General features: G+C 62.0%; 55 protein-coding genes (1 of these 55 cut by a window edge). 31 read left to right on the forward strand and 24 right to left on the reverse strand.

Translation table 11 applies throughout. From position 1 onward, the window contains the following. Positions 1–286: 286 nt before the first annotated feature. Positions 287–880, reverse strand: a complete 594-nt coding sequence (locus AC1DLT_RS09025) for a TetR/AcrR family transcriptional regulator (protein WP_038545814.1) — start codon at positions 878–880, stop codon at positions 287–289. Between the two features lie 237 nt (positions 881–1,117). Between AC1DLT_RS09025 and AC1DLT_RS09030 the strand changes: the two genes are divergently transcribed. The 3 genes from AC1DLT_RS09030 to AC1DLT_RS09040 are packed head-to-tail and all read left to right on the forward strand — an operon-like array spanning position 1,118 to position 4,859. After that, entirely contained in the window at positions 1,118–1,591 is a 474-nt protein-coding gene (locus AC1DLT_RS09030) for a (2Fe-2S)-binding protein (RefSeq protein WP_046608269.1), read from the forward strand. Then, positions 1,591–2,574, forward strand: a complete 984-nt coding sequence (locus tag AC1DLT_RS09035) for an FAD binding domain-containing protein (RefSeq protein WP_477486528.1) — start codon at positions 1,591–1,593, stop codon at positions 2,572–2,574. Before AC1DLT_RS09030 ends, AC1DLT_RS09035 begins: the two co-directional genes overlap by 1 nt. Next, on the forward strand, positions 2,571–4,859 hold the full coding sequence (locus AC1DLT_RS09040) for a xanthine dehydrogenase family protein molybdopterin-binding subunit (RefSeq protein WP_477486529.1): 2,289 nt from the start codon (positions 2,571–2,573) through the stop codon (positions 4,857–4,859). Before AC1DLT_RS09035 ends, AC1DLT_RS09040 begins: the two co-directional genes overlap by 4 nt. Positions 4,860–4,892: 33 nt before the next feature. Here AC1DLT_RS09040 and AC1DLT_RS09045 read toward each other — a convergent pair whose 3' ends face one another. Beyond that, positions 4,893–5,846 carry a LysR family transcriptional regulator gene (locus AC1DLT_RS09045; RefSeq protein ID WP_477486530.1) on the reverse strand — a complete coding sequence of 318 codons (954 nt, stop codon included), beginning with the start codon at positions 5,844–5,846 and terminating at the stop codon, positions 4,893–4,895. Positions 5,847–5,909: 63 nt separating this feature from the next. Between AC1DLT_RS09045 and AC1DLT_RS09050 the strand changes: the two genes are divergently transcribed. Beyond that, positions 5,910–6,557 (forward strand): NADPH-dependent F420 reductase, encoded by a 648-nt coding sequence (locus AC1DLT_RS09050; RefSeq protein ID WP_477486909.1) that lies wholly within the window; start codon positions 5,910–5,912, stop codon positions 6,555–6,557. Here the strand turns inward: AC1DLT_RS09050 and AC1DLT_RS09055 are convergent. Continuing rightward, complete coding sequence (locus AC1DLT_RS09055) at positions 6,554–7,216, reverse strand: sulfite oxidase-like oxidoreductase (RefSeq protein WP_477486531.1); 663 nt, start codon at positions 7,214–7,216, stop codon at positions 6,554–6,556. The two genes, AC1DLT_RS09050 and AC1DLT_RS09055, sit on opposite strands and share 4 nt — an antisense overlap. Positions 7,217–7,303: 87 nt before the next feature. On the opposite strand from AC1DLT_RS09055, the gene AC1DLT_RS09060 reads away from it, so the two are divergent. Together AC1DLT_RS09060 and AC1DLT_RS09065 are read left to right on the forward strand one after the other, a co-directional pair. After that, positions 7,304–8,476 (forward strand): aminotransferase, encoded by a 1,173-nt coding sequence (locus AC1DLT_RS09060; RefSeq protein WP_477486532.1) that lies wholly within the window; start codon positions 7,304–7,306, stop codon positions 8,474–8,476. 27 nt (positions 8,477–8,503) lie between these two features. Continuing rightward, a complete protein-coding gene (locus AC1DLT_RS09065; RefSeq protein WP_477486533.1) occupies positions 8,504–9,784 on the forward strand; it encodes a DUF763 domain-containing protein in 1,281 nt (426 codons plus the stop codon). Here AC1DLT_RS09065 and AC1DLT_RS09070 read toward each other — a convergent pair. The 3 genes from AC1DLT_RS09070 to AC1DLT_RS09080 form a co-directional block, all read right to left on the reverse strand. Beyond that, a complete protein-coding gene (locus AC1DLT_RS09070; protein WP_038545789.1) occupies positions 9,766–9,999 on the reverse strand; it encodes a tautomerase family protein in 234 nt (77 codons plus the stop codon). The two genes, AC1DLT_RS09065 and AC1DLT_RS09070, sit on opposite strands and share 19 nt — an antisense overlap. Positions 10,000–10,085: 86 nt before the next feature. Further along, entirely contained in the window at positions 10,086–11,294 is a 1,209-nt protein-coding gene (locus tag AC1DLT_RS09075; RefSeq protein ID WP_477486534.1) for a pyridoxal phosphate-dependent aminotransferase, read from the reverse strand. Between the two features lie 15 nt (positions 11,295–11,309). After that, positions 11,310–11,951, reverse strand: coding sequence for a TetR family transcriptional regulator C-terminal domain-containing protein (locus AC1DLT_RS09080; RefSeq protein ID WP_038545783.1), 642 nt, complete (start codon positions 11,949–11,951; stop codon positions 11,310–11,312). 258 nt (positions 11,952–12,209) lie between these two features. On the opposite strand from AC1DLT_RS09080, the gene AC1DLT_RS09085 reads away from it, so the two are divergent. After that, positions 12,210–13,733 carry a methyl-accepting chemotaxis protein gene (locus AC1DLT_RS09085; RefSeq protein ID WP_477486535.1) on the forward strand — a complete coding sequence of 508 codons (1,524 nt, stop codon included), beginning with the start codon at positions 12,210–12,212 and terminating at the stop codon, positions 13,731–13,733. 2 nt (positions 13,734–13,735) lie between these two features. Here AC1DLT_RS09085 and AC1DLT_RS09090 read toward each other — a convergent pair whose 3' ends face one another. After that, a complete protein-coding gene (locus AC1DLT_RS09090) occupies positions 13,736–14,971 on the reverse strand; it encodes an MFS transporter (RefSeq protein WP_477486536.1) in 1,236 nt (411 codons plus the stop codon). A gap of 4 nt (positions 14,972–14,975) precedes the next feature. After that, the gene (locus tag AC1DLT_RS09095) at positions 14,976–16,337 is read right to left on the reverse strand and encodes an LLM class flavin-dependent oxidoreductase (protein WP_477486537.1); all 1,362 of its coding nucleotides are present in this window, start codon (positions 16,335–16,337) and stop codon (positions 14,976–14,978) included. A gap of 94 nt (positions 16,338–16,431) precedes the next feature. On the opposite strand from AC1DLT_RS09095, the gene AC1DLT_RS09100 reads away from it, so the two are divergent. Continuing rightward, complete coding sequence (locus tag AC1DLT_RS09100) at positions 16,432–16,995, forward strand: helix-turn-helix domain-containing protein (protein WP_477486538.1); 564 nt, start codon at positions 16,432–16,434, stop codon at positions 16,993–16,995. A 109-nt stretch (positions 16,996–17,104) separates the two neighbouring features. Here the strand turns inward: AC1DLT_RS09100 and cydB are convergent, their stop codons facing one another. Continuing rightward, positions 17,105–18,109 (reverse strand): cytochrome d ubiquinol oxidase subunit II, encoded by a 1,005-nt coding sequence (gene cydB, locus AC1DLT_RS09105; protein ID WP_477486539.1) that lies wholly within the window; start codon positions 18,107–18,109, stop codon positions 17,105–17,107. After that, complete coding sequence (locus tag AC1DLT_RS09110) at positions 18,099–19,517, reverse strand: cytochrome ubiquinol oxidase subunit I (protein WP_477486540.1); 1,419 nt, start codon at positions 19,515–19,517, stop codon at positions 18,099–18,101. The genes cydB and AC1DLT_RS09110 overlap by 11 nt, the downstream gene beginning before the upstream one ends. A 336-nt stretch (positions 19,518–19,853) precedes the next feature. Here AC1DLT_RS09110 and AC1DLT_RS09115 point away from each other — a divergent pair, with 336 nt between their 5' ends. The 4 genes from AC1DLT_RS09115 (at position 19,854) to AC1DLT_RS09130 (ending at position 21,453) form a co-directional block, all read left to right on the forward strand. Next, on the forward strand, positions 19,854–20,123 hold the full coding sequence (locus AC1DLT_RS09115; protein ID WP_105403041.1) for a hypothetical protein: 270 nt from the start codon (positions 19,854–19,856) through the stop codon (positions 20,121–20,123). Positions 20,124–20,165: 42 nt separating this feature from the next. Continuing rightward, positions 20,166–20,372, forward strand: a complete 207-nt coding sequence (locus tag AC1DLT_RS09120) for a hypothetical protein (protein ID WP_105403040.1) — start codon at positions 20,166–20,168, stop codon at positions 20,370–20,372. A 20-nt stretch (positions 20,373–20,392) separates the two neighbouring features. Further along, on the forward strand, positions 20,393–20,635 hold the full coding sequence (locus tag AC1DLT_RS09125) for a hypothetical protein (RefSeq protein ID WP_477486541.1): 243 nt from the start codon (positions 20,393–20,395) through the stop codon (positions 20,633–20,635). Between the two features lie 134 nt (positions 20,636–20,769). Then, a complete protein-coding gene (locus AC1DLT_RS09130) occupies positions 20,770–21,453 on the forward strand; it encodes a phosphoribosyltransferase (protein WP_477486542.1) in 684 nt (227 codons plus the stop codon). Positions 21,454–21,456: 3 nt separating this feature from the next. Here AC1DLT_RS09130 and AC1DLT_RS09135 read toward each other — a convergent pair whose 3' ends face one another. After that, complete coding sequence (locus AC1DLT_RS09135) at positions 21,457–22,236, reverse strand: endonuclease/exonuclease/phosphatase family protein (protein WP_477486543.1); 780 nt, start codon at positions 22,234–22,236, stop codon at positions 21,457–21,459. Positions 22,237–22,301: 65 nt separating this feature from the next. Here AC1DLT_RS09135 and AC1DLT_RS09140 point away from each other — a divergent pair, with 65 nt between their 5' ends. Next, positions 22,302–23,243 carry a putative bifunctional lysylphosphatidylglycerol flippase/synthetase gene (locus tag AC1DLT_RS09140; protein WP_477486544.1) on the forward strand — a complete coding sequence of 314 codons (942 nt, stop codon included), beginning with the start codon at positions 22,302–22,304 and terminating at the stop codon, positions 23,241–23,243. Here the strand turns inward: AC1DLT_RS09140 and AC1DLT_RS09145 are convergent. The 3 genes from AC1DLT_RS09145 to AC1DLT_RS09155 form a co-directional block, all read right to left on the reverse strand. Beyond that, positions 23,223–24,728, reverse strand: a complete 1,506-nt coding sequence (locus AC1DLT_RS09145) for a phospholipase D-like domain-containing protein (protein WP_477486545.1) — start codon at positions 24,726–24,728, stop codon at positions 23,223–23,225. The genes AC1DLT_RS09140 and AC1DLT_RS09145 overlap by 21 nt on opposite strands. 101 nt (positions 24,729–24,829) lie before the next feature. Continuing rightward, complete coding sequence (locus AC1DLT_RS09150) at positions 24,830–25,033, reverse strand: hypothetical protein (RefSeq protein WP_157885172.1); 204 nt, start codon at positions 25,031–25,033, stop codon at positions 24,830–24,832. A 36-nt stretch (positions 25,034–25,069) separates the two neighbouring features. Continuing rightward, positions 25,070–25,249, reverse strand: coding sequence for a hypothetical protein (locus AC1DLT_RS09155; protein WP_247031131.1), 180 nt, complete (start codon positions 25,247–25,249; stop codon positions 25,070–25,072). Position 25,250: 1 nt separating this feature from the next. On the opposite strand from AC1DLT_RS09155, the gene AC1DLT_RS09160 reads away from it, so the two are divergent. Together AC1DLT_RS09160 and AC1DLT_RS09165 are read left to right on the forward strand one after the other, a co-directional pair. Beyond that, a complete protein-coding gene (locus tag AC1DLT_RS09160) occupies positions 25,251–25,448 on the forward strand; it encodes a hypothetical protein (protein WP_247031083.1) in 198 nt (65 codons plus the stop codon). A gap of 241 nt (positions 25,449–25,689) precedes the next feature. Then, positions 25,690–26,202 (forward strand): ferritin-like domain-containing protein, encoded by a 513-nt coding sequence (locus AC1DLT_RS09165; RefSeq protein WP_477486546.1) that lies wholly within the window; start codon positions 25,690–25,692, stop codon positions 26,200–26,202. A 58-nt stretch (positions 26,203–26,260) separates the two neighbouring features. On the opposite strand, the gene AC1DLT_RS09170 is transcribed toward AC1DLT_RS09165, so the two are convergent. Together AC1DLT_RS09170 and AC1DLT_RS09175 are read right to left on the reverse strand one after the other, a co-directional pair. Further along, positions 26,261–26,476, reverse strand: a complete 216-nt coding sequence (locus tag AC1DLT_RS09170) for a hypothetical protein (RefSeq protein WP_038545737.1) — start codon at positions 26,474–26,476, stop codon at positions 26,261–26,263. A gap of 188 nt (positions 26,477–26,664) precedes the next feature. Continuing rightward, positions 26,665–26,880: a hypothetical protein gene (locus AC1DLT_RS09175; RefSeq protein WP_247031081.1), complete on the reverse strand. Its 216-nt coding sequence runs from the start codon at positions 26,878–26,880 to the stop codon at positions 26,665–26,667. A 137-nt stretch (positions 26,881–27,017) separates the two neighbouring features. On the opposite strand from AC1DLT_RS09175, the gene AC1DLT_RS09180 reads away from it, so the two are divergent. After that, on the forward strand, positions 27,018–28,133 hold the full coding sequence (locus tag AC1DLT_RS09180; RefSeq protein WP_477486547.1) for a glycosyltransferase family 4 protein: 1,116 nt from the start codon (positions 27,018–27,020) through the stop codon (positions 28,131–28,133). On the opposite strand, the gene AC1DLT_RS09185 is transcribed toward AC1DLT_RS09180, so the two are convergent. Then, positions 28,130–29,554 carry a lipopolysaccharide biosynthesis protein gene (locus AC1DLT_RS09185; protein WP_477486548.1) on the reverse strand — a complete coding sequence of 475 codons (1,425 nt, stop codon included), beginning with the start codon at positions 29,552–29,554 and terminating at the stop codon, positions 28,130–28,132. The two genes, AC1DLT_RS09180 and AC1DLT_RS09185, sit on opposite strands and share 4 nt — an antisense overlap. Before the next feature lie 134 nt (positions 29,555–29,688). Here AC1DLT_RS09185 and AC1DLT_RS09190 point away from each other — a divergent pair, with 134 nt between their 5' ends. Both AC1DLT_RS09190 and AC1DLT_RS09195 read left to right on the forward strand, forming a co-directional pair. Beyond that, positions 29,689–30,876 carry a glycosyltransferase gene (locus AC1DLT_RS09190; RefSeq protein WP_477486549.1) on the forward strand — a complete coding sequence of 396 codons (1,188 nt, stop codon included), beginning with the start codon at positions 29,689–29,691 and terminating at the stop codon, positions 30,874–30,876. A 49-nt stretch (positions 30,877–30,925) separates the two neighbouring features. Further along, positions 30,926–31,699: a polysaccharide deacetylase family protein gene (locus AC1DLT_RS09195; protein WP_477486550.1), complete on the forward strand. Its 774-nt coding sequence runs from the start codon at positions 30,926–30,928 to the stop codon at positions 31,697–31,699. Here the strand turns inward: AC1DLT_RS09195 and AC1DLT_RS09200 are convergent. Continuing rightward, positions 31,696–32,511 carry a WecB/TagA/CpsF family glycosyltransferase gene (locus AC1DLT_RS09200; RefSeq protein ID WP_477486551.1) on the reverse strand — a complete coding sequence of 272 codons (816 nt, stop codon included), beginning with the start codon at positions 32,509–32,511 and terminating at the stop codon, positions 31,696–31,698. The two genes, AC1DLT_RS09195 and AC1DLT_RS09200, sit on opposite strands and share 4 nt — an antisense overlap. Then, entirely contained in the window at positions 32,492–33,799 is a 1,308-nt protein-coding gene (locus AC1DLT_RS09205; protein WP_477486552.1) for an O-antigen ligase family protein, read from the reverse strand. Before AC1DLT_RS09205 ends, AC1DLT_RS09200 begins: the two co-directional genes overlap by 20 nt. A 283-nt stretch (positions 33,800–34,082) precedes the next feature. Here AC1DLT_RS09205 and AC1DLT_RS09210 point away from each other — a divergent pair, with 283 nt between their 5' ends. Further along, the gene (locus tag AC1DLT_RS09210) at positions 34,083–35,180 is read left to right on the forward strand and encodes a glycoside hydrolase family 5 protein (protein ID WP_477486553.1); all 1,098 of its coding nucleotides are present in this window, start codon (positions 34,083–34,085) and stop codon (positions 35,178–35,180) included. Positions 35,181–35,185: 5 nt separating this feature from the next. Here AC1DLT_RS09210 and AC1DLT_RS09215 read toward each other — a convergent pair whose 3' ends face one another. The 4 genes from AC1DLT_RS09215 to AC1DLT_RS09230 form a co-directional block, all read right to left on the reverse strand. Continuing rightward, complete coding sequence (locus tag AC1DLT_RS09215; RefSeq protein WP_477486554.1) at positions 35,186–36,598, reverse strand: GumC family protein; 1,413 nt, start codon at positions 36,596–36,598, stop codon at positions 35,186–35,188. Between the two features lie 338 nt (positions 36,599–36,936). Then, positions 36,937–38,895 carry an asparagine synthase (glutamine-hydrolyzing) gene (gene asnB, locus AC1DLT_RS09220; RefSeq protein ID WP_477486555.1) on the reverse strand — a complete coding sequence of 653 codons (1,959 nt, stop codon included), beginning with the start codon at positions 38,893–38,895 and terminating at the stop codon, positions 36,937–36,939. 105 nt (positions 38,896–39,000) lie between these two features. Beyond that, entirely contained in the window at positions 39,001–40,374 is a 1,374-nt protein-coding gene (locus AC1DLT_RS09225; protein WP_247031072.1) for an FAD-containing oxidoreductase, read from the reverse strand. Next, positions 40,371–40,847, reverse strand: coding sequence for a DUF4126 family protein (locus AC1DLT_RS09230; RefSeq protein ID WP_477486556.1), 477 nt, complete (start codon positions 40,845–40,847; stop codon positions 40,371–40,373). Before AC1DLT_RS09230 ends, AC1DLT_RS09225 begins: the two co-directional genes overlap by 4 nt. A 281-nt stretch (positions 40,848–41,128) precedes the next feature. Between AC1DLT_RS09230 and AC1DLT_RS09235 the strand changes: the two genes are divergently transcribed. From AC1DLT_RS09235 to AC1DLT_RS09255, 5 genes are all read left to right on the forward strand, one after another. Next, positions 41,129–42,955, forward strand: coding sequence for a sensor histidine kinase (locus AC1DLT_RS09235; RefSeq protein WP_258719067.1), 1,827 nt, complete (start codon positions 41,129–41,131; stop codon positions 42,953–42,955). Further along, the gene (locus tag AC1DLT_RS09240; RefSeq protein ID WP_247031070.1) at positions 42,952–44,322 is read left to right on the forward strand and encodes a sigma-54-dependent transcriptional regulator; all 1,371 of its coding nucleotides are present in this window, start codon (positions 42,952–42,954) and stop codon (positions 44,320–44,322) included. Before AC1DLT_RS09235 ends, AC1DLT_RS09240 begins: the two co-directional genes overlap by 4 nt. A 211-nt stretch (positions 44,323–44,533) precedes the next feature. Beyond that, entirely contained in the window at positions 44,534–45,517 is a 984-nt protein-coding gene (locus tag AC1DLT_RS09245) for a tripartite tricarboxylate transporter substrate binding protein BugD (protein WP_247136346.1), read from the forward strand. Between the two features lie 198 nt (positions 45,518–45,715). Continuing rightward, on the forward strand, positions 45,716–46,177 hold the full coding sequence (locus AC1DLT_RS09250) for a tripartite tricarboxylate transporter TctB family protein (protein ID WP_038545707.1): 462 nt from the start codon (positions 45,716–45,718) through the stop codon (positions 46,175–46,177). A 9-nt stretch (positions 46,178–46,186) separates the two neighbouring features. Then, the gene (locus tag AC1DLT_RS09255; protein ID WP_477486557.1) at positions 46,187–47,692 is read left to right on the forward strand and encodes a tripartite tricarboxylate transporter permease; all 1,506 of its coding nucleotides are present in this window, start codon (positions 46,187–46,189) and stop codon (positions 47,690–47,692) included. Between the two features lie 75 nt (positions 47,693–47,767). Here the strand turns inward: AC1DLT_RS09255 and AC1DLT_RS09260 are convergent, their stop codons facing one another. Beyond that, positions 47,768–48,820 carry a LacI family transcriptional regulator gene (locus AC1DLT_RS09260; RefSeq protein ID WP_477486558.1) on the reverse strand — a complete coding sequence of 351 codons (1,053 nt, stop codon included), beginning with the start codon at positions 48,818–48,820 and terminating at the stop codon, positions 47,768–47,770. Positions 48,821–49,086: 266 nt separating this feature from the next. Between AC1DLT_RS09260 and AC1DLT_RS09265 the strand changes: the two genes are divergently transcribed. The 7 genes from AC1DLT_RS09265 to AC1DLT_RS09295 all read left to right on the forward strand — a co-directional run. Beyond that, complete coding sequence (locus AC1DLT_RS09265; RefSeq protein ID WP_477486910.1) at positions 49,087–50,337, forward strand: ABC transporter substrate-binding protein; 1,251 nt, start codon at positions 49,087–49,089, stop codon at positions 50,335–50,337. 112 nt (positions 50,338–50,449) lie between these two features. Beyond that, complete coding sequence (locus AC1DLT_RS09270) at positions 50,450–51,376, forward strand: carbohydrate ABC transporter permease (protein ID WP_247031067.1); 927 nt, start codon at positions 50,450–50,452, stop codon at positions 51,374–51,376. Next, positions 51,373–52,254: a carbohydrate ABC transporter permease gene (locus AC1DLT_RS09275; RefSeq protein ID WP_247031066.1), complete on the forward strand. Its 882-nt coding sequence runs from the start codon at positions 51,373–51,375 to the stop codon at positions 52,252–52,254. Before AC1DLT_RS09270 ends, AC1DLT_RS09275 begins: the two co-directional genes overlap by 4 nt. 6 nt (positions 52,255–52,260) lie before the next feature. Next, positions 52,261–53,367, forward strand: a complete 1,107-nt coding sequence (locus tag AC1DLT_RS09280) for an ABC transporter ATP-binding protein (RefSeq protein WP_477486559.1) — start codon at positions 52,261–52,263, stop codon at positions 53,365–53,367. 338 nt (positions 53,368–53,705) lie between these two features. Then, positions 53,706–54,506: a BON domain-containing protein gene (locus AC1DLT_RS09285; protein ID WP_477486560.1), complete on the forward strand. Its 801-nt coding sequence runs from the start codon at positions 53,706–53,708 to the stop codon at positions 54,504–54,506. Positions 54,507–54,584: 78 nt separating this feature from the next. Next, positions 54,585–54,800, forward strand: a complete 216-nt coding sequence (locus AC1DLT_RS09290; RefSeq protein WP_247031064.1) for a hypothetical protein — start codon at positions 54,585–54,587, stop codon at positions 54,798–54,800. A gap of 176 nt (positions 54,801–54,976) precedes the next feature. Further along, positions 54,977–55,730, forward strand: the 5' portion of a protein-coding gene (locus AC1DLT_RS09295; RefSeq protein ID WP_477486561.1) for an HWE histidine kinase domain-containing protein. It continues 947 nt past the right edge of the window; only the first 754 of its 1,701 coding nucleotides appear in the window; it begins with the start codon at positions 54,977–54,979; the stop codon falls past the right edge of the window.

Here is a 55,730-nt window from a genome sequence, read left to right on the forward strand (position 1 = left end):
TACACCGGATGGCGGTCACGCGGTTGCCGGAAGATTAAGGTCAAACTCTTTAACGACAGATTGAATTTTGATATTGTACAACGATTTTTGATGATTTTCGGCGCTAAAAGTTCGAAAATATACCTGTGCTATCCGTTTATTTTATAACGATAATATTGGAATCGGGCCGGCGTAGTAACAGGATACCTGTCAATCGAGGATTGCTTGATTTTCCGTTCAAACGGGATGCGAAATCTAGCCTATCCGACGGGCCGTTTCCGAGCAGATCCGAGGCATTGAGCGGGTGTTATCGGCGGGTCCGAAGGCCGTCCATCAACAGGCCGATCAGGCGATGCGACCGTTCACGCCACTCGGGCGATTCCGGAATCGAATAGATACTCGACAGCGCGTGCAGGAGATCGCTTGTCTCGATGTCACTGCGGATACATCCCTTGTCGCCGGCGGTCTTCAACAGGCTTTCCAAAGCGCCGCGGATCAGGCCCGAGCCCTCGGAAAAAAGGGAGGAGTTCGATGTCATGAGAATGCGCAGGCTGTTGGCCATGCCGCGCTTGGTGGCGATGTAGCCCACGAAACGACGCATCCATTCCTCGAGCGCCACATCCGGCGGATGTTTTTGGGCAAGTTCGGTGGCAGCCGTGGCGAGGCTTTCGAGTTCGCGTCGATAGACCACTTCCACGAGATGCTCGCGGCTCGGGAAATGCCGGTAAAGGGTGCCGATGCCGACACAAGCCTGGCGTGCTATATCTTCCAGCGAGGTCTCGACGCCATTTTCCGCAAAGGCTGCGGCCGCCACCTCGATCAGCCTGTCGCGGTTACGGCGGGCATCGGCGCGAAGCTTGGTCGATGCGGGCGATGTCGTCTTCGGCTCGGCCGAGGCCAAAATATTGCTCCAGGCAAATGAGGGCTTGACGAAAATCCGTAAGCCACTAGTTTAAACGGAGGCGCCTCCGTTTATCTGGAGTGCCTTCCACTTCTTAGTCCAGAGGGGGACGGATGTCATGCCGAAATGTGCCGGTGCTTCTCTCGCCGAACATCATCTAGGGCATCGCAGCCAGTTGGCCAGTCCGTCCCAGGCTTTAAAGTTCTCATTCTCGTGACAATGGCAGGAGCTTGATCCATGACACGAACCATCCATCTTTCGCTCGATATCAACGGGGGGCGGTACGACCTCGATGTCGAACCGCGTGTCACGCTGCTCGATGCGCTGCGCGAACATCTCGCGCTGACCGGCACCAAGAAGGGCTGCGACCAGGGGCAATGCGGCGCCTGCACCTGTCATGTCGACGGTAGCCGTGTGCTTTCCTGTCTGACGCTCGCAGCCCAGGTCGAAGGCCGGCAGATCACCACGATCGAGGGGATCGCCGCTGAAAACGGCGAACTGCACCCCGTTCAGGCGGCTTTCGTGGAGCATGACGCGTTCCAATGCGGCTATTGCACGCCCGGCCAGATCATGTCGGCAGTCGCCTGCATCCGCGAAGGCCATGCGGGATCCGACGAGGAAATCCGCGAATACATGTCCGGCAATCTCTGTCGGTGCGGAGCCTATAACAGCATCGTCGCGGCGGTGCGCGAAGCGGCGGAGATGGCGTGATGAGAGACTTTTCCTATCTCCGCGCCTCGTCCGCCGATGAAGCCCGGCAGGCGGCGCTCCAGGCCGGTTCAGCGCTGCTTGCCGGTGGCACGACGCTTCTCGATCTCGCCAAATGCGGCGTGATGGAGCCGGAAACCGTCATCGACATCACCCACCTTTCCGGGCTCGGCGGGATCACCCTCGATGCCGGCGGCGCCACGATCGGTGCGCTTGCCAAGATGGGCGCGGTTGCAGATCACGCAGGCATCCGCGCCGCTTTCCCGGCGGTTTCGGAATCGCTGTCGCTGGCGGCCTCCGCCCAACTCCGCAACATGGCGACGATCGGCGGCAACCTGTTGCAGCGGACACGCTGTTCGTATTTCCGCGAGCCGGACGTGTTTCCGGCCTGCCACAAACGCAATCCCGGCTCCGGCTGTTCGGCGCTTGGCGGCGTCACCCGCAACCACGCTGTCCTCGGCACCAGCGATGCCTGCATCGCCACCTATCCGGGTGACCTCGCAGTCGCGCTCGCCGCCTTCGACGCCGTGGTCGATCTCGGGGGCCGGACGGTGTCGGTCGACGACTTTTTCCTGACGCCGGGCAATACGCCGGAGCGGGAAACCGCGTTGCAGCGCGGCGAGATGATCACCGCGATCACCATTCCGGCCTCGGCGGCGGCGAAGAACTCTACCTATCTCAAGGTTCGCGACCGCCAGTCCTACGAGTTTGCGGCGGCGAGTGCCGCAGTCGGGCTGGAATTCGAAGCGGACGGCAAGACGGTTCGCGATATCCGCGTCGCTCTGGGCGGCGTCGCCACCAAGCCGTGGCGGGCTCGCAACGTCGAACAGGCGCTGGTCGGCAAGGTGCTCAGCGCGGAAACCGTCGAGGCGGCGAGCCGGCTCGCCATGGAAGGTGCCGTTTCGCATGGCGCCAATCACTACAAGATCGAACTTGCGCCGCGCGTTGTCGCCCGCGCCATCCTGAAAGTTGGAGGTCTCGTATGACCATCATGGAACCCCGCAAACACGGCGATGCCTCAGACGGGACTGTCGGCGGTCGTCAAACACGCTTCGAAGGCAATCTGAAGGTCACCGGTGGTGCGACCTATGCGCTGGAATATCCGGCCGAAGGCCTTGTCTATGCTATTCTCGTGCAGAGCACGATCCCGGCCGGTCGCGTCATATCGGTCGATGCGGAAAAGGCGCTTGCGGCCCCGGGCGTGCTGATGGTGCTGACGCCGGATGACGACATGGGTCTTCTGGTTGCCTCCGACTGGGGTGGCAATCGCCCCGATAACCAGCCGTATTATCCGCTGCCGCGGCAGGTGCAGTACAATGGCCAGTCGATCGCCGCAGTCGTCGCGGAAAGCCGCGAACAGGCGGTCGAGGCGGCAAGGCTGATCTGCATCACCTATGAGAAGGCGCCGCATGTCGCGAGCTTCAACGATACGGCGGCCGGCGAAGGCAAGGTGATGGACAATCTTACCGCCGGATGGGGTGATGCCGAGGCCGCACTTGCGGCCGCGCCAGTTCAGATCGAAGGCGAATATTCGACGCCGCGTGAATATCACGTCGCCATGGAGCCGCATGGGCTGACCGTGAAGTGGGATGGCGACCGGATCACTGTCTGGGAGCCGAGCCAGTGGTCTCACGGTATGGCGCGCAGCTATTCCGAATGGTTCGGCATTCCTTACGAAAACGTCCGCCTGATCTCGCCGTTCATCGGCGGCGGGTTTGGCTCCAAGGGGGCGGCGCTCGCCCATGGCGCGGTGGCGGCTTTCGCGTCCAGGAAGCTCGGCCGGCCGGTCAAGCTTGCGCTCACGCGACAGCAGAATTTCACCAACTATGGCGGTCGCGCCGCGACACGCCAGCGGATCAAGATCGGCGCGACAGAAGACGGCATCTTGCAGGCTATCGTCCATCGCGGCGCCAGCGAGACCTCCACCTATGCGGATTGGCCTGAGCAGACCGGTGCCGCAACGCCGATCCTCTACAAGGTCGAGAACTTTTCGTCGCAGCACCGGGTCGTGCCGGTCAACACCGTCACTCCGGGTGCGTTGCGCGGCCCGGGAAAGAACCCTAGCGCCTTCGGCATCGAAAGCGCGATGGAGGAACTCGCCTACAAGCTCGGCATGGACCCGCTCGAACTGCGGCTGAAAAACTATGCCGACCACGACTACCAGTCGGGCAAACCCTGGTCGACACGCCGGCTGCGCGAAGCGCTGACCGAAGGCGCGGAAGCCTTTGGCTGGTCGAGGCGCAGCCATGAACCACGCTCGATGCGCGACGGCAACCAGCTCATCGGTTGGGGCATCGGCTGCGGCACGTTCCCGGTCATCCAGGCGCCGAGCGAGGCGATGATCCGCATCCTGCGCAACGGTCGTGTCGAGGTCGTCAGCGGTGCGATCGACATGGGGCAGGGCACCTATACGATCCTTGCCCAGACGGTGGCCGAAGTGTTCGGCATTCCCGTCGACCAGGTCGAGGTGCATCTTGGCGATTCCCGGCTGCCGGGCTCGGCGATTGCCGGCGGCTCGATGCTGGCGGGCTCGATCCTCGGTGCCGTACACAAGGCGGCGACGGCGGCCCGCGACGAACTGATCGGACTGGCGCTCAACGACGAAAAATCGCCGCTGCGCGATACCGGGGCCAATACGCTGACCTTCAGCGGCGGCCGCATTGCCGTTCCCCGCGACCAAGGTCCGTCGCTCACGCTTTCGGAACTGATGGCGACGCTCGGTCGCGACGAGATCGAGATACTGAGGAATACGCTGCCGGAAGGTGCCACGGCCCAGGAGCAGCATCAGGCCTGGACGAGCATGGTAAAGGTCCAGGGGCCGACCATGGGCGAATATTCCATGCATAGCTGGTGCGCCCATTTCGCCGAAGTACGGGTGGACGAGGATTTTGGGACGGTGCGGGTGTCCCGCATCGTCTCGGCCTTCGATTGCGGCCGGCTTTATAATCCCCGGCTGGTGGAAAGCCAGTGGCGGGGCGGCATCATCATGGGCATCGGCCAGGCTCTCCTCGAGGAAGGCCTCGTCGACCAGCGCAACGGCCGCACCGTCAACAACAACATGGGCGACTATCTGGTGCCGACCAATGCGGACGTGCCGCATATCGAGGTGATCTCGGTTGGCATTCCCGACTACGGCGCCTCGGCGCTGGGCGGCAAGGGCGTCGGTGAAGTCGGCATCGTCGGCGTCGCGCCGGCGATCGCCAACGCGGTGTTCCACGCAACCGGCAAACGCGTCCGCGACCTGCCGATCACGCTCGAAAAGCTGATCTGATCGATCCGCGCATCCGGCGTCAGTCGGGTGCGCCTATTTTCGCTTCGGCATGTTGGATGCCCCGAGGCTGCCGGCAAAACGTTCGGCCAGACGTTCCTTCCGGAAATGCTCGACCACGAAGTCGATAAAGACGCGGGTTTTTGCCGGCAGCAGCGTCTTGCTGGCGTAATAGATCGAGATCGGCCCGATATCCGCATACCAGTCGGGCAGCAGGCGGACGAGCGTACCGCTCTCCATATACGATAAGGCATCCGGCATCGCGATCATCGCAACGCCAAGGCCGAGGCTTGCTGCGTGGGCAATGGCGGCTGGGTCGTTGAGCACCATCTTTTCCCGCAGTGCCGCCGGCACTTCGTCGCCGCCGGCATTTCGCATCACCCATTGTCGGATACGGCCGGTATTGGAAGAACGCATATGAATGCCGTCGAGGTTCGCAAGGTCCGCCGGATGGGCCGGCATCGGCCTATCCTTCATGTAGGCAGGTGAAGCGACCAGCACGATATGGGCCGGCGCCAGCACCCGGGCGATCGCGCCGGGCGTCAGCTCAAACCCACCGCCGATCGCTGCGTCATATCCCTCGGCGATCAGATCGACCTGCCGGTTTTCGAAGGACCAGTCCGGACGGATCAGCGGGTAACGCGCCATGAACTCCGGCAGCAGCGGCAGGATATACCCTGTTCCGAAATGCGGGCTCATGCTGACTTTCAGCACACCGGCCGGTTCTGCGCTTTCCGACGAGGCGCCGGCGATCGCGGTCTGCAGCGCCTCGACGTGGTCGCGGATCTCCGACAGAAAACGTTCGCCCGCTTCCGTCAGCGTCAGCCTTCGCGTGCTGCGATGGAGGAGGCGGGTGCCGAGGTTCCTTTCGAGCATCGCCACGTTGCGGCTCACGGCCGCGGGTGTCAGTGCCAACCGTCTGGCCGCAGCCGAGAAACCGCCAAGTTCGGCGCTGCGCATGAAAGATTCGAGATTGGCGAGACTTTCCACCGCGGGTCATTCTCAACGGTTGCTTGAAGATGATTGGCATTATTACCGGCTAATCAAGCGCCAATCCAGAGGCGATATTCCCGCCATCGAAACCACTGGAGTATCGCAATCATGACCATCGGTATTATCGGCGCCGGCAATATCGGCGCAGCCTTCGCCCGCACTCTTGCAAGAAACGGCGTGCGCGCCACCATCGCCAACAGCCGCGGCCCGGCCTCGCTCGAAACACTGACGGCCGAGCTGTCGCCCTGGATTTCCGCCGGCACGATCGAAGAGGCAGCAAGTGCGGATATGGTGCTGATCGCGGTTCCATGGTCGAAGCTGCCGGCGGCCCTTGCCGGCCTGCCGGCCTGGAACGGCCGGATCGTCATCGATGCAAACAACCCGATCGAAGCGCCGCTGTTCAAGCCGGCTGAACTCAATGGCCGCCTTTCCAGCGAGATCGTTTCAAATCTGGTGCCGGGCGCCCGAGTTGTTAAGGCCTTCAACCATCTGCTGGCCAAACTGCTCGAGGCCGATCCTTCTTCTGAAGGCGGCAAGCGTGTGCTGTTCTATTCCGGTGACGATGCGGCCTCGAAGTCGGAAGTTGCGGGGCTGATCGACAAGCTCGGTTTCTTCGGCATCGATCTCGGGCCGCTTGCGGTAGGCGCCAAGCTGGCGCAGTTCCCCGGTGGCCCGCTGCCGGCGCTCAACCTCGTCCAGTTCGGTTAGTCGTCCGAATAACGCTCCTCGGACCAGGGATCGCCGCGCATATGGTAGCCGTTCTTCTCCCAGAAGCCGGCCTGATCCTTGTCGAGGAACTCGATGCGGTTGAGCCATTTGGCGCTCTTCCAGAAATAGAGGTGCGGCACCACCAGCCGCACCGGCCCACCATGTTCCTCGGTGAGCGGCTTGCCTTCCCACTCGGTGACGATGATCGCGTCCGGCGAGGCGAAATCCGAAAGCAGCAGGTTGGTCGTATAGCCGTCATAGCTGGTCAGCATGACGGCAACCGCCTCGTCCTGCGGGTCGACGAGATCGAGGAAGTCGTGTGTCGAAACACCTTTCCAGTTGTTGTCATAGCGCGACCAGGTGGTCACGCAATGGATGTCGGAGCGCATCTCGGTCTGCGGCAGAGCCTGGAAGGCCGCCCAGTCCAAGGTCCTGCGGTTGTTGACGAGGCCACGCACGTCGAGTTTCCAGCGCTCGGCCGAGACCTGCGGCTGCTGGCCGAGATCGAGCACCGGCCAGTTCTTGACCAGGTGCTGGCCCGGCGGCAGGCGGTCGGTTTCCGGCCTGGTGATCCGGCCGGTCAGGAACTTGCCTTGTTCCGCCCATTTCCGCTTGGTGATGGTGAGCTTCGAATCCTCGGGCTCAATCTCGTCGGCCATATCCGGTTCTCCTTGCGTCGCCCGATAATCTGATAAACAAGAAAGGCAATCAATCGCCTGTTCGGAAAATCCTGTTCTCGGAAGATCATGCCTGCCTTCAATCCGCTTATCGAAAAGCTCAGCCCTCCACCCGTTCCCTCCGTCGCCGCCTGGGGGCGTGCCTATGACGGGTCCCGGGGTCCGCTGATCGACCTCTCTCAGGCCGTACCCGGCTATCCGGCCCATCCGGACATGCTGAACCTGCTCGGCGAGACCGGCTCCTCAAAAGCCTTCACCGGCTATGGGCCGATCGAGGGCGAGGCGGAACTTCGGACAGCCTATGCGGCGCATGTCTCGGAGGTTTATGGCGCGGGCATCGGGCTCAGGAACATCCACATCACGTCGGGCTGCAACCAAGCCTTCGTCTGCGCGGCAATGACCGTCGCTGGTCCCGGCAATACGGTGCTGATGACCGAGCCCTTCTATTTCAACCACGAAACGACGTTGGCGATGATGGGCATCAAGACAGCTTTCGTCGCATGCGATGCAGCGAACGGTTTCCTGCCGGATCTCGTCGGGCTCGAAGCGGCGATCACCGGCGACGTCAAGGCACTGGCGCTTGTATCGCCCAACAACCCCACCGGCGCGATCTATCCGCCATCGTTGCTCGAAGCGATCTTCAGGTTCTGCCGGAACAAGGGCATCTGGCTGATCCTCGACGAGACCTATCGCGACTTTTTAGCCGTCGCGGACCAGGCACCGCACACGCTGTTCAGCCTCGACGGCTGGGAAGATACGCTGATCAGCCTCTACAGCTTTTCGAAATCCTTCTGCATCCCCGGCCACCGGCTCGGGGCGATCACTGCCGGCCCGGTCGCGGTCGAACAGATCGCCAAGATCATGGACAATCTGCAGATCTGCGCGCCGCGCGCCGCTCAGGCCGCCGTTGCCAAGGCGCTGCCGCTTCTCGCCGATTGGCGCGAGGAGAACCGCCAGGAGATCGGCCGCCGTGCCGATGCGCTGAAGGCGGTGATGCGCTTCGTCAACGACTGGAAGCTCGATGCCATAGGCGCCTATTTCGCCTTCGTGCGGCATCCCTTCCCGGGCAGAAGTTCGGCGGAAGTGGCGGAAAAGCTTGCAAAGCAGGCCGGCATCATCTGCATTCCCGGCGCTTATTTCGGCGAGAGCCGGCAGGATTACCTGCGCTTCGCCTTTGCCAATGCCGACGTGCCGACGATCGGGCTGTTGCGAGAACGTTTGCAGAACTTTTCCCTATCGTGAGCATCAGCGCCCGTATATAAGCGGAGCATGGTTCAAAGAGCAGGCAGCGCCGATCTCCCGCTTCACGGTGGCCGGGTTCCCCGGTGGCTCGGCGAGCGCATGACCAAGCTCGGCGCGGTCATCACCCAGGCGATCGTTATCGAATACGGCCGCGACGAACTGCTCCGGCGGCTGGCGCATCCCTTCTGGTTCCAGTCGTTCGGCTGCGTCATGGGCATGGACTGGCACTCTTCCGGCATCACCACCAGCGTTCTCGGCGCGCTCAAGCGCGGGCTGACGCCGATGGCCGGCGAACTCGGCATCCATGTCTGCGGCGGCCGTGGGCAGAACTCCCGCAAGACGCCGGAGGAACTGATCGCGATCGGCAACCGCGTCGGCATCGACGGCAGCGGCCTTGCGACGACCAGCCGTCTGGTCGCCAAGGTGGACAGCGCCGCGGTGCAGGACGGGTTCGATCTTTACCTGCACGGGTTCATCGTCACAGACGATGGCAAATGGGTGGTGGTGCAACAGGGCATGAACGGCGACAAGCGCCAGGCGCGGCGTTACCACTGGATCTCGGAGGGCTTGAAAAGCTTCGTCGATTCTCCGCATGCGGCGATCGAAGGCCGCGGGCAGGGCGAGATCGTCAATCTCGCCGACCACCGTGCCGAAGCCTCCCGAAAGGGCCAGCTCGATCTGCTTGCGACGCTCGGGCCGGACCGCATCATCCGCGAGGTGATTGCCATCGAGCCGGCGCGCAAGTTGAAGGAGCTAGCGCAGCCGATGCTGCCGCATCTGATCATGCCGGCGCATCACGATGTCCGCGAGGAGGACGTCAACATGAGGCGGCTGCATGGCACGCTGGCGGCGGCGGCAGATCGCGGCCCGGAGGATTTCGAGAACCTGCTGCTGATGCCGGGTGTCGGCGCGCGGACGGTCAAGGCTTTGGCCATGGTCGCCGAGGTGGTGCATGGCACGCCCTGCCGGTTTTCCGATCCGGCGCGCTTCTCGCTCGCCCATGGCGGCAAGGACCGGCATCCGTTTCCGGTGCCGCTGAAGGTTTATGACGAGACGATCAAGGTGATGAAGTCTGCCGTCGGCAAGGCCCGGCTCGGCCGCGAGGAGGAGCTGCAGGCGCTGAAGCGGCTCGACGACCAGGCCCGGCAGATGGAACGATATGTGACCGGCCCGGACCTCAAGGAGATCGTCGCCGGCGAATTCCGCCAGTCGCACGAATGGGGCGGCCGCAGCGTCTTTGGCTGGGAGCCGCCAGCGGAGGAGGCGGCCAATTTTCCAGGATCAGCCGACTACTTGAAGGGATCGTAGCCGGGCTTTTTGTAGACAAGCTCCGGCTGCCCCTGGATATCCGGCACGTAGACCTTGTCCGTCCAGGCGTCCCTCGGAAAGTCCTGGATTGCGACCGACACGGAACTCTCGGCAGAGCCAAGAGCGGTCATGACCGCCTTGGTCACCTCAGCCGTCAGTGCCTGCTTCTGCTCTTCGGAGCGGCCCTCGACCATTTTGACAATAACATGGGGCATGTTGCGCTCCTCCGATGGGCAGTTTTTCAAATCAACCGAAGCGAGCATAGCCCGTCTCGTTCATGGATTTCAATCGGGAACTTCGCTCACGCCATCGGGGTTGTCGCGCGGTCTCTGCCAGTGGACGCGATGCGGCCAGCGAGGTCGGCGATACGGTGCATGGCGGTTGCAACTGCATCGTCCGGGACCGTCAGCGAGATGCGCAGGAAGCCTGCGGCCTGGGCGCCGAAGGAGGTGCCGGGCATGACGGCGACCTTCTCCTCGCGCAGCAGTTCCCAGGCGAATTCCTCGCCGTTGAGGCCGGTGGCGGTCACGTCGAGCAGGACAAACATGCCTCCTTCCGGCGGCATCGGCTTGACGAGATTGCTGCCGGCAAAGGCCTTTTCGACGATGGTGGCACGGCGGCGATAATTTTCCCGCATCACGTCGGCGGTGTCGAAATGCTGCGACAGCGCCATGGCGGTCATGTCGGAGATGAAGGGCTGCACGCCGAACAGCATGGTTTCGGACACCGGCAGCAGTCTTTCACAGAACTCTTCGGGGCCGGCGGCCCAGCCGCTGCGGAAGCCGGGGGCAGCATGGGATTTCGAGATCGACGAGACCGCGATGGTACGTTCGGCCAGTGCCGGAATGTCGAAGGGCGAGGCGAAGGGCGTGCCTTCGAAGATCAACTGCTCATAGACCTCGTCCGAAACGATCCAGAGGTCATGCTTGCGGCAGACGTCGCCGATGGCGGCGATTTCCGCGGCAGTCAGCACCGCGCCGGTCGGGTTGTGCGGCGTGTTGAGAAGGAGCACGCGGGCCTCCGGCGTGATCGCCCGTTCGAGGTCCTCGGCCTGCAGGTGGAATTTCTTTTCCGGACGCAGCGGCACGGGGATCATGTGCGCGCCGGTGGACTGGATGACGCCTTCATAGGTGGCATAGAGCGGATCGCCGACGAGCACGCCGTCGCCGGCTTCGACGAGACCGGTCATGACGGCATAGAGAGCGGTCTGGGTGCCGGGGAAACAGAGGAAATTGCGCTCCGTGACACCTGGCCGGCGTTTCGAATACTTTTCCACCAGCGCCTTCAGCACCGGCGGCTCGCCGCGGCCATTGGAATAACGGGTGCGGCCGGCATACATGGCGCGCGCTGCCTCATCGAGCAGGGCCTTGTCCGGCTTGACGTCCGGCTCGCCGATGGTGAGTTCGATGATGTCCTCGCCCGATGCCTGCATGCGGCGGGCGGTCAGGTGGAGTGCCCAGCGGCCGGAGCCGAGATGGGCGAGGCGGTCGGTGATCGAGGCATAACGCATCGGTGGTTCCTTTTCTTATCGTTGTTCGGCTGAAAGCTCGCCGGGCTGCAGGCGCAGCAGCGCTTCCACGGAGATCAGGGCATTTTCTGCGAGTTCGTGTTCCGCAAACGTATCGGCCGCAAGCGTTCCCTCCAGCCAGAGACCGTCGACGAGCGCGTTGACCCCGATCGCATAGGTGCGGCATTGGGCGGGGCTCAGAGCCCGCTTCTCCTCGACGAAGAAGGCGGACAGCAGCGTCTCCAGCGCCTCAAGGAAGGAGAGGTAGTTCTCGCGGTGGATGGCGGCGAAGCTCTGGTCGATCTGGATATGGCTGATGAAGGCGGCCCAGAGCGACAGCGTGCGCGGGTCGGTCACCGGCGGCGTCACGTTGGCGACGATGAAGCGGCGCAGGCGCGAGCGCGCCGTCTCGCCCTCGATCGCGGCAGCAACCGCCGCCTCGGTCATGCCGGCCATCACCTTGCGATAGGCCGCCTGCAGCATCTGGTCCTTGCTGCTGAAATAGTGCCGGATCAGCCCGCCGGTGACGCCGGCGCGCATGGCGATCTGACGGACCGTCGCGCCCTGGATGCCGAACTCGGCAATGCAATCGAGCGTCGCGGCAATCAGGTCCTCGCGCCGCTCGGCCTCGCTTGCCCTATGGTAGGTGCGGCGGTTCACGGGGGGCATCTCCTGAGGAACGGGCAGGCCGTTCTTCGCACGGCGTCAGGGCTTATTATACGCTCGAATAATTCGCGCAAGCAAATTCCTTGAGCGTCCGCCGCATCTGCGTCGTATGGTCGGCGAAAATACGTCGCAAATTGTAACTTTCTATCAGTTTTTGGGGGCGTTATTAAGAGATCCTACACCTTAGCCTTCACAATATGGAACCGACACACCCCATGCTGGGTGGTGACCGCGGCGGATTGGGGGATCATAATGTCGTCGGCTGAAGAAAAACGCGAACTGCAAAAGCGCCTGGATTTTATCGGTCTGGACCAGGAGGCACGCTCGACGCTTCGTCGTCTCGCGCCGACCATCAATGCCGGCCTTTCGACGGCTCTCGGCGCGCTTTACAAGAAGATCCAGTCGACACCCGACACCGCCAAGTTCTTCGCCAACCAGGCTCACGTAGAAAGCGCCAAGAAGCGCCAGATGAGCCATTGGAACGTTGTCGGCGAGGCCAAGTACGACGAGCGTTATGTGGAAAGTGTGTGGGCCGTCGGCGCCGCGCATGCCCATTCTGGCCTCGATCCGCGCTGGTATATCGGCAGTCAGGCGCTGGTCGTGGAAAGCCTCATCCACAAGGTGATGGCCGAGAACTGGCCGTCCCGTTTCGGGCGCGGCAAATCCGAAAAGCTCGCCAAGGACGTCGCGACGCTGGTCAAGGCGGCGATGCTCGACACTGACTATTCGATCTCCGCCTATCTGGAGATACAGGCAGAACAGCGCCGCCACGCCGAGGAGGCGAAGGGCGCCGCCGACGAGGAGCAGGAAGTTGCGCTCGAGGCTCTGGACGACGTGCTGAAGGGCCTTGCCGCAGGCGATCTGGAGAGCCGGCTTTCCACCGCTCTTCCTGAAAACTTCGTCAAGATGGCGGAAGGCTATAACGGCAGTGCCGAGAGGCTGCGCGGCACATTGGCGACCGTGCGCCATGCCGGCGAGGAAATCCTCGTCAGCACCAACGGTATCTCCCAGGCCTCGAAGGATCTTGCCCGGCGGACGGAGGAACAGGCCCAGGGCCTGGAGGAGAGTTCCGCGACACTGCACCAGCTCACCCACAGCGTTTCCGGCACCGCCGAAGGCGCCAGCAAGGCCGCCGGGGCAGTCGACGTGGCGCTCTCGGAGGCGCGCGCCTCTGGGCCGGTCGTCAAGCAGGCGGTCGCGGCGATGGGCGAGATCGAACGGTCGTCCGACGAGATCTCCAAGATCATCGGCGTCATCGACGAGATCGCCTTCCAGACCAATCTTCTGGCGCTCAATGCGGGCGTCGAGGCGGCGCGTGCCGGCGAAGCCGGTCGCGGTTTCGCTGTCGTGGCGCAGGAAGTGCGGGCGCTGGCGCAGCGATGCGCCGATGCCGCCAAGGAAATCAAGGATCTGATCTCCGACAGTTCACGGCAGGTGCAGGCGGGTGTCGATCTCGTCAACAATGCCGGTGCGGCGCTCAGCCAGATCACCACGCGCATCGACGACATCAACACCATCGTCAAGACGATCGCCACCGAGGCGGCGCATCAGTCGATAGGCCTGCATGAGGTCAACGGGGCTCTGAGCCGGATGGATTCGCTCACCCAGGAAAATTCGGCCATGGTGCTGGATACGTCGAAACAGACGTCGGACCTGCGCGATGCGGTGGAACGGCTGGTGACGGCGTTACGCGGCTTCAAGACCCGCAGTGCGGAACGGCTCGCCCGCGATCGCCAGAAGCGGGAAGAGATGCCCGGCCGTCGCCTCGTCGCCTGAGATCAACGCCTTCCGCCTGCAAGCCGGATGGCTTCCGGCCTACCGCGCAGGATCAGCATCGAGGCGGCGCCGAAGATCGGCCCGACCGCCAGCAAGACGAACGTCCACCGCCACCCGCCCAGCAGTGCGGCCAGATGCGGCATCAGCCAGATCATGAAAATGGTCAGCGCGAACCCCATGCCCATCTGCAGCGATAGTGCCGTGCCGATGTAATTGCGGTCTGCAAGCTCGGTGACGGCGGCGGAGAACTGCGCCGAATCTCCGATGATCGAAATGCCCCAGACGATCACCACCAGCGCCAGCAGCCAGAAGGGGCCGTCGAAGACGAAGCCGATGGTCAAGGCGCAGGCGCCGGAGACGATCATCAGGCCGGCGGTGGTGGCGGTGCGGCCAAAACGGTCCGAGAGCACGCCGCCGGCGAAACAGCCGAATACACCTGATGCGACGGCGATGAAGGTGAGCAGCGAGGCTTCGCTGCTGATGCCGGTTCCTCCCTTGTCGAGGGCTGCGGTCAGATAGGCGAGCAGCCAGGCCCACATGGCATAAAGTTCCCACATATGGCCGAGATAACCGCCGTTGACGAGCAGCAGGTTGCGATCCTTCAGCACCCGGCCGATCTGGCGCGGGTCGAACAGCGCCTTGCCGAACGGATAGGGACCTTCACGGGTGAAGAGGAGGAGAACGACGGCGCCGACCAGCGTCGCACCGCTCGATGAGAGGACGACATTGTGCCAGTCGACCGCCGACGACATGCCGCGAAAGAGATGCGGCAGCGACGAACCGGCGGTGATCGCGCCGATGACGCCGGCCAGCGCCAGGCCACGTCCGGAAATGAACCAGGTGGAAACGAGTTTCAGCGCCGGCGGATAGACGCCGGCGAGCGCAAAACCGGTGACCATGCGGCAGAGGATGGCACTGGCCGGGCCGGGTTCCAGAGCCAAGGCGGCATTGGAGAGCGCGGCAAGCAGGGCGGAAACCGCCATCAGCCGGTTCATGCGGATGAGGTCCGGCAGGTTGAAGAGGCTTGCGGCCAGAGCGCCGATCACGAAGCCGATCTGCACGCCGTTTGTGAGCCAGGCGGCGGCACTTTCGGACAGCGACCAGACGCGTTTCAGCTCCGGCGCGATGGCGTTTGCCGAAAACCAGCAGGAGAAGGAGAGCACGACGGCGAGGCACAGCAGCGCCAGCATCGACCAGCGGCCTGCGGCTGGCGTTTCCAGGGTCGTCGCGGTGCTCATCGGTTTATCCCATGGTGCGATATCTGGCGGCGATATGCCGGCTCGGCAGGCGCGGCGTTCCGAACAGCTTTTCACGGAACGTGCCTTCGCGATAGCTGGTCTTGTAGAGACCGCGTTCCTGCAGGATCGGGATCACCAGTTCGATGATATCGTCAAAACATTCCGGCACGACGGTGCGCGACAGGTTGAAACCGTCGACGCCGGCCTCATCCATCCAGGCGACGAGGTTGTCAGCGATCTGTTCGGCGGAGCCGATCATCGGTGCCTGGCGGCTGCCGAGCACCATCTGTTCGAGCAGCTTGCGCTTGGTCCATTGCGGCCCGGCGGTGCGGGTCATCGCCTCGACATTCGAGACGATCGCCGAGCTCTTGCCGGTCTCGATCGGTTCGTCGAGATCGTATTTCGCGAAGTCGATGCCGAGCGAGCCGGCGGCATGCACGAGCGCACCTTCGGAGCTTGCATAGGCGCGATAATCCTCGAATTTTTCCCGCGCTTGCTTTTCGGTGCGGGCGGTAACGATCGTGGCGCCGACAAAAACTTTGATGTCCTCCGCGCTGCGGCCGTATTCGACGGCGCGGGCCCTGATGTCGTCGACGATGCCCTTGACGCCTTCAGTCTTCTGGCCGTTGACGAAGACGCATTCGGCATGGGTGGCGGCGAATTGCCGGCCGCGGGTCGAGGATCCGGCCTGGTAGAGAACCGGCGTACGCTGCGGCGAGGGTTCGCAGAGATGGATCGCCTCGATGCCGTATTGCTTGCCGCGGTGGTGGACCTTGCGGACCTTGGCCGGGTCGGCATAGACGTGATTTGCCCGGTCGAAGACCACGGCGTCGTCTTCCCAGCTTCCTTCCCACAGCCGGTACATGATCTCCATGTACTCGTCGGCGAGGTCGTAGCGGTCGTCATGGGCCGCCATGCCATCGAGGCCGATCGCCTTGGCGGCGCTGTCGAGATAACCGGTGACGATGTTCCAGCCGATCCGGCCGCCCGTCAGGTGATCGAGCGTCGACATGCGGCGCGCGAAGACGAAAGGCGGTTCGTGGGTCAGGTTGGCGGTAACGCCAAATGAGAGATGTTCGGTGACGGCGGCCATGGCCGGCACCAGCAGCAGCGGATCGTTGACCGGCACCTGTACCGCACCCCTCAGCGCCGCCGCATTGCTGCCGCCGAAGACGTCGTTGACGCCGAGAACGTCGGCGAGGAATATGCCGTCGAACAGGCCCGCTTCCAGCCTTTTCGCATAGTCCGTCCAGTATCGCAGCTGCGTATAGCGATGCGACTGGTCCCGCGGATGCGCCCAGAGCCCCTGCTGGATGTGGCCGACGCAGTTCATGTCGAAGGCGTTGAAACGGATTTCGCGCGTCACGATCTTCCCCTTGAATTCCTCATTGCGGACAAGGCACGTCTCTTATACGATGCTATCGTCCACTATAGAAGACGATTGTTGAAAGGCAAGCCGCTTGCAACAGGCTGAAAATGATCCGGTCCAGGCGATTGCCATGCGGCTGAAGATCGAGCGGGAGGCGCGGGGCTGGTCGCTCGCCGAGCTTGCCGAACGCTCGGGCGTCTCCAAGGCGATGATCAGCAAGATAGAGCGCAGCGAGGCGAGCCCCACGGCAACCGTGCTCGGCCGGCTTTCGGGCGCTTTCGGTCTGCCGCTCTCAGTTCTGCTGGCGCTTGCCGAGCGGGCGCAGGAGCGCGTTGCGCTGCAGGCGGAACAGCCGGTCTGGACCGATCCAGAGACAGGTTATACGCGACGCGCCGTCTCTCCAGCGAATTCCCCGTTGGAGCTTCTGGATGTTTCGCTGCCTCCAGGTGTGCGCGTGCCTTATCCGGCATCCGCCTTCGCCTTCCAGCACCAGCAGATCTGGGTACTTTCGGGCCGGCTCGATTTCCAGGAGGGGACGGTGATGCATCATCTCACCGACGGTGATTGCCTTCTGCTCGGCTCGCCTGCCGATTGCGTCTTCTTCAATCCAGGCACGGAACCGGCGCGTTATGTGGTGGCGCTGACACGGCGTTAGGCGCCGAGCCAGAATTTGATGATCAGGCCGACGGCGCCGACAGTTGCGACTCCGGCCACCCAAAGGCCGACGAACCAGGCGAGCCGCCTGAAGGTTTCGCCGCCGGCCATCAGTGATAACCCTCTTCCGGATCGACCTTGCCGCGGAAAACCCAATAGGCGTAGCTCGTATAGGCAAGGATCAGCGGCACCAGGATCAGCGCGCCGACCAGCAGGAAGCCGAGGCTCTCGTCGGGCGCCGCCGCATCCCAGATCGTCACGGATGTCGGCACGATATAGGGATAGAAGCTGATGCCGATGCCTGCGTAGCCAAGTATGAAAAGGCCGAGCGCCGCAAGGAAAGGCCGGCTGTCGCGGTTGTTTTTCAGGCCCGTGAGCAGAAGCCAGAAGCATCCGAGAACCAGCAGGGGCACGATGACGCTGAAGATCGCGGTCGGCCAGGAGAACCAGCGTTTCAGATAGAGCGGTTCGAGAAACGGCGTCCAGAGGCTGAAGATCGCCATGGCGGCGAGTGTCGCGAGCGCTGCGATATAGGAAAGGCTGCGGGCCTTGTCGCGAAGGTCGCCCGTCGTTTTCATCACCAGCCAGGTCGAGCCGAGCAGTGCGTAGCCGATCACGACTGCAAGGCCGGTGGCGATCGAAAACGGGGTCAGCCAATCCCACCAGCCGCCGGAATAGGCGCGGTTTGCAACCGGAATGCCCTGCACCAGCGCGCCAAGCGCGATCCCTTGAGCCAACGCCGCCATGAACGAGCCGCCGGCAAAGGCCCAGTTCCAGAGATATTGTGCCCGGCCGGTGCGCCAGCGGTATTCGAAGGCGACGCCTCGAAAGATCAGCCCGATCAGCATGGCGATGATAGGTGCGTAGAGTGCCGGCAGGATCGTCGCATAGGCGAGCGGAAAGACCGCCATCAGCCCGCCGCCGCCGAGGACAAGCCAGGTCTCGTTGCCGTCCCAAACGGGCGCGACGCTGTTCATCATTACGTCGCGATGGCGCTTTTCCGGAAACAGTGGGAAGAGAATGCCGACGCCGAGGTCGAACCCGTCGAGGATGACATAGGCAAGCACTGCGAAGGCGATGATGGCCGCCCAGATGAAGGGAAGGTCAATGGCCATGACGGGCTCCTGCCTGAAGTGCCGGGGTTTGCGGGCCGGGATTGATGCCGGCGGTTCGGATCGGGCCTTCGCCGAGGTCGCCGCTCGGATCGCGCGGCAGGCGGGACATCAGCCGCAGGATGTAAAAGGTACCGGCGCCGAAGACGAGGAAATAGACGATAATGAAGGCGACCAGCGAGGAGCCCACGGCTGCTGCCGCGATCGGCGAGACGGAATTTGCGGTCAGCAGGTGGCCGTAGACGGTATAAGGCTGGCGGCCGACCTCGGTTGTCACCCAGCCGGCGAGCACGGCGACGAAGCCGGCAGGCCCCATGACCATCGCAGCACGGTGCAGCCATTCGGAGGTGTAGAGGCTACCCCTCCATCGACAGTACAGGCTCCAGAGCCCGAGGCCCAGCATCGCGAAGCCGAGGCCGACCATGATGCGGAAGGACCAGAACACGATTGGCACCGGCGGCTGCAATTCGCGCGGTACAGTGTCGAGGCCCTTGAGCGGTGCATCGAGGCTGTGTTTCAGGATGAGGCTCGAGAGCTTCGGGACCTCGATTGCGTAGTCGATCCGTTGTTCGGCCTGGTTCGGCAGGCCGAAGAGGATCAGCGGCGCGCCGTCCGGATGGCTCTGGTAATGGCCTTCCATCGCCATGACCTTGACCGGCTGGTGCTCCAGCGTGTTGAGACCGTGCTGGTCGCCGGCAAAGATCTGGATCGGGGCGACAATCGTCAGCATCCACATCGCCATCGAGAACATCGTGCCGGCGCGCAAGGGGGCGGTGCGCCGCAGAAGATGCAGGCCGCCGACCGCGCCGACCACGAGGGCGGTGGTCAGATAGGCGGCAAGCACCATGTGGACAAGGCGATAGGGGAAGGATGGGTTGAAGATGACTGCCCACCAGTCGGCGGGGATGAACTGACCCTTGTCGTTCATCGCAAAACCTTGCGGAGTCTGCATCCAGGAGTTGGCGGAAAGGATCCAGGTTGCCGAGATCAAGGTGCCGACCGCGACCATCAAGGTGGCGAAGAAATGCAGGCCGGGGCCGACGCGATTGCGGCCGAACAGCATGATGCCGAGGAAGCCTGCCTCCAGGAAAAATGCCGAGAGCACTTCGTAGCCCATCAGCGGGCCGATGATCGGGCCGACCTTGTCGGAGAACACGCTCCAGTTCGTGCCGAACTGATAGGACATGACGATACCGGAGACGACGCCCATGCCGAAGGCGAGCGCAAAAATCGTCTTCCAGAAGTCGAACAGCTCCAGATAGACGACCTGTTTCTTCCACAGCCAAAGACCTTCCAGCACCGCGAGATAACTCGCCAGCCCGATCGAAAACGCGGGAAAAATGATGTGGAACGAGACCGTGAAGGCGAACTGCATGCGCGCCAGCAGCGTCGCGTCGAAGGTCTCGAACATGGCGTCATCCCTTTTCTGGCGGGGGCCGGAAGCCCATCCATCTCATCGGATGACAATCGGCGGGGGGCGTCAAGAGATCAATGCGCATCAATGCCGCGCGCCCGGATGCCGCGGCCCTGCGTTGAACCGCCGCAGTGAACGAAAAGGCGCTTCCCGGTGAGGGGAAGCGCCAAGTTGGGGAGGGTACTTATGACAATGTCGGCCGCGTGGAGGTCATGCGTCCGACTCGCGGTGAACCCATGATCATGAGTTTTGTTCCCCCTTCGCTTGTTTTGGCGCGGAACCTTCGGTGGCGGTCCCGGTTCGACAAGCAGGTATGGAAAGGAGAAACGCACCATGAGCAAAGCCGTAGAAACCACCGATCACAAGGAAATCCGGCAATGGATCGAGGAACGCGGCGGCCATCCGGCCCGGGTGAAGGGCGCCAAGGAAGGCGGCATTCTGCGCGTCGATTTCGGGAAGCCGGAAGAATCCCTGGAGGAAATCGCATGGGACGACTTCTTCTCGATCTTCGATGAGAACAAGCTCGTCTTCCTTTTCCAGGAAGAAACGGAAGCCGGTAAAACCAGCCGGTTCAACAAATTCGTGTCCAGCACGAAACACTGAGGCCGCGGCCAGACCGCGGTCCCGGAGCCAAGGAGGACGGTCATGTCCACATCCAAACATTTCAAGACCCGCAAGCCCAGCGATGCCGATCTCAAGGAGGATCCCGGTATCGGCCAGTCGAAAGGGTTGAACCGCTTCACCGGCGCCGACGAGATCGCCGGCGACAATACCGAGGAAGGTGATGTCGGCAACGACACGACCCGTTTCGGCGGCGTCGATCCCAACCAACGCGGCCGCTCGAACAAATGACCTCTCAAGGAGGATAGACCATGCAAGGCAATAAGACCCATCAGCAACAACGTAACGTCATCGAAAAGCGGGAAAATACCGCCAATGCGCCCAAGGATTTCGATCCCGGCCCCGACCTGCGACGGAGCGAAGCGGCCAAGGATGCATTCCGTCGCGGCGATAACCTGGACATGCGCACCGCGGAAGTTTCGCTCCATAACGACCCATCGATCATCCGCGGCCGCAACCAGGAAAGCGAACACCACAAAGGCAAGCGCTCCTGACTCTTTTGGAGAGCACGGAACCCAAACCCCATCCTCGCGGTTGTCGGACGCCTGCCCGGTGATATGTTACGGTCGGGCTGGCAGAAGAACCAAGTGCGGTGGCAGATGTCACCGCACCATCCTGGGAGGATGACATGTTCGGTCTAAGCCCAACCTTTGTCGATCGAGAGGATGCCGGAAGGCAATTGGCGGAAGCCATGCAGGCGACGCTGCCGCCCGATCCGATCCTGATGGCGCTACCGCGTGGCGGCGTGCCCGTGGCCTTCGAAGTCGCCCAGCGGCTCGGCCTGCCGCTCGATCTCCTTATCGTCCGCAAGATCGGCGCGCCCGGTCATCCCGAATATGGCATCGGCGCTGTCGTCGATGGGCGGGAGCCGCACGTGATCGTCGACGAAGACGCCGCCCGTCGTTTCCATGTGCCGCCAGGCTATCTCGCGGCCGAGCGCGAACATCAGCTTGCCGAAATCGAACGGCGCCACCGAATGTATTTCGGCGAGGACGAGCCGAGCGAGCATGATCACACGGGACGCGACGTCATTCTTGTCGATGACGGGATTGCGAACGGAGTTTCGATCCGCGCCGGCATCCATGCGCTGAAGGACATGGGTGTCGCGTCGATCCGGATCGCAGTGCCGGTCGCGCCGCGTCAATTGCTGGAATCCTTGCAGGAAGAGGTGGACGACATCGTATGCCTGTCGGCTCCGGACCGCCTGGAAGCGGTCAGCCTGCACTACAGCGACTTCAGGGAGACGACCGACCAGGACGTGGTGCGCCTTCTGAAGGAGGCTCACCGGCTCAGCCGCACCCTGAGCCATTGAGGATCAGAGCTCGACAGTGACCAGAAGCGGCAGATGATCGGAGGCCCGGCGGGAAAGCGGGGTCGACACGACCTGCGTGGCGATGGGCGTAACTTCGCTGGAGACGAAGACGTGGTCTATCCTCAGGAGCGGCAGACGCGATGGGAAAGTGGGCTTGGGCCCTCCCCCGCTCACAAGCGGCGCGTCCGCCATCTGGCGGGCGACGGCTTTGTAGGTCGCGGTCACGGGAGTGGCGTTGAAATCGCCGATCAGGATCTTCGGCTTGCCTTGGCAATCCGGGGCTCCCATCCAGGACGGCCCGAGGATCTCGCCGATCTGGCGCATCCGGTCGCCGCCCAGCAGGCCGAGATGGGTATTGAAGACCTGCAGCTTGTGCTCGCCGACGTCTATTTCCACCCAGACGGCGCCGCGCTGCTCGCCATGCGAGGGCAGGCCGGCACCCTTGACCATTCTTGCCGGAAGGGCCGTCAGGATCGCATCGCCATAACGCTCTTCGGCGACGTTGAGTGCAGCGTGGAAATGGAATTCCATCCGTAGAAGAGACGCAATCGTATGCGCCTGGTCTATCCCGCCGGTACGGCTGCGGCCGACATCCAGTTCCTGCAATCCGATGATATCCGGTTCCAGGGCTGCGATGACCTCGGCCACCCGGGCGGGGTCGAGCCGGCGATCGGTACCGATGCAGCTATGCACATTATAGCTCAGGATTTTCAGGCGATGCCTTGTCTTCAAAGGCTGGGCCGGGGCGCGGCCGGCCTCGGCTGGCAATATCTGATCCGTCATGGCGCTGGGAACACCTCGGGCCCGGTTTCGTTCCCATTGTTATACAGCCGTTTACGAGAGGGACCATGATCGCCAGACGCCATCTGCTCAAGTTTCTGCTCGGCGTTGCGATCTGCCTGGCGGCCTTCCTCGTCTATCGCAGTCTCGGTCGCTACACGGTCGACGAGATCGAGGAATCGGTCCGGTCGATCGCCGGTTTGCGGCTGGCGACTGCCTTCTTTTTCGTCATCCTTTCCTATCTTTGCCTCGGCGGGTTCGATGCGCTTGCCGTGCGGTATGCGGGCAAGCCGCTTCTCTTGCGCCAGACCTCGCTCGCGTCCTTCACGGCTCTGTCGATCGGTCACAATGTCGGGCTTTCCGCGCTGAGCAGCGGCGCCGTGCGCTACCGGTTCTACACGCGCTGGGGCCTGACTGGAGAGGATATCGCCAAGGTCATCGTGTTCTGCGGGGTGACCGTCGGCCTCGGTCTTGGAACGCTCGCCGGACTGGCGTTGCTGCTCCAACCCGGCGACGCGGCGGACCTGCTGGGCCTCGACCGACCGGCGCGGCTGGCGACCGGTCTTCTCTGCCTGGCGGGTCCTGCCGCCTATCTGCTGATCTGCGCCCTCGTGCGCCGTCCTCTTGTCGTGCGCAGCTGGCGTTTCGAACCGCCGGCGATACAGCTCGCCCTCGGCCAGATCGTCATCGGCACGCTGAACTTCGCCTGCGTTACGGCGTCCATCCAGCAGCTTCTGGCGAGCTTTACCGATGCCGGTTACCTGGATGTGGCAAGCGCCTACGTCACCGCCAACCTGGCCGCGCTGATCAGCCATGTGCCGGGCGGGCTCGGCGTGCTGGAGGCGACCATGCTCGGGATCCTGCCGACATCCGCGTCGATCGGTGCACTGGTCGCCTTCCGCGTGCTCTATTTTTTCGTGCCGCTCACGGTCGGTGTGCCGACGCTGCTCGTCACCGAGGCCTATTATCGTCATCGGGGCGGCAGGTTCCTAGAGCAGACGGTAATGTGACAGGCGGGCGAAAAGCCGCCGGAAACCGGCCTTGATTTCCGGTATCGGCCAGAAGGGCTGTTTCGGATCGATGATCCCTGTGCCGACCAGAGATTCCGTTTCGCCTTTGTCCGTATCGACGTCGTAGCTCCGCAAGCCACGCGGCTTGACGTTCAGCCGATCGACGGCCGCCAGCATGGAGCCGGTTTCCGCGATGATCCGCGTGACTTCCGCCGGTTGAGCGTCGAGATGTTCGGCGATCAGCTCGTTGCGGAGTGCAGCAATCGCCCGCCGGCCCGCCGGTTGAGAGGTTTCGATCGCAAGGTCCGCCTCCGTGTCCAGGCCTTCCGAGCGATTGTTGAGATTGGAAGAGCCGACGCGCACGAACCGGTCGTCGACGATGATCAGTTTCGAGTGAACGATGATCTCCTGCTCCCTGCCGTCGCCGTCGGAAACCACGGCATAGAAAACCCGCAGCCGTCCATAACGATCCGCGCGCTTCAGGCGGCGGATCAGCCGGTTGCGGTTGTGGCCCATCATCAGCTTTTCCAGGAAGCCATGGGATTCGCGCGTGACGATCACGAGGATTTCGGGGCCGTCTGCTTTCCTCAACTGTCTGGCAAGCGTCCGCGCCACGCCGAAGGAGGCGAGATACTGGGTTTCGATATAGAGGTGGCTTTTTGCTGCCTTCAGCGCGTCGTGGGTCAGCCGGATCGCCTCGCGGTGGCCGCGGCGGCCCTTCCATTTCCATGCTTCAGTCAGCGCCAGACCGGTGTTGCAGTCGGTCAACGCCGGCTCCAGGTCTGCTGGCCAGGGAGGCGCGCTGTGCGTATCAAGTGGTGCAAGCGTTTCTCGGGTCGCCTTCTTCCACCGGCGGCGGGCGACATCGCCGATCAGCTTTGCCGTATCACCGGTCACGATCGCTTGCATGTCGTGGACAGGGCCATAGGCGGCTCCGTCCGGAGCCCGGCGAAGCGGGTTGACTATTGCGTGGCTGCGGTCGTCCCAGCGACGGGCGGTCAGGTCGATGCCGCCGAGGAAGGCTGTGCCGTCGTCGATCACGACGATTTTCTGGTGATGGCTGGCGCGCAGCGGATGATCGAAGTCGAAATGCAGGAAAATGCGCGGATGATCGTTCCAGCCCATCCTGCCGAACATCTTCAGGCTCTTGCCGGAGTAGACCGGGCCCATGCCCCAGACCAGGATGCGGATTTCAAGCGAAGGTTTTTCCTCGACCATCCTGTGCAGTAGCGCGCCGAGGGTCTCTCCGTCCGGACCGCGGGGACGAAGGAGAATGTCGGGATTGAAATCCCAGCCGATGATGAAGACCGAACGTTCCGCCTGTCTAAGCACCTGATCCAGTCGGCGGTAATAATCGTCGGCATCGATCAGGAAGGCGAGTTTTTTTGCCCTCGCGCTGCGCCACGCGTTGCGGCCCGGTCGGATGATTGGGTCGAACGCGAATGACGTTTTTAGGGTCGGGAGTGATTGCGTCGTTGCGTCCACCTGCGCCACCTCGTCATAGGATGACAGATGAACGCGCGGATTTTATCCTTTGTTCCAAGGTTGAGTTCATGTGCCGACCCGGATGGATGCAAGGTGAGGCGTTATTCGAGAACGGTCTGCTGAGCTGGATTGGGGGCAACGAAACCGTTGTTGCTGTCTCCCAATACCTCCATCGCGACGATGAGCCCGAGGAGGATGAGAATTGCGGCGATCAGCAGTTTCCAAAGCCCGCCCGCCAGGTGTCTCTGGCTGTTCTCGCTCTGCATTTCTCTACGGTCTGAATGCGTATGGCTATGGATGTTCATGGTCGATCTGCCGGCGCTTACGGCGCCGGTACCTCTTCAACTGAAAGCCAGGCTGCCGGGCGGCATATAAACTGGCGGATTGGGGTTTTCATCCGGATTGGGCAGCGGCGTCTCGTCCGGCAGCCGGTCCGGTTCCGGTTCGCCGATCGGGGGTTCCGGTTTCCAAACAGGGGCCGGCATAGGCGGCCGTTCGCTGGGTTCGCGAGGATCGGGTATCATGGAAAACTCCCTGTTACTCATTCCACAACCGCCCGGCATGGCGATTGTTCCTCGCGAATTGCCCTACCGGTTGGTGGAGCCGGTGCTCGTCGGATCCGTGCCGGGAGCCGGTGCTGGTGCCGGCTTCTGCGCGGTGTCGTTGGTCGCCGGAGGTGTCGGCGCCTGCGCCGTATTATCCGACGTGCCGGTGAAATAATAGCCGACAGCCATCAAGAGGAGCACTATAATAATGCCTCCGATGATCGAATTTGCCCTCGTCTCGCGTGACATGATCTTGCCTCTGTGCTGGTGAAGTTATCGCCGGACAATTCGCAGATAGGGGCAAATGTTCCAACGCGTTGAAGCGAAGAGGAACTTCGGATGCTTTCAGGGGTTGAATCCTGCCATCTTGCCATTCGTCCGCGTTCTGGTGGCAACCGATTTGCGAGGAGAAGCGAATGACCCATGCCCGAGACAACTTCCTCGCCTGGCTGCGTGCGGCGCATGCCATGGAGGAGCAGGCAATCATCACGCTCTCCGCTCAATCCAAGCGGATCGAAAGCTATCCGGACCTCAAGGCAAGGATTGTCCAGCATCTGCACGAGACGGAGAAGCACGCCCAGGCGCTGAAGGCGCTTCTGGATCAATTTTCCGGAACCGGCAGCGCATTGGCACTCAAGGACATGGCGGCCAAGCTGGCGGCCAAAGCGCAGGGCGTCGGCGGCATGTTGACCAGTGACGAGGTGGTCAAGGGAGCGATGGCAAGTTATGCCTTCGAACACATGGAGATCGCCAGCTACAAGGTTCTGATTGCAGCGGCCGACGAACTCGATGAAATGGAAGCAAAGACCGTCTTCGAACGTATTCTGGGCGAAGAGATCGCAATGGCGAACTGGCTGGAAGCCAATCTCGATGCCATCACCCGCGTATTCCTGATGCGGGACGAGCGGGACCTGATGGCCAAGAGATAGCGTGAAGCGCTGAAGCGGAATAGGGGCCAGCCGCGGCGGTTGCGGCTGGCACGAAATATCAGGTTCTTATGGGTGCATCCGGGTCCAGATAGACCTGCAGATCTCGTGGATCGCGCACACCCTGTTGATAAAGCTGAATCATCTGCGCTGCGAGATTGTTTGCGGCAAGGCTGCCGCCGACAAGTCCGCGCTCTGCACAGATTTTGTCGAACAAGCGTTGAAGGAATGCCAATTCCGTCGGTTCGAAAGTATTGGTCAGGATTGCTGCGTTCATATTTTCAGCCTCCCAAAAGGTGGCGAAAGCGTTTCCTGTCTTCCAGTCGCCAGCGCGCTATTTCTCCTATGCCGGTGATAGCTAAAGACTACTACTTCTCTTCCACTTTGCAAGGGCGGAAAGCCGAATGGCGCCCTCTGCTGAGGCTCAAGATCCTTTCTCAAGCAGTCATGAATGTAGGCGCTTATTCAGTCGCTGAGATGATTCGCCTCGTGATCGTGAAACTGCTCGGTCTGTACCATTTTGCTGTCCAGTCCGCGTTCCCTCGAATGCTGCGCCTTGTCGCGGTTTGACAGCACTTTGTTTTCAGGAAGAGTCCTCTTGTCGATGTCCGTCATGGCGCCGTTGCCGCTGCTTTTTCCCTGCGTTCCTGCGCCCATCCGTTTCGAACTGGCATTGGCCATGAGATCTGCCTCCTGTTTCTGTTTTGCTCATCAGGCAAAACCGCGCAGGAGAGTTTTTGATCCGCGAAAAATCGGATAGGAGGAATGTGAATGATCTCTCTTCACAGATTTTAAGATTTCAGCCCTAGGTTCCGGTCATGAGGCACGAATTCAGCTCCGCTTTTCCAGAAGCTGCCGATACGCTAAATCCTTCGGGGATGCGGATCCTCCAACTCGTCACCCATGACAAGATGGGTGGCGTGCGGACACTTGTGCAAATGGTCGAAACCGGATTGCATGCCCGCGGTTTCGACGTGCAGACCCTGCCTCTCGATACCGGTCATGGGACGGTCGCCACGCTTCGCAATCTTGCGCACCTCGGATGGTCCATCCTCTCCCGAAAGTACGACGCGATATTCACCTATCAGGCGGCAGCCTCCGTCTTCGGCGGATTCCTCGGCTTTCTCGGCCGTGTGCCTGTGCGCGCTGCCCATCATACCGCAGCGCCCGAGGGTATTCGCCGGCATTGGAAAGCGCTCGACTGGCTGTTCGGCTCGACGGGAATCTTTACCCATTTCGTATCCAATTCCGTATCGACCAGCGCTTCGTTCGGCAAATGGCCTGCGGTCTACCGGCGGCGGTTCATTCTGATCCCGCACGGTGTCGATCCCATTCCGCCAGCGCGTGCAGCGGTCGACTGGCGGCAGCGCCTTTCCATTCCGCCGGACGCATTCGTGCTGGTCGCGACTGGGAGGCTGGTGGATCAGAAAGATCATGGCGTATTGGTGGAGGCGCTCCGGCTGCTGCCGGGAATGTACCTGATCATCGCCGGCGATGGCCCCAACCGCATGGCGCTTGAAGACAAGGCGTGCGCCCTCGATGTGGCTGAGCGTGTCCATCTGGTGGGCTCCATTGATCGGGATGAGCTCGGTGACATCCTGGGAGCCGGCAATATCTATGTGTTTCCCTCGATCTGGGAGACTTTCGGCCTTGCAGGGGTCGAGGCTTCGATGGCTGGTTTACCCGTTGTTGCGTCCGATCTCCCGGTTCTGCGCGAGGTGCTTTGCATCGGCAACGGTCATGAAAACGCATCCATGACGCGGTTCCATCCGCCCTGCGATGCGACCGGTCTTGCCGATGCGGTCAAAGACCTCGCCGCGAATTATCCGGACGCGCAGCTTCGCGGCGATTTCGCGCGATTGCATCGCGAGCATCACAGCCGGGAGCTGATGCTGGAGCGGTATACGAATTTCCTGCGCTCCGAGGCCGGCTAGCCCCGCCGCGGATAAAAACGCTGAAGCAGCGAACGGGCATCGAACAGGTTCCAGCGCAGGGCGATATAGGCGCTGGCGATGCCGATCAGCACGAAGTTGACGGCGCTTGCAGCCGGCTCCCCCGCCACGAGCTGGACACCCTTGCCGACGGCCACCAGAGCTATGCCCAGCGCTAGCAGCAGGCTGCCCCGCGGCAGGTCGAGAGGCATGCGCAGGTTTCCGGACGCGTAGACCAGGCAGATCAACAGCGCCGCCGCCTGCCCGAGCGTGAAGGCAATGGCGGCGCCCATTGCGGCATAGGAAGGGATCAGCAGGTAGCTCAGCGTACCGGTGACCGCCAGCATTGCGACGGACGCGACCAGTTCCAGGTTCGTTGTCCCGCTGAAATAAATCACCTGGCCGAAATAGTGGGAACGCATGACGAGAAGCGCATTTGCGACGAGCAGGATCGGCATGATCTGCGTGACGACCGGCAGATAGCTCGGAGCCAGCAGGACCGCAAAGACGACGTCGCCGAGCAGGATGAAGGATACCGTGCCGAAAATGACGATATAGCACTGGGTAATGAAGGCGCGCTTGAGGGTATGGCGCGCGTCCGAACCCTTTCCCTCGGTGTGAAGGTTCTTGGCGCTTGAAATATATCCCGCGCTGATCGCCTCGGCCAGGACCAGGAAGGTCTGCTTCATGAGGTCGAGCACGGTCCCATAAGGCGCGACGGTGCTGGTATTATAGAGGCCTGCCAGGAGCAGCCGGTCGACATTCATGGCGGCTGCGGAAGCGCCGAAGGCTATGGCAAGCGGCCATCCGTAGCGCCACATCCGCCGCACGTCGCTGCTCCGCGGCCAGACGAAGCCGGACGCCCATATGGTGCGGCTGAAATGCCGGAAAACCGGCACGGAACCCAGGGCGTAACCCAGCCCTACGCCTGCCAGCAGCGCGCCGGGCGTCTCGAATTCAAGAACTGCGATGCAACCGAATATCAGGGAGAAGACGCTGCGGGCGATGGTCGCGATGGCAACGAGCCGGACAAGAAGGTGGGCGCGGCTGATTTCGACTGCGACAAAATACAAGGTGAAGCAAACCACCAGCAAGCTGCTGCTGGCCGCGACATCGGCATGCAACGTCCCAAACAGGTAGAAGAGGTATATGGCGCCGACCGCCGGCAGCATCACGACCCCTGAAACCAGCAGCAGCGCACCGGCGAGCCGATCAGCTTCCCTCGCGTCGTATCGTCCGAAATGCGCGAATACGATCCACTGGACGCCGAGGCTGTAGACCATCATGCAGATCGAAAATCCGACAATGTACTGGCCGTAAACGTCGGCGCTGGTCATGCGCGTGAAGATGGAAACCGACACGAGATTGATGATGGCCGAGGTCGCCCGCGAGGCTAAATACACCGAGGCATGTCTATCGCTCAATTTCGTCGCCCAATAATATGCATTTGGTCAGAATTAACCGCTAACCCTCTAGGGTAGGCCGGATCGTTGCCGGGAGTGATGCAGATCCTTCCTTAGCAGGAACAAACGCAATAATCATAGGGCATGTGATGATTATGAATAGCTCTCGGATTGTTGATCCGATCGCAGCCCGGATCTGTTTTCTCGTTCGTGGTTTCGATGGCGGCGGTGCTCAGCGTGACGCCATCCTGCTGGCGAACGAATTGCAGGCTCAGGGATTTCCGAGCGCAATCGTCACGCTTCAGAGTTCGGGTCCCTTGCGGGATCTGATTCGCCCTGACGTGCCCGTCATCGATCTCGGCAATGGCCGCAAATTGCGCCTTGCCTTCGCGCCGGCTGCATTGAGACGGTTGTTGGTCACGGGGCGCCCCAGGGCGCTGGTGTCTTCCGAGGCGGCGGCGAATGTTCTGGTGATCCTTGCCTCCCGAGGGCTTGCGAAGGAAACGCGGCCGTCGATCGTCTTGCGGGAGGTGGCGAGCCCCCTGCAGGCACGAACAGGTGATCCCTACTGGCAGAACCGGCTGGCCTACAGGCTGATCCGGTTGGCCTATCCGCGCGCCGATCTCGTGCTGACGCTGACGGCGGGTGCGCGAAACGATCTCATCGACCGTTTTGGAGTGCCGGCGGCGAAGGTCGCCAATCTTGGAACCAATGCCGTTCTGACACCGCAGATGCGGCAGCGGATCGAACAACTTGGCCGCTCACCGGAGCCCGGCCTCATCGTTTCGGTCGGCAGGCTCTCTCCGGAAAAAGGATACGCGACGCTGATCGAGGCCTTCGCGCAGCTCAGGCGGACGCGGGCCGCGCGGTTGACGATCATCGGAGAAGGTGATGAGCGCGGCAATCTCGAAGCTCTGATCGAAGCCAGGAACCTGTCGGCGGATGTCAGCCTGCCAGGACACAATCCGGACCCGTTGTCAGTCGTATCGCAGGCTTCGATTTTCGTATCGTCCTCCTCGCACGAGGGACTGGGGAACGCACTGATCGAGGCTCTGGCCTGCGGCGTGCCCGTCGTCGCGACGGATGCGCCTTACGGTCCGCGCGAGATACTGCAAGGCGGCAGGCTTGGGCAGTTGGTGCCGGTCGGTGACGCGACCGCACTTGCACAGGCCATGGCGATGACGCTCGAACAGCCGCCGGAAAGCGCGGTTCTCCAGGCCCGCGCCGCGGAGTTCAGCGTCGAGAAATCGGCCGAAAGGTTCATCCATCTTCTTCAGGCAGCAGGGATCGCGGGAAGTGCCATTTCTGCGGTGCCTGAGGTTGAGACAACCGTAAGTATTTGAGGTTATGTTTTCAGGCTCTGGGAGATCCGATTGCAATGGATGGGGGTAGATGAAAAAGCCGAAACTCTGGGAAATGTCCGGTTCGGAGATACTGGCAGGCGTATCCCGCAAGATCGGGCGGCACGTCTATTTTCGCCCGCACCTGTTGAAGCTGGATGCGCCTGTCGTTGCTTTCACGTTCGACGACTTTCCTGTCTCGGTCTTCGAAAATGCGGCGCCCGCTCTTGAGGATGCGGGCATGCTCGGCACGTTCTATCTCGCGAGCGGCCTGATGCAGCGCGTCGAAAACGGCCAGCTGATCGTCGATGAGGAGATGGTCGCGACGCTTTCGGACCGGGGACACGAGATCGGCGGCCACACGCATGGCCATATCAATGTTCAGAAAACGCCGCGTCGCGACCTGATGGCCGACGTTACACGAAACGACGAGGAAATCGCCCGGATCGTCGGCTCCGCAAAGCCGGTTTCATTCGCTTATCCTTTCGGGATGATTTCGGTTCCATCCAAGCTGGCGCTGATGCACCACTATCCGGGCCTGCGGGGCATCAAGGTCGGCACCAATTCCGGCCTCATCGACCTTGCCCATCTGAAAGCGCAGGAACTCTATGACTGCAGCAACAACTCAGCGTCGATCGACAGGATGCTGGACGACGTCGAGCGGCGCTGCGGCTGGCTGATCTTCTATACCCACGACGTGCGTGAAGACCCGACGAATATCGGCTGTTCGCCGGCTTTCTTCTCGCAAGTGGTCGACAAGGTGCGCCGGCGCGGCATCAAGGTCGAGACCGTGATCGATACGCTGAAGCGGATTGGGGTCGCCTAACGGGTCTTATCCGTGTCCGGGCGGTCGCTCGTCAGATCCTTGTAGACGGCCCAGCAGAACGCCCAGGACGTGACGAAATATCGTCGTGCCAGGCGGCGCGGTTCGGTCGCCACGCGCCAGAGGAATTCCAGCCCAGCTTTCCGCAGGAAGACCGGAGCACGCGATTTGACGCCGGCATAGAAGTCGAGCCCGGCGCCAAAACCGAAGCCGTAGCAATCGGGAAGATCGGCGCGGTGCCTGTCCATCCAGATCTCGGACTTCGGGGCACCGATGCCGAAGAAGATATGGGTCACCCGGTTTTCCCGGAGCTTGGACACCAATTCCCGGCCAAACACCTCGTTCCGCTCGAAGGCCGGCGGTGCCGTGACGATGACGTGTTCGGAAAAGCCGAGCGCGCGCAGTTTTTCATCCAGGATAGCAGCGGTGGTTTCGCTCGAGCATAAAAGCAGGGGCCGGTGTATGCCCGGCTTCAGGCGCTCGATGATCTCGGGAAACAGATCGGCGCCGGTGATGCGGCCGGGGACGTCGAGCCCACGCAGCCGCGCATAGAGGAAGACGGGAGCTCCGTCGACAGTTGTCAACCAGGCCTTGTCGTAGGCGGCCTTGAAGGCGGCATTCCTGTTCAGCTGCACGATGTGATCGAGGTTGGCGGTCACCAGCAGCCGCAGGCCTTCTCCGGCAGGAACCGGTTCAGTGACGATGGCATCGACGATCCTGCCGGCGTCCCAGGTGGAGAACTCGATGCCGAAGACTGAGGTTCGCCGTTGTTTTGCAGGTGCTTGCTCAGACATTTCAGGCGTACGCTGGTCCATACGCAGGCTCCGCCTTCCTGGAGGCTATGATGCGGTAGCGCGCCTGGTAGCCAAGGCCGAACATGGCAACCATCATCGTGAACCAGATCGGTCCCGACCGTGCGAGGAAGATGCTTTCGAGGCAAGCCAGAAAGATCGAGAAAAGCCAGATCCTCAAAAAAAGCCTCGTGAGCGGCGTGAAATTCTTTGCGGCGTCGATTGCCGCCAGATTTTTAAGGGGAGTAGCCAAGACCCATATCACCATCAATATCAATCCCGGTATGCCGGCGTTCATGGCGGCATCGACATAGGCATTGTGGGCATCCACCGCGCGCACGGCCCAATTCAAGGTGCGCATATCGCTGTTGACGAGGCTCTCTGCGCCCCAGAACGAGCCGAAGCCATAACCGGTGATCGGATGCTGTGCAATAGCATCGAGCGCCAGCCGCCAGATATCGGCGCGTGCCGTATAGGTGGTGTCGATACCCGTTGCCGCGACGATCTCCCGCAGCGGCGCGATGGTGGACACGCCGACGGTGGCCAGGTTGAGCAGGCCGACCCCGCCGAAGACCACGGGAACGCGGATCCATCGCCAGCGCTCGAAGAAAATGCTGAGGAGGAAGATGCCCGGCAGCATTGCGGTCGAAGTCTTGGCGCCGGTCTTCAGCAGGAACAGGCAGCTTGCCGCGATCAGGAGCAGTCCGACGATGCGCGACCAGGCCGACATCAGGTAGATGCCGACGAAGCAGGAGAGCGCCATGACGACGCCCGTCTCGTTCTTCTGGACGTAAATTCCCTTCCAGCGCCCCGCGTGCTGGGGCTCGAGAAAATCGGTCAGCTGATGGATGGCGAGGCTCGGGAGAAACAGTACTCCGAAATAACAAAGGCCGACGATCAGCATCACGCCGCCGCCGGCCAGCCTTGCAAACTGGTTTTCGCCCTTCGGCAGCATCAGAAATGCGCTGGCGCTGATGCAGACGGTCAGCGCGATCAGAACCCGCCTCACGGCCCCGAGAGGATCCACGGAAAGTGCCGCCGTCAGAAACAGCCACCCGAATACCAGCGCAAGCAGCAGGCGGGGCTGGAAGATGACGCTCCGCACCCTCGGGGTCATCGCATAGACAACCACGATCAGGAACAGCATATAGGCGAGCAGCTGGCTCCAGAGAGCAGGCTTCGCCAGGGCAGGGTTGAGGCTGGTATCGACGAAAGGCGTCAGGGTGATCCAGTAGAAGCACCCGACACAGCAAAACAGTAGCGTTGCGCCAAAATTTCCAGAAGACGCAACTTCGTCCGTGTCTCTCGCCATCCACCCGCCGCCGCGTTCTCTTCGCGCGCGAATCGTAACAGAAACCGCCGAATCTCGCCAGCATCCATATCCCGGCAATGGCTGCTGCGAGGTTCGTCGAGAGCGATTGGGCGCCTGGTTTGGAAGGGCCGCGACGCGAAAGTGCGGCCGTGTGATATTCCGGGCGTTCATCATAACCGGATAAACTTCCGCCCGGTTGCTTGACCTTACCTGCGTCGAACCGGACTTTGCCCGTCATGAAGCAATCCGACGGCGCTCTTTTACAGACGACTGGAGATCTTGAATGCTGAGGATGGTCGCGCGGCTTGCCGGATCTCTGATGCTGATGGCGCTCGGGATTGCCGGTGCGCAGGCGCAGAATTTCGTGCTGAAACCATTTTCGGACGCCCGCGCGCCCGAAATCGCCGGACTGACCGCGGCCGATCAAGCCAAGGCGCTGGGGCGAGGGGTCAATTTTGGGGGAACGCTGGAGGCGCCGAGTGAGGGCGCCTGGGGAGGGCGGCTTTCGACCGAGTTGTTCGCCGCAGTCAAAGAAGGCGGGTTCCAGACCATCCGGCTGCCGGTCCGTTTCAGCAGCCATGCGGCCCTCTCGGAGCCCTACAAGCTCGACGAGCCTTTCATGAAGCGCATTGACTTTGCGATCAATAACGCACTGTCCCGGGGCCTCAACATCATCATCGACTTCCACCATTATCACGAGATGGATGGCGATCCGCTGGAGGCGGAAGAGGTCGCGATCGGTGTGGAGAAGAGCCGCGAGCGTTTCCTGGCGATCTGGGAGCAGCTTGCACGGCGATACCAGAGCCTGCCCAACGACAAGGTGCTGTTTGAGATCTACAACGAACCGCACGGCAAAACGGAGGAGGTCTGGAACGAGCTGCTCGCCCAGGCGCTTGCGGCGATCCGCAGGACAAATCCCCACCGCTTCCTGATTGTCGATCCGGCGGAATGGAGCACTGCCTGGGGGCTAAATAAGCTCGCAATCCCAGCCGACGACCGCCGCCTGATCGTCACCATACACAACTACGCCCCGTTCAAGTTCACGATGCAGGGCGCAAGCTGGATCGAGGGATCCAGACCCTGGCTCGGAACGGCCTGCTGCGAAAAGGCGCAGATCGAGGAGATCAGGACGCCTCTCGACATGGCGGTCGAATGGGGGAAAAAGAACGATCGGCCGATTTTCGTCGGTGAATTCGGCTCCAACTCGCTCGCCTATTATCCCGACCGGGTGACCTATACCCGCATCATCCGGGAAGAGGTCGAGAAACGCGGCATGAGCTGGGCCTACTGGGATTTCGCGTCGCACGAATTCGGCCCCTGGGACCCCACCACCAAGTCGTGGCTGCCGGAACTGCACGAGGCGCTGGTTCCGAAGAAGTAGAAGCTTCAGGCGAATTCGCGGCCGGCTTCGCGCATATGGCCGAACAGACCGAATGTGAGTGCCATCAGCACGCCGAAAACGGCGCCGGCGAAAGCGCCGCCGATCATCAGCAGCAGCGAGCTTGGAGGCCAGCTCTTCGATTGCGGCGGCACCGGCGGCGAAATCACCCGGACATTGCTGGTATCGATCTGCTGACGTTCGCTGATCTGGTGCGTTCGCGACAGATAGGTTTCGTAGACGGCTGCCTTGGAGCGTGCATCCCGCTCAAGCTCGCGCAGGCGCACCTGGGCGTCGTTTTCGGTAAACACGGTCGAGCGCGAAGCGTCGGACTTGCGGCGCAGTTCCTGAAGAGCGTTGTTTGCCTGATCCACGTCGGTCTTGGCGGACTGGAGAAGACGGGCAGCTTCCTCTGAGATCGCGCGATCGACGGAGGCAAGTTCAGACTGCAGAGCGACCAGGCGCGGGTGGCGGGCGCCATAGACGAGCGTCATCGAGCTGATCTGCTGCTGCAAGGCGCTATAGCTGGCGCGCAGGGTGACCATGGTGGCAGAGTCGAAGACAGCCGAGTTCGCAACCCGCCTGTCGGCATAGGCCGCCTGCAGCTGCTTATAGCGAGTATCGGCCTGAATCAGCCGTTGCTGGGCGTCGAGAACCTGGGTGTCGAGCGCGCCGGAAATACGGGTGCTGGTGAGTTCGCCGGCCGTCGATTGCAGGTCGTTCTGGCGCTTGAACTGCTCGACCTTCTCCTCGGCTTGCGTGACGGAGCGGCGCAGTTCGTCGAGCCGGCTGTTGAGGCCGATTGCAAGCTGGCCGGCGCTGGCCGAGGAGGATTTGAACAGTTCGCCTTCGAAGGCCGAGACGATCGCGTTCGACAGCTTGATCGACTTGTCGACGTCTCCCGTCCATACGGAAAGGACGACGACGAACGAGCCGTCGTCGCGGGTCGCGGTAACCTGCTTTTCGAGCTGCCGCAGGACGCTCAACTGCCTGTCCTCGGGCGCAGACGGCGACGAAATGAGGTTGCGCAGGCCGTCGAGCCGTCCAGGGCGGTTGAATTCCGGGTCTTCGGTGAGGTTGAGATCGTTGATGACCTTGGTCAGCACGTTGCGAGACGTCAGTACTCGCAATTTGCTCTCGACCTCCAGAAGCTGGGAATCCCGCTGCGGGTTGGCGGAGAAGACATCGTCGGAAACGACGTTGAGGTTGGAAGGATCGATGATGATCTCGGTGCTGACCGTATAGCGCGGCGAGGCAATGGCGGCGTAAAGCAGCGCGAGCACGGCGCCGAGGATCGCGGCGGCAATGATCCGCAGAAAGCCCTTGCGCAGCCAGCGGATGATATCGGTGAAATGGATATCCGTCAGGCTGTGAAGCTGTGCCTCGATCCGTTTTTCAAACGGAATGTCCTCGTATCGCATCCGGTCGTCATCTTCCCGTTCATAGGCGGGCGGATGGCGATGATAATCCGAACGGGGTCGATAGTCAGGTGCTGAAGAAGGACGAGGCGGATGGCGCGCGGGGGGCTGTTCTTCGGGTTCTTCCTCTTCGAGGAGAGGGTGGTTCAGGAGTGAGCTCTGATAGTCGCTGCGATAACGCAACGCCCGGGCCGATGCCGACCGCCGAGTATGTGGCTCCTTCGGCTCGTACATGGACTACCTCCGCCCTCCCGCCACAGCGAAAGAACCTACAATTGGACACACTCTGGCGATCATGCCGAATTGACGTGAATTTTAAGTTAATTGAAGATTTTCAAGAGCTAATAAGCAGCCTTGCGAACGGGATGCGCCTCGTCCGCGGCGGATCGGGTAAAACCCTTCAGCCAGAGTTGGGTGGACAATATGCCAACGAAAGCGGCGTTGTCGCGAAACCCTGAGACTGGGGCCAAGCGGCATTTCTGATGGAGTTTTGCGACGGCCTTCGGATTAAAGAGACCGGAGGCAGCGATTGCCTGTTCGCCGAGCATCTCGCCGACATAGGCCTGCGCGTTATTACCGGTGAAGGAACGGCTGTCCGGTGCGCGATAGGGCTGTTTCGGGCGCTTGCTGATGACATCCGGCAGCAGGTCCTTCGCGACACGGCGCAGGATGTGCTTTTCGTCGAGGCCCTTGAGCTTCATGCCCGGCGCCAGGCGGCTGGCGAACTCCACGAGCCGGTGGTCGAGGAAGGGGAAACGGCCTTCGATCCCATGCGCCATCGCCATGCGGTCGCCCTGGCTCGACAGGATGTAACCGGGCAGCAGGAAGCGGCTTTCGAGATATTGCGCCTGGTGCAGCGGGTGCCAGCGGCCGAAGTTTTCCGGCAGGCGGGAGGCGAGTTCTTCGGCGGCATCGTAGGTGCTCAAGGTGGTGCGGAGATCGTCGGAATAGAAGATCTTGGCGGCCGCCGTCGAGCGGAAGCGCGGGCGGTGGGAGAACAATGGATCGTCCGTCGCCTCGTTGCCGGCGCCGAAGAAGGCGGCGAGATATTCGGCCGACTGCTGCTTTAGCCCCGGCAGATAGGGATAGAGCTTGCGGAAGAGATGCGGCCGCATCTTCGATCCTGGCTGGCGGGCGCAGAAGCGGCGGATGCGAGCCTCGCGAAAGATATCGTAGCCGGCGAATACCTCGTCGGCACCTTCGCCGGTCAGGACGACTTTCATGCCGGCATCGCGAACAAGACCCGAGAGGCGGTAGAGCGGGGCAGGGGCGGTGCGCAGGACCGGCCGTTCGGTGAAACGGATCACATCCGGAAAACTTGCGGCGATATCGGCCGAGCCGCTGGCGACGGCGTGATGACGGGTGCCGAGCGCTTCTGCGACTTGCCGCTGGAAAGCGCTTTCGTCGTGCTCGGCGTCGTCGAAAGTGACTGAGAAGGTGTTGAGGCCATTCGGAGCCATCGGTGCGGCGAGCGCCGCGATCAGCGAGGAGTCGAGCCCGCCGGAGAGGTAGGCGCCAACCGGCACGTCGGCGCGCATGCGCAGCCGCGTCGCATCGGTCAATAGCGCCCGCAACTCCTCTTCCCGTAGGGCTTGCTCGGCTTCGACATGATCGCCCGCGTCCGGAAAATCGAGCGTCCAATAAGGCCGGGTCACGGTCCGACCGTTCCTGGCGATCATCAGATGGCCGGGTTCGAGCTCGAAAATACCCTTGAAGGCAGTGCGCGGCGGGATCGGCGTCCAAAGGGTAAAAATCTGGTCGAGGGCGATTGGATCGAGTTCGGCCTCAATATCCGGCACCTGAAGCAATGCCTTGATCTCCGAGGCAAAATAGAGCGAACCCCTGTGCTCGGTATAAAAGAGTGGCCTGACCCCCATCCGGTCGCGGGCGAGCATCAGCCGGCGCTCGCGGTGATCCCAGATGGCGAAGGCATAATCGCCGTTGAGGCGCGAGAGGCAGGCTTCGCCATAGGTCGCGTAAAGCTGCAGCAGGACTTCCGTATCGCTGCCGGTGCGGAAGGCGAGGCCGCGCGCCTTCAGCTCCTCGCGCAGTTCGACATAATTGAAGATCTCGCCGTTGAAGACGATGGTAAAGCGGGCCTCGGCGTCGGTCATCGGCTGCTGGCCGTCGGAAAGCCCGACGATCGACAGCCGGACATGCGCAAGGCCGATGCCGGGCGAGGCGAACACACCTTGTCCGTCCGGCCCGCGATGAGCGATCGCCTGCGCCATGGATGACAGTAGTGCCTCCGGATTTCCGGAGCCGTATGCCTCACCGACGAACCCCGCAAAACCGCACATTTGTTTCCATCATGAACAGGGACACTGATGCGCCCGGTCATAAACGGAAATGCTTGCCGGCCGCTTCAGGCGATCGATAAAATTGTAACCGTGTCCAAAAGAGGATCAGATTGGCTTCATGCCAAGCACCACGGTCGGCCAGAATTCTGAGACCGTCGGATGGATCGGCACCGCCCAGCGCAGCGTATCGTAGGTGGCGCGGGCATTCATCATGTCGAGCACGCCGTGGATCGATTCGTCGCCGCCGGTTCCGAGGATCGCGGCACCGAGGATCTCGTGCGTGTCCGCATCGGCCACGAATTTCATCAGGCCCTGCGTTTCGCCCTTTTCGACCGCGCGGCCGACCCTTGCCATGGACTGACGACCGACCAGGACCTTCCGCCCGGACTTGCGCGCCTCTGCCTCGCTCATGCCGACACGGCCGAGTGGCGGGTCGATATAAAGCGCGTAACCGACCAGCCGGTCGGAGACCTTGCGGTTCTCGCCGTCGAAGAGGTTGGCGGCGATGATCTCGAAATCATTATAGGCGGTGTGGGTGAAGGCGCCGCGGCCGTTGCAGTCGCCCATCGCCCAGATGCCTTCGACATTGGTCGAGAGGTCGTCGCCGACCTTGATGTAGCCCTTCGCATCCAGCTCGACGCCGGCCTTGTCGAGGCCGAGATCATCGGTGTTCGGGCGTCGTCCGACGGCGAGCAGCACATCAGAGCCGATCACTTCCGGTGCGCCGTCGGTGCAGTCGACGCCGACGGCGACGCCGTCCTCATGCTTTCGGAACCGGATGCACTCGGCGCCGGTGCGGATATGAATGCCTTCGGCTTCGAGGATCTCGCGGATCGCCTGTGAAATATCTTCGTCCTCGCGGCCGACAAGGTGCGGGCCTTTTTCAACGACGGTGACCTCGGCGCCGAAGCGGCGGTAGATCTGCGCGAATTCCAGCCCGATATAGCTGCCACCGACGATGACCAGATGTTTTGGCACCCGATTGAGCATGACGATATCGCTATTGGTCATGTAGGGCACGTCATCGACGCCCAGGAAATCCGGGATTGCGGCACGGCCGCCGACATTCAGGAAAATCTGCGGCGCGGTCAGAAGTTCGTCGCCGACGCGGATCGTGTTCTTATCCTCGAACCGGGCGTGGCCGCGGATCAGCGTGCAGTTCGGCATGCCCTCGAGCCAGCTTTCGTTACCGTGGCGCGAATCGAGCGTCACCTTGTGCGAACGCCGCATGACGGCCGGCATGTCGATCTTCACCGGGCTGTCGAGCACCACGCCGTAGTCACCGCCGCGGCGGGCGAGATGGGCGGCATAAGCGCTGGCGACGAGCGTCTTGGTCGGTTTGCAGCCGGTATTGACGCAGGTGCCGCCGACATGTTTGCGCTCGATGATCGCAACCGTCTTGTCGGCATCGTTGAAGCGTCCTGCGAGTGAGGGACCGGCCTGGCCGGCTCCTATGATGATAGCGTCGAAGCTTTTCATACTGCGGCCGCGACAGGTAGGGACGCGACGATGATGTAGGCCGCGATGATCGCGACAGCGTCCTCGATGAAGGCGGCCGGCGGATCCTTGCCGAAGCTGGCGGCCAGCTTGGCGCGGACGGCGGCGCCACCATAGGTACCGATTGCGGCGCCGATGATGCCCGCGATGAGACCGACGATCCAGCCGCCATAGGGCGTGCCGATCGCCGCACCTGTGAGCGCGCCCATGATCAGCCGGGCGCCGAATTGCTGCGGCACCTTGCGGCTTGGCGTCGAGGGAAGCTGGTCGGTGACCAGTTCGACGACGGCAAGAATGGTGAAGATGCCAACGGCCCAGATGGTGCCCATGAAGGCGAGCCAGGAGCCGGAGAGGTTGAGCCAGCCGAGATAGGCGGCCCAGGCGATTGCGGCAGGTGCGGTCATGGCGCGCAGGCCGGCGACGACACCGATCAAAAGTGCGAGTAGATAGACCATTGAAACCCCCTTGTGGCTTTCCCCATTTGCGCCTGTGATCGAAGCACGATCAGTCGTGAAGTCAAGCAGCAGGTGGAAATTATTACGACGATACGAGGAATGCTTGCACGATCCGATCACGCACGCCGGCGCCTTCAAACACCTGTAGCGACCATGATCCGACATGCCGGCTACATGCCAGCCCCATGCCGGAAGGATTTTATGGAAATCAGCAGTGCAGCGGTTAGAATGCCGTTTTCCCGTCAGCCCGGGCGGGAAATGAGCGGAGGAAACCGGACCTGTTGAGATATCGCATTCTTCTGCCGTTGGCCCTGCTTGCGGCGATCGGCGTTGCGCTGGTCTTCAAGGGCAGCGATATCCTCGCGCGGGGTTATATCGACGAGGCCGAGATCCAGGCGGGCACAACGCTGCGCCTGGCGGTGTCGGCGCTCGACGGCCATCTGAAGCGTTACGAGGCATTGCCGGCTCTGATCGCCGACCAGCAGAATATCGAGGCGCTGATCCTCGATCCGAAGAACGAGACGCTGCGGGCGACAACGAACACTTATCTCAAGGAGATCAATGGGGTTCTGAAATCCTCCGACATTTACGTGATGACCATGGACGGCGAGACGATCGCGGCCAGCAATTATGACAGCCCGGTCAGCTTCGTCGGCGAGAATTTCACCTATCGACCCTATTTCCAGGATGCGGCGGAGGGCCGCCAGTCGCGCTTTTATGCGCTCGGCACGACGTCTTTGAAGCGCGGCTACTATTTCGGGTCGCCGATCGAGATCGGCGGCGCCATCCGCGGGGTGATCGTCTTCAAGGTGGATATCGACAACCTCGAAGCCTCCTGGGGCGGCGGCGACGATCGGATTTTCGTTTCGGATCCCGAGGGCATCATCTTCATGACCGGCAGTCCCGAATGGCTTTATGCCAGCATCCTGCCGCTGACGCCCGACCGGATCGCCCGCACGGAGGCGTCGCGGCGATACGCGGACGCCAAGCTCCGCGAATTGCCGGTCGAGCGCGGCAGCTTCGCAGGACGCGATGTCATGACCATCCGGGATGGCGGGGTCGAGAAGGAATATCTCGTCGTATCGCAACCGATGCCGGATGCCGGCTGGACCGTCAACGTGCTGATGGATACCAGCTCGGTCCATACCCAGGCAAAGACCGCGACGGTTGCAGCACTTCTGACGCTCTGCCTTGCAGGTCTGGGACTCGCCATTGTCCTCCAGCGCCGAGCGCGGCTCAACGAACGCCTGACGCTGCAAGCCGAGGCGCGCAACGAGCTGGAGCACCGCGTCGCCGAGCGCACCGCCGATCTCGCCCGCGTCAACAGCCGCATCGAGGAGGAGATCGCCGAACGGCGGCTCACCGAACAGCGGCTGAGACAGACCCAGGCGGACCTCATCCAGGCCGGCAAGCTCGCCGGCCTCGGCCAGATGTCGGCGGCCCTGTCGCACGAACTCAACCAGCCGCTCGCCGCTGCCAAGACCTATGCGGAGACGACCGGCGTGCTGATCGATCTCGGACGGACCGACGAGGCGCGGGACAATGTCCGGCGCATTTCAGCGCTCATCGACCGGATGGCCTCGATCAGCCGACACCTGCGCAACTTCGCCCGCAAGCCGAACGAAAAGCTCGGGCCTGTCGCGCTCGACGATGTGATGCGCGACACGCTGGAGATCGTCGCGGCACGCCTGAAGGCGGCGGATGCAGAACTGGACATTGAGATCGATCTCGATATTCCCGCGGTGAAGGCAGGCGCGGTGCGTCTCCAGCAGGTTTTGGTCAACATCATCACCAATGCCGCCGATGCCGTTGAAGGCCTTGACGACCGGCGCATCTCCGTCTCCGCCAGCCAGGCAGATGGCAAGGTTCTGGTCTCGGTGCGCGATCGCGGGCCCGGCGTTGCCGCGGCAATTCACGAACGCATCTTCGATCCGTTCTTCACGACCAAAGGTGTCGGCAGGGGTCTGGGGCTGGGGCTGTCGATCTCCTACAACATCATCAAGGATTTCGGCGGCAGCTTGAGCGTTGCCGATCATCCGGACGGCGGCGCGGTCTTCCTGATCGAACTCGAAGTTTCCGACGGCAATCTTCTGGAGGCAGCCGAGTGAGCGAGCAAAGAGTTCTGCTGGTCGACGACGAGGAGGAACTGCGCCGTTCGACGGCGCAGGCGCTGGAACTTTTCGGCCTGTCGGTCCAGACCTTTTCCAATGCCGATCATGTGCTGGAACTGACCGGTTTCGGCTTCGATGGCGTCGTCGTCAGCGATATCCGCATGCCGGGCACCGACGGCATGACGCTGCTTCAGAAGATCCGCGAGCTCGATGCGGAGATCCCGGTCATCCTGGTCACCGGTCATGGCGACGTGCAGCTTGCGGTCAAGGCCATGCGGGAAGGCGCCTACGATTTTCTCGAAAAGCCGTTCACGCCGCAACATCTCGCCGGCATCATCCGGCGTGCGCTCGACCGGCGCAGCCTGGTGCTGGAAAACCGCCGCTTAAGGGCCGTCGCCGGCAAGCGCGACGATGTCGAAGCCCGGCTTCCGGGTCGCACCCAGGTCATGGTCGATCTGCGCTACCGGATCCGTGCCATCGGCGCCACGGATGCCGATACGCTGATCATCGGAGAAACCGGCGCCGGCAAGGAAGTGGTGGCACGGGCGCTGCACGACATCAGTTCTCGCGCCAACAAGCCCTTCATCGCCATCAATTGTGCGGCTCTTCCCGACAACTTGATCGAGAGCGAGCTTTTCGGCCATGAGGCCGGCGCCTTTCCAGGCGCGCTCAGGCCCCGCTACGGCAAGTTCGAACACGGCCGCGGCGGCACGATCCTGCTTGACGAGATCGGCTCGATGCCAGTCGACCTGCAGGCGAAATTCCTGCGCGTGCTGCAGGAGCGGGTTATCACCCGGCTCGGCTCCAATGAGACCGTGCCGCTCGACGTGCGTTTTATCGCTACCAGCAAGGTGGATCTGGAAGCGGAAGTGGCGGCGGGCCGGTTCCGCGCCGACCTCCTTTACAGGCTCAACGTGGCGACCATCCATGTGCCGTCATTGGCACAGCGACGGGCGGATATTCCGCTGCTCTTTCTCCAACTCGTGCGGGAGGCCGCGGCGCGGTATGGCCGCGAGGACCTGGATGTACCGGCCGAGGTGACCTCCGCCATCGCCCAGCGCGACTGGCCGGGCAATGTCCGGGAACTGCGCAATGCTGCCGATCGGCTGGTGCTGGGGCTCGATCCGAAGCCGGGCGAAACCGGCGGCGCAAAGGATGGGGCAGGGCGGCTCGCAGACAAGGTTGCAGCTTTCGAGCGTAACCTGATTGCCGGCGAGATCGCCGCTCATGGGGGCGCGCTCAGGCCGGTTTACGAATCCCTCGGTATCTCGCGCAAGACGCTCTACGAGAAGATGCAGAAATACGGGCTGGACAAGAAGTTGCTCGGTCCGGAACACATGCTGCAGGATGACAGGGAGCGCTGATTGCGAGCTGCATGTGTGGAAATCCACCCATGCTTTTTGCGAATTGTTTCCGAATCCACCCATGCTGCGTCGCGGTATTCGCTGAAATGGCGCTTTGTGGCTTCCACAACGATTGCGCGTGCTCCGCGCCCTGCCGCAAATAGTGCTCAGGTTGGCGCCGGAGGAAATTTTGGGCGTCCACTGGTCCACATTTCATCCTGGAGGAGCCCCGATGAAAATCCTGAACGCCGTTATCGGCGCAACCGCTCTTGCGGCGCTTTCCCTTTTCGCCGCTTCCGCCAACGCCGCCGGTTATCCGGAGCGCCAGATCACCATGATCGTGCCGTTCGCGGCCGGCGGCCCGACAGACACCGTGGCGCGTCTCGTCGCCGAGTCGATGTCGAAGGATCTCGGCCAGCAGATCGTCGTCGAAAATGTCGGCGGCGCCGGCGGCACCCTCGGCGCGGCGCGCGTCGCCAATGCCGAAGCGGACGGCTACACCGTTCTCCTGCACCATATCGGCATGGCGACCAGTGCCTCGCTCTATCGCAAGCTGCCCTATGACACGCTGAACGCCTTCGACTATGTCGGCCTCGTCACCGACGTTCCGATGACGCTCCTCGCCCGCAAGGACATGCCGGCGAACGACCTCAAGGGTCTCATCGAATATGCCAAGGCCAACAGCGACAAGGTGACGGTTGCAAATGCCGGCATCGGTGCCGCCTCGCATCTGTGCGGCATGCTGTTCATGAGCTCGATCAAGACGTCACTCGTCACCGTTCCCTACAAGGGCACCGGTCCCGCGATGACCGATCTTCTCGGTGGCCAGGTCGATATCATGTGCGACCAGACCACCAACACCACGAAGCAGATCCAGGGCGGTACGGTGAAGGCCTATGCGGTCACCTCTCCGGAACGTCTCGGCGTCCTGAAGGACATCCCGACCGTCAAGGAAGCGGGCCTTCCGGACATGCAGGTCGGCATCTGGCATGGTCTCTATGCGCCGAAAGGCACCCCGAAGGATGCGGTCGACAAGCTCAACAAGGCTCTCAAATCTGCGTTGAAGAGCCCGAACGTCGCCGCCCGCTTCGCCGAACTCGGCACCGTGCCTTCGCCCGACAACGACGTTACCCCGGCGGCGCTGAAGGCCAAGCTCGAAGGCGAGATCGCTCGCTGGAAGCCGGTCATCCAGGCCGCTGGCCAGTACGCGGACTAAGGTGTTCGTCGGCGGCCGTCCCTCATCCGGCTGCCGCCACCTTCTCCCCGTTCTGACGGGGAGAAGGGATATGCCGCACCGTTACCGCCATCCTCGGACGATGGATCGGGCACGTTCCCTCTCCCCGCAAGCGGGGAGAGGGTTAGGGTGGGGGCAACCCCCCTCTGCCCGTGCCTCCTCCAGCCCATCGGAGACACCATGAATTCCTTGAAATTCGACACTGCCAATCTGATCTGCGGGCTGCTGCTGATCGCGACGGGCCTGTTTTTCGCCTACCAGTCGTTCGAGCTCGAACTGGGTACGGCCCTGCGCATGGGGCCTGGCTATTTCCCCTTCATCCTCGCCTGCGCGCTCGTCCTGTTCGGCGCGATCATCCTCATCCAGTCGATGCGGGTGGATGGAGGGCCGATCGGAGCGCTCGCCTGGCGCGGCATGTTCTTCATCCTGCCGGCGCCGATCTTCTTCGGGCTCACAGTCCGTGGCCTCGGCTTCGTGCCGTCGATCTTCGTCACCGCGCTGATTGCGTCCTTCGCCTCGGGACGCATGAAACCGCTCATGGCACTGGTCCTGTCGGCGGCGCTGACCCTCTTTTCGGTCGCTGTCTTCAGTTACGGCCTCGGCCTCCCGTTCCGCCGTTTCGGGCCATGGCTCGGTAATTGAGGTTGAGTGATGGATCTGTTCAATAATCTCGCGCTGGGTTTTGCGACAGCGACGTCGCTGGAGAACCTGTTCTTCTGCCTGATCGGCGTGCTGCTTGGCACCCTGATCGGCGTGCTTCCCGGTATCGGCGCCACGGCGACAATCGCCATGCTGTTGCCGATCACCTTCCAACTCGAGCCGGTCTCGTCGCTGATCATGCTCGCCGGCATCTATTACGGTGCGCAATACGGCGGATCGACCACGGCGATCCTGATCAACATGCCGGGCGAATCCTCGTCGGCCGTCACCGCCATCGACGGTTACCAGATGGCGCGCAAGGGCAAGGCCGGCGCCGCACTGGCGATCGCCGCGATCGGCTCTTTCTTCGCCGGCACGGTTTCGACCTTCCTGGTGGCGATCTTCGCGCCGCCGCTTACCCAGATCGCGCTCAAGTTCGGAGCGGCGGAATATTTCTCGCTGATGGTGGTCGGTCTCGTATCCTCGATCGCGCTTGCCCACGGTTCGATCCTCAAGGCGCTTGCCATGGTCGCGCTTGGCCTGCTGCTCGGCCTCGTCGGTACCGACATCTATACAGGCACCCCGCGTTTCACGCTCGGCATTCGCGAATACGCTGACGGGCTGAATTTCGTGGCGGTCGCGGTCGGCGTGTTCGGCATCGCGGAAATCCTCCGTAATCTCGAAAACGAAAAGACGCGTTCGGTCCTGATGGCCAAGGTCAGCGGTCTGATGCCGAGCCGCGAGGATTTCAAGGCCATGGTCGGGCCGGTTCTGCGCGGCACGGCCATCGGCTCGATCCTCGGCATCCTGCCGGGCGGCGGCGCGATCCTTGCAGCATTTGCTTCCTACACGGTGGAAAAGAAGGTTTCGAAACATCCGGAAGAATTCGGCCACGGCGCCGTTGCCGGCGTCGCCGGTCCGGAATCGGCCAACAATGCCGGTGCGCAGACCTCGTTCATTCCGCTGCTCACCCTCGGCATTCCGGCGAACCCCGTCATGGCGCTGATGGTCGGCGCGATGATCATCCAGGGCATCGTGCCCGGCCCGAACGTCGCGACCGAGCAGCCCGCTCTGTTCTGGGGCATCATCGCCTCGATGTGGATCGGCAACCTGATGCTCGTGGTGCTCAACCTGCCGCTGATCGGGCTGTGGGTGAAGCTGCTGACCATCCCTTATTACGTGCTGTTCCCGATCATCATGGCCTTCTGCGCCATCGGGGTCTACAGCGTCAATTCCAACGTCTACGATCTCTATGCCGTCGCCTTCTTCGGCCTCATCGGCTACGCGCTGGTGAAGCTCCGCTGCGAACCGGCGCCGCTGCTGCTCGGCTTCGTGCTCGGCCCGTTGCTGGAAGAGAACCTCAGGCGGGCGATGATCCTTTCGCGGGGAGATCCGACGACGTTCGTCACGCGTCCCATCAGCGCGGGCCTCCTCTTCCTCGCAGCCCTCGTCCTCATCGTCGTCTTCCTGCCGAGTGTGAAGAAGAAGCGCGAGCAGGTCTTCGTCGAAGAGGACTGAGAAGCCGCGGACAGCGCGGCGCTGAAACTCTTCGCATGACTTCCTGACGGGTCATGCGGACGGCGCTCCAGGCGGTCAAACCGTCTGGAGCGCCTGCAATTCGGCGATGGGGGCGGGGCCTGCGATCCGTTTCAGCAGCAGCCTGCCCATCAGCAGGCCCGCTTCAGTCAGGTCCTCGTAGATCGTCTCGACGCGGGGGCGGATCTGATCGAACAGGCCCGACGTCTGCTTGGCCACCAGCCTTATATCCCTACCGAGTTCGAGATGATGGTCGTAGGCGGATGCCATGACGGCGAGCGCCGACACTTCACCACCGCAGATATAACCGTCCGGGCGCTCAGGCTCGGCCATCCGGCGGAACAGATAATCACGGATATCGTCCGACTTGCTGTCGAGCGTGACGCCCTTGGCGATCTCGAAGCCGACGCCTTCCTCGCGCACCGCCGTCATGAAGCCGTGCCTGAGGTGATGGGCGAAGGTGAAGCGCTCCGGCGGCAGGATGATCGAGAGCTTTCTCGCGCCTGCGGCGATCAGCTTTTTGGCGGCCTGATACGCAAAACTGTAATTGTCGTAGTCGACGTAAGGGTGAGCGGTGGCAAGCTCGGTCCGGCCGTGACAGATGAACGGAAAATTGTTCTCCATCAAAAGCTTGACTCGTTCGTCCGCCGGTTCGGTGCGGGTGAAGACGATGCCGTCGGCCATGCGGTTGCGCATGATGTGGCGCACCGGGTCGATCTGCGGCGTATCGGAAAAATGCGGCGTGATGACGAGATGATAGGCCGTGCCGCGCAGGGCTTCGGTTAGCCCGTTGATCATCGAGGTGGCATAACCGAGGATTTCCTCGTGCGGATCGAGGACCAGGCTGATGACATTGGTGCGGCCGGTACGCAGGCGCTGCGCTGCCCGGTCCGGCAGGTAGCCGATATCGGCTGCGACCTTGCGGACGCGCTGACGTGTTTCGAGCGCGATCTGCGGCGCATCGGCAAGCGCGTGCGATACCGTCGTGACTGCAAGCCCGGTCAGTTCGGCGATCGTCTTCAACGTAGGCTTTGCATCAACGCGGGGCTTTTCGGTTGCCCGCTGCGACTTCGCCCGCCGACCCTTGTCCCCCAGGTCTTCCAGCGACATATCCTCTTCTCCTCCGTTCCCGCCCAAAAACCGGAGCGAGCCTCATCTATATCGTTGCAAATCCTGCGGAAGTCGCCAGGGATTTTTCTCGGATCCTGAGGAAAATTTGGCCATTCGATAAATTTGCAAGTTTTTTCATCACGTTAACTGCGGTCACCCAGATATCAAAAACTCCTCCGACCGGGTTGACACCGACAGCAATTATATCGTTATAAATCGCCATATCCGGAGAGGAGCCCGGATGCAAAGGGAGATTCTCAATGAATATTCGAATGATTGCCAAACTTGCCGCCGGTGCGGCACTTATCGCCATGACCGCCGGTGCCGCCAAGGCCGCAGAACAGGTCGAAGTCCTGCATTGGTGGACTTCGGGCGGTGAGGCAGCAGCGCTGAACGTCTTGAAAGAAAACCTGCAGAAGCAGGGCGTCGCCTGGAAGGACATGCCCGTTGCCGGTGGTGCAGGTTCCGCCGCCATGACCGCGCTGCGCGCCCGCGTCACGGCCGGCGACCCGCCGACCGCCGTCCAGCTTCTCGGCTTCGACCTGAAGGACTGGGCCGAAATGGGCGTCGCCGCAAACCTCGACGACCTCGCCAAGAAGGAAGGCTGGGACAAGGTTATCCCGGCTGCTCTCCAGAACTTCTCGAAGTATGACGGCCACTGGATCGCTGCTCCTGTGAACATCCACTCCACCAACTGGCTGTGGATCAGCAAGGCGGCACTCGACAAGGCCGGCGGCAAGGTTCCGACCAATATCGCCGAACTCATCACGCTGCTCGACGCCTTCAAGGGCCAGGGCCTCACCGCCCTCGCTCACGGCGGCGTTCCGTGGCAGGACGGCACGCTCTGGGAAGCCGTCGTGCTTTCGACCGGCGGTCCGGACTTCTACAAGAAGGCCGTTCTCGATCTCGATCCGGCAGCACTTTCCGGCGACACGATGAAGAAGGTCTTCGACACGATGTCGAAGCTGCGCACCTATTTCGACCCGAACTTCTCGGGCCGCGAATGGAACCTTTCGACGGCCCTCGTTATCGAAGGCAAGGCCGGGGCTCAGGAAATGGGCGACTGGTCGAAGGGCGAGTGGCTGCGCGCCAACAAGAAGCCAGGCACGGACTTCGTCTGCATCCGCTTCCCCGGCACCCAGGGCTCGGTCCTCTTCAACGCCGACCAGTTCATGATGTTCAACGTTGGCGGCGACGCCGAAAAGGCTCAGTTCAAGATGGCATCGGCCGTCGAAGATCCCGCCTTCCAGATCGCCTTCAACACGGTCAAGGGTTCTGTTCCTGCCCGTACCGACGTCTCGAACGAAAAGTTCGACGAGTGCGGCAAGAAGGGCATGGCGGACCTGACGGAAGCTTCTTCCAAGGGTACGCTGATGGGCTCGCTCGCCCATGGTTACGCTCAGCCGGCCGCCATCAAGGAAGCCATGCTCGACGTCATCACCCAGCACCTCAACGGCCAGCTGACCACCGAAGCAGCGCTGAAGCGCCTGCCGGAAGCGGTGAAGGCTGCCAAGTGATCGCGTTTCCGCAAAAGCTCTGACATCCGAGTGGCCGGGATAATCTCCCGGCCACTTTTCAAATTCCGGCTTGCCGGTCTATTTTTCTGTCTGGTATCTGCCGGAGGTCATCATGACGACAATCGAACCGGTTCCCGTGCTTGAGCCGCACAGAGAGCGCCGCTCCATTGCGGACGGAGTGCGCAACGCTCTGCCGAAGATCGTGCTGGCGCCGTCGTTTGCGGTGATCCTCGTCTTCGTCTACGGTTTCATCCTCTGGACGGTCTACCTTTCGTTCACGACCTCACGCATCCTGCCGGTCTACAAATGGGGCGGTTTCGACGCTTATTTCCGCCTCTGGTCGCAGCCGAACTGGTATGTGGCGATGCAGAACCTGGCCATCTTCGGGGTTCTCTATATCGGCATCTGCATCATCCTCGGGCTCGGCATCGCGATCCTGATGGACCAGCGGATCCGCGCCGAAGGCGTATTGCGGCCGATCTTCCTCTACCCGATGGCGCTCTCCTTCGTCGTCACCGGCACGGCCTGGAAATGGTTCCTCAACCCCGGCCTCGGGCTTGAGAACACCATGCACAATCTCGGCTGGACGAGCTTCAAGTTCGACTGGCTGGTCAATCCCAAGATGGCGATCTACACCGTCGTCATCGCCGGCGTCTGGCAGGCGTCAGGTTTCGTCATGGCGATGTTCCTGGCCGGTCTGCGCGGCATCGACGGCGAGATCATCAAGGCGGCCCAGATCGACGGCGCCTCGACGGTCTCCATCTATCGGCGGATCATCATCCCGCTCCTTCGGCCCGTCTTTCTTTCCGCCTTCATCGTGCTCGCGCATATGGCGATCAAGTCCTACGACCTGGTCATCGCGCTGACCGGCGGTGGACCGGGCAATGCGACCGAGTTGCCGTCAACCTTCATGTATTCCTACACGTTCACGCGCAACCAGATGGCCGTCGGTTCGGCGAGCGCCGTGATGATGCTGATGGGGATCACCGCCATCATCGTGCCCTATCTCTATTCGGAGCTTCGGGAGAAGCAGTCATGAGCGCGACACAAGAAACCGTCAGCGCCGGCGGCGCCCGCACCGCCCGTTATTTCATCTATGCCGCGCTAGTTATCCTGGCCCTCGTCTATCTTCTGCCGCTCTACGTCATGCTGTCGACGTCCCTGAAGTCGCTCGACGAAATCCGCGGCGGCGACATGCTGGCGCTGCCGCGCGATCCCTCGGTCGCCGCCTGGGTGCGCGCCTGGGGCGAGGCCTGCATCGGGGTCAGCTGCGTTGGCATTAAGGGGTATTTCTGGAATTCCATCAAGATGGTCGTTCCGGCGGTTCTGATCTCGACCCTGCTCGGTGCGCTCAACGGCTATGTGCTGACCAAGTGGCGCTTCCCGGGCCACAAGCTGATGTTCGGCATGATGCTGTTTGCCTGCTTCATTCCGTTCCAGGCGGTCCTGATCCCGATGGCGCGCGTGCTTGGCACGTTTGGGCTCTCGAACTCCACCACGGGCCTCGTTATCGTTCATGTGATCTACGGCCTCGGCTTCACGACGCTGTTCTTCCGCAACTATTATGAAGCCTTCCCGGACGAGCTGGTAAAGGCCGCGATGATCGACGGTGCCGGGTTCTTCCGGATCTTCTGGCGCATCCTGCTGCCGAGTTCCGGACCGATCATCGTCGTGACGATCATCTACCAGTTCACCAACATCTGGAACGATTTCCTGTTCGGCGTGTCCTTCTCATCCGGCACGTCCTCGCCGATGACGGTGGCGCTCAACAACCTCGTTGCCTCCTCTACCGGCGTCAAGGAATACAATGTCGATATGGCGGCTGCGGTGTTCGCAGCGCTTCCGACGCTGTTCGTTTATGTCGTCGCCGGACGCTATTTCGTGCGTGGCCTGATGGCCGGCGCAGTCAAGGGATAACCGCATATGAGCTTTCTTGAAATCAAGGATATTCGCAAGAAGATCGGCAATAACGAGATTCTGAAGGGCATCAATATCGAGCTCGAAAAGGGCGGCTTCCTGGTTCTCGTCGGCCCGTCCGGCTGCGGCAAGTCGACCCTGCTCAACGCGATCGCCGGCCTGCTGCCGCCGTCGTCGGGCGACATCGTCATCGACGGCCAGGTGGTCAACGACCTGCATCCGTCGAAGCGTGATATTGCCATGGTCTTCCAGTCCTACGCGCTCTATCCGAACATGACGGTGGAACAGAACATCGCGTTCGCGCTGGAAATGCGCGGCGTCGAGAAGACGCAGCGCGAGGCAGCCGTCAAGCAGGTCGCAAAGACGCTGCAGATCGAGCATCTCCTGAAGCGCCGTCCAAGCCAGCTTTCCGGTGGCCAGCGCCAGCGCGTCGCCATGGGCCGGGCACTGGTGCGCCAGCCGCGCGTGTTCCTGTTCGACGAGCCGCTCTCCAATCTCGACGCCAAGCTGCGCGTCGAGGTGCGCGCCGAAATCAAGGCGCTGCACCAGAATACCCACGCCACGATCGTCTACGTCACCCATGACCAGATCGAGGCGATGACGTTGGCCACCAAGATCGTGGTGCTGAAAGAGGGCATGGTGCAGCAGGTTGGTACGCCTGCGGAAATCTATGGCCGCCCCGCGAACCTGTTCGTCGCCGATTTCATGGGCTCGCCGGCAATGAACATGCTGAAGGGCAAGGTATCCGGCGCCAATGGCCAGCAGAGCATTACGCTGTTCGGCAATGAAGGCGTCAAGGTTGCAATGCCGCCTTCCGTGACTACCAGTCTTTCGGATGGCAAGGACGTTATTCTCGGCCTGCGTCCGGAGACGATCACCGATGCCGGTCTCGTCGATCCGCACGCACGCGCCACCGCCCAGATCGAGGCGGAAGTGATGATGATCGAGCCGACCGGTTCCGATACCTTCGTCACCGGCAAGCTGGACGGCACCACCTTTACCGCCCGCACCCGTTCCGACGTGCATGTCGAGCTCGGCCAGAAGTTCCCCTTCGCCTTCAATCTCGACAAGGCCGTCGTCTTCGATCCGGAGACGACCAGCCGTATCGACTGAGCCGGCAGGCGGGTTTGACCTGCGGCCTCTTTTGAGATCTTCGAGTGCTCCAAGCTGCGTTGAGGGCGTGCTCGCGGGCCAGAAGGGCAAGTTCATCGCGACCGACTGCTGCAGCTATATGCCAATCACTCGGCCGTACCACCGGTTTCCGATGCCGTCATCCGCAGCGGACCTGCGGATTACGCCGGCGAAACTCTCCCTGGCGTCTCCATGGTTGTGGCCGTCTCCTCCGATCGAGCCCCCCGCATTTCCTCAGAAAACGCGGAACAATCCCGGACAGGCGGGGTTGAATCAGCGTCCCATGCGAACGGGACCAAACCAGACCGAGGAGACAGACAATGGCCAGTGGAAATCATTCCCAATCGGGTGGGTATCGAAACGACCGGATGCGCGACGAGCGTGATTTCGCGCGCGAGTCGTCCAGCGATTACCGTCCCGGCGATACGGGTTATGTGCGTGGTTTCAGTGACGATCTGCGCGGCGGCGATGCAAATCGGGAGGACGGCGATCGTTCGCGGTTTTCCCGCCACGGCCGCAGCGAACAATGGGCATCCGACGACGGCGGGTTCGAGGCCGGTTATGGTGATTCGGCACGTTCTCAGGCCTGGGCTCGTGAATCCTATCGAGGCCGGCCTTCGTCGTTCAGTTACGAGCCCGGCCGCAACCGCGTCAACCAGGCCTATGGTGACCGATACGGCTCGGATTACCGTTTCGGCGGCGAAAGCCGTTCAGGTTCGGACAGCCGCTTCCGCGGCTCGGACGACTATGGCCGCAGACGCGGATTCATGGAGCGCGCCGGTGATGAAGTTGCCTCCTGGTTCGGCGACGAAGACGCCGAACATCGCCGGATGATGGATGAGCATCGCGGCAAAGGCCCAAAGGGCTACCAACGCTCCGATGCCCGTATCGAGGAGGACGTCAACGATCGCCTCAGCGACGATCCGGTGCTGGACGCATCCAATATCACCGTGACCGTCCAGAGCGCCGAAGTGACGCTCGACGGTTTCGTGTCGAGCCGCTGGGACAAGCGGCGTGCAGAGGATCTGGTGGACGATGTTTCCGGCGTCCGGCATGTGCAGAACAACCTGCGCGTCAACAATAGTTCGACCGATACGCTGGCGGGTTCGACCACGGTCTGATCGGTCGTGATCCACGCGTCAGGCCGCTGTCGGCGGCCTGACTTCGTTGGGCCTGACTTCATTCGGGAATGAGACATTATGACCGAGAACAATAACAGAGCCAAAATCCACAAGGATGCCGAGGGGCAGTATGCCAAGTCCAAGGCCGACCGCAAGTCGAGCGGCGTCGCAAGTGCCAAACCGACGGTCATCACCGGCTCCGACGACGCCACGAAACACCGCACCCCTCCCGGCGAGAAGGCGCCCAAAAAGGACTGGGACGTGAATTTCGACGTGGCGGAACGGCCTCGCTGAACCGCAGCCGTCTTTCCGGAAAAACATATCGCCGGCAATCAATCCTTGGCCCGGCTCTCAAAACCAGTTAGAAAAGACCCCGCTAGAATATTAGCAGATGGCGGGATACGGAAATGGATAATGCCGGCAGGTGGCACAGGCACCTGCAGCTTTCTTCTATAGGGTAAACGCGCGGAATGGTTAGAATTTCGCGGTTTTTCCCGACGGCGCCGATTGGTGCGTACCTGGTCGCTCTGGCGGCTGGCGTGGCATTGCCTTTGCTGATTTTCGTCGGTTATCTGATGATGGAGCTGGAGGCGAACGAGCGGGAGATTCTTGCGAGCGAAACCGCCGAGGATGCCCAGCTCATCGCCCGGTCGATCGACCGTGAGCTGCAGGACATGGCGACGACGCTGAGGCTGCTGATTACGTCGCCGGAGCTTGAGGCCGGCGATCTGCGCGCCTTCCACAACCGAACTCAGAACAGCCTCCGGTCCGATTCGCTCTATATCCTCGTCGTCAATGCGGATGGGCAGCAGCGGCTCAACACGCGCGTGGAGTTCGACGCGCCGCTCGGCAAGATCTCTAACATGCCGGCGCTTCAATCGGCTCTGAACAATGGCGTGACTGAAGTTTCCAACGTCTTTTTCGGCGCCACCAGCGGCAAGCATGTCTTCAACATTACGATGCCTCTGCCCAAGGAGATTTCCCATTCCGGCGCTGCGATGATCATGACGCAGAATGCCGAGGACCTGCAGAAGCTCGTCTCGACGGAAGGTCTTCCCGTCGGCTGGTCGGTTGCGATCGTCGATGGAGCCGGAAAGGTAGTAACCTCGCTCGGCGCCCATGCACTCAGTTCCGGCACCGCGTTTCCGGCCGATACGCTGAAGCTGATGACGGGCTTCAAGGGCACGATCGAAGATGTCGATGGCAACCGCCGGCAGATGTACG

The organism is Neorhizobium sp. 05N33 (assembly GCF_056397445.1).

What these genes read in the sequence shown, in the direction of transcription:
- AC1DLT_RS09030 (WP_046608269.1), top strand. Translation starts at nt 1,118, where the DNA reads ATGACACGAACCATCCATCTTTCGCTCGATATCAACGGGGGGCGGTAC.
- AC1DLT_RS09035 (WP_477486528.1), top strand. Translation starts at nt 1,591, where the DNA reads ATGAGAGACTTTTCCTATCTCCGCGCCTCGTCCGCCGATGAAGCCCGG.
- AC1DLT_RS09040 (WP_477486529.1), top strand. Translation starts at nt 2,571, where the DNA reads ATGACCATCATGGAACCCCGCAAACACGGCGATGCCTCAGACGGGACT.
- AC1DLT_RS09055 (WP_477486531.1), bottom strand. Translation starts at nt 7,216, where the DNA reads ATGGCCGACGAGATTGAGCCCGAGGATTCGAAGCTCACCATCACCAAG.
- AC1DLT_RS09060 (WP_477486532.1), top strand. Translation starts at nt 7,304, where the DNA reads ATGCCTGCCTTCAATCCGCTTATCGAAAAGCTCAGCCCTCCACCCGTT.
- AC1DLT_RS09065 (WP_477486533.1), top strand. Translation starts at nt 8,504, where the DNA reads ATGGTTCAAAGAGCAGGCAGCGCCGATCTCCCGCTTCACGGTGGCCGG.
- AC1DLT_RS09070 (WP_038545789.1), bottom strand. Translation starts at nt 9,999, where the DNA reads ATGCCCCATGTTATTGTCAAAATGGTCGAGGGCCGCTCCGAAGAGCAG.
- AC1DLT_RS09075 (WP_477486534.1), bottom strand. Translation starts at nt 11,294, where the DNA reads ATGCGTTATGCCTCGATCACCGACCGCCTCGCCCATCTCGGCTCCGGC.
- AC1DLT_RS09085 (WP_477486535.1), top strand. Translation starts at nt 12,210, where the DNA reads ATGTCGTCGGCTGAAGAAAAACGCGAACTGCAAAAGCGCCTGGATTTT.
- AC1DLT_RS09090 (WP_477486536.1), bottom strand. Translation starts at nt 14,971, where the DNA reads ATGAGCACCGCGACGACCCTGGAAACGCCAGCCGCAGGCCGCTGGTCG.
- cydB (WP_477486539.1), bottom strand. Translation starts at nt 18,109, where the DNA reads ATGGCCATTGACCTTCCCTTCATCTGGGCGGCCATCATCGCCTTCGCA.
- AC1DLT_RS09110 (WP_477486540.1), bottom strand. Translation starts at nt 19,517, where the DNA reads ATGTTCGAGACCTTCGACGCGACGCTGCTGGCGCGCATGCAGTTCGCC.
- AC1DLT_RS09115 (WP_105403041.1), top strand. Translation starts at nt 19,854, where the DNA reads ATGAGCAAAGCCGTAGAAACCACCGATCACAAGGAAATCCGGCAATGG.
- AC1DLT_RS09120 (WP_105403040.1), top strand. Translation starts at nt 20,166, where the DNA reads ATGTCCACATCCAAACATTTCAAGACCCGCAAGCCCAGCGATGCCGAT.
- AC1DLT_RS09125 (WP_477486541.1), top strand. Translation starts at nt 20,393, where the DNA reads ATGCAAGGCAATAAGACCCATCAGCAACAACGTAACGTCATCGAAAAG.
- AC1DLT_RS09130 (WP_477486542.1), top strand. Translation starts at nt 20,770, where the DNA reads ATGTTCGGTCTAAGCCCAACCTTTGTCGATCGAGAGGATGCCGGAAGG.
- AC1DLT_RS09135 (WP_477486543.1), bottom strand. Translation starts at nt 22,236, where the DNA reads ATGACGGATCAGATATTGCCAGCCGAGGCCGGCCGCGCCCCGGCCCAG.
- AC1DLT_RS09140 (WP_477486544.1), top strand. Translation starts at nt 22,302, where the DNA reads ATGATCGCCAGACGCCATCTGCTCAAGTTTCTGCTCGGCGTTGCGATC.
- AC1DLT_RS09150 (WP_157885172.1), bottom strand. Translation starts at nt 25,033, where the DNA reads ATGAACATCCATAGCCATACGCATTCAGACCGTAGAGAAATGCAGAGC.
- AC1DLT_RS09160 (WP_247031083.1), top strand. Translation starts at nt 25,251, where the DNA reads ATGGAAAACTCCCTGTTACTCATTCCACAACCGCCCGGCATGGCGATT.
- AC1DLT_RS09165 (WP_477486546.1), top strand. Translation starts at nt 25,690, where the DNA reads ATGACCCATGCCCGAGACAACTTCCTCGCCTGGCTGCGTGCGGCGCAT.
- AC1DLT_RS09170 (WP_038545737.1), bottom strand. Translation starts at nt 26,476, where the DNA reads ATGAACGCAGCAATCCTGACCAATACTTTCGAACCGACGGAATTGGCA.
- AC1DLT_RS09175 (WP_247031081.1), bottom strand. Translation starts at nt 26,880, where the DNA reads ATGGCCAATGCCAGTTCGAAACGGATGGGCGCAGGAACGCAGGGAAAA.
- AC1DLT_RS09180 (WP_477486547.1), top strand. Translation starts at nt 27,018, where the DNA reads ATGAGGCACGAATTCAGCTCCGCTTTTCCAGAAGCTGCCGATACGCTA.
- AC1DLT_RS09190 (WP_477486549.1), top strand. Translation starts at nt 29,689, where the DNA reads ATGAATAGCTCTCGGATTGTTGATCCGATCGCAGCCCGGATCTGTTTT.
- AC1DLT_RS09195 (WP_477486550.1), top strand. Translation starts at nt 30,926, where the DNA reads ATGAAAAAGCCGAAACTCTGGGAAATGTCCGGTTCGGAGATACTGGCA.
- AC1DLT_RS09200 (WP_477486551.1), bottom strand. Translation starts at nt 32,511, where the DNA reads ATGGACCAGCGTACGCCTGAAATGTCTGAGCAAGCACCTGCAAAACAA.
- AC1DLT_RS09205 (WP_477486552.1), bottom strand. Translation starts at nt 33,799, where the DNA reads ATGGCGAGAGACACGGACGAAGTTGCGTCTTCTGGAAATTTTGGCGCA.
- AC1DLT_RS09210 (WP_477486553.1), top strand. Translation starts at nt 34,083, where the DNA reads ATGCTGAGGATGGTCGCGCGGCTTGCCGGATCTCTGATGCTGATGGCG.
- AC1DLT_RS09215 (WP_477486554.1), bottom strand. Translation starts at nt 36,598, where the DNA reads ATGCGATACGAGGACATTCCGTTTGAAAAACGGATCGAGGCACAGCTT.
- asnB (WP_477486555.1), bottom strand. Translation starts at nt 38,895, where the DNA reads ATGTGCGGTTTTGCGGGGTTCGTCGGTGAGGCATACGGCTCCGGAAAT.
- AC1DLT_RS09225 (WP_247031072.1), bottom strand. Translation starts at nt 40,374, where the DNA reads ATGAAAAGCTTCGACGCTATCATCATAGGAGCCGGCCAGGCCGGTCCC.
- AC1DLT_RS09230 (WP_477486556.1), bottom strand. Translation starts at nt 40,847, where the DNA reads ATGGTCTATCTACTCGCACTTTTGATCGGTGTCGTCGCCGGCCTGCGC.
- AC1DLT_RS09245 (WP_247136346.1), top strand. Translation starts at nt 44,534, where the DNA reads ATGAAAATCCTGAACGCCGTTATCGGCGCAACCGCTCTTGCGGCGCTT.
- AC1DLT_RS09250 (WP_038545707.1), top strand. Translation starts at nt 45,716, where the DNA reads ATGAATTCCTTGAAATTCGACACTGCCAATCTGATCTGCGGGCTGCTG.
- AC1DLT_RS09255 (WP_477486557.1), top strand. Translation starts at nt 46,187, where the DNA reads ATGGATCTGTTCAATAATCTCGCGCTGGGTTTTGCGACAGCGACGTCG.
- AC1DLT_RS09260 (WP_477486558.1), bottom strand. Translation starts at nt 48,820, where the DNA reads ATGTCGCTGGAAGACCTGGGGGACAAGGGTCGGCGGGCGAAGTCGCAG.
- AC1DLT_RS09270 (WP_247031067.1), top strand. Translation starts at nt 50,450, where the DNA reads ATGACGACAATCGAACCGGTTCCCGTGCTTGAGCCGCACAGAGAGCGC.
- AC1DLT_RS09275 (WP_247031066.1), top strand. Translation starts at nt 51,373, where the DNA reads ATGAGCGCGACACAAGAAACCGTCAGCGCCGGCGGCGCCCGCACCGCC.
- AC1DLT_RS09280 (WP_477486559.1), top strand. Translation starts at nt 52,261, where the DNA reads ATGAGCTTTCTTGAAATCAAGGATATTCGCAAGAAGATCGGCAATAAC.
- AC1DLT_RS09285 (WP_477486560.1), top strand. Translation starts at nt 53,706, where the DNA reads ATGGCCAGTGGAAATCATTCCCAATCGGGTGGGTATCGAAACGACCGG.
- AC1DLT_RS09290 (WP_247031064.1), top strand. Translation starts at nt 54,585, where the DNA reads ATGACCGAGAACAATAACAGAGCCAAAATCCACAAGGATGCCGAGGGG.